The sequence below is a fragment of the Pseudoalteromonas sp. DY56-GL79 genome, from assembly GCF_041414765.1.
Lineage (GTDB): Bacteria > Pseudomonadota > Gammaproteobacteria > Enterobacterales > Alteromonadaceae > Pseudoalteromonas > Pseudoalteromonas piscicida.
In genome coordinates this window covers 57,672-115,342 of record NZ_JANHZS010000019.1, presented here as the reverse complement: position 1 = coordinate 115,342, position 57,671 = coordinate 57,672, and the positions used below count along the sequence as shown (strand labels likewise).

The 57,671-nt window shown below is 42.2% G+C and carries 57 protein-coding genes (2 of these 57 cut by a window edge); 28 read left to right on the top strand and 29 right to left on the bottom strand.

Going from position 1 to position 57,671, the window contains the following annotated elements:
* On the top strand, positions 1–15 hold the 3' portion of the coding sequence (locus tag NO992_RS15040) for a methyltransferase domain-containing protein (protein WP_371378497.1). Its footprint begins 765 nt before the window's first position; 15 of the gene's 780 nt are visible here — the last part of the coding sequence; the start codon falls outside the window, past its left edge; the stop codon is at positions 13–15.
* Positions 12–707 carry a dethiobiotin synthase gene (bioD, locus tag NO992_RS15035; RefSeq protein WP_371378494.1) on the top strand — a complete coding sequence of 232 codons (696 nt, stop codon included), beginning with the start codon at positions 12–14 and terminating at the stop codon, positions 705–707. Before NO992_RS15040 ends, bioD begins: the two co-directional genes overlap by 4 nt.
* Before the next feature lie 247 nt (positions 708–954).
* Here the strand turns inward: bioD and NO992_RS15030 are convergent, their stop codons facing one another.
* Both NO992_RS15030 and NO992_RS15025 read right to left on the bottom strand, forming a co-directional pair.
* Complete coding sequence (locus NO992_RS15030; protein WP_371378491.1) at positions 955–2,460, bottom strand: hemolysin; 1,506 nt, start codon at positions 2,458–2,460, stop codon at positions 955–957.
* A gap of 187 nt (positions 2,461–2,647) precedes the next feature.
* Positions 2,648–2,851 carry a hypothetical protein gene (locus NO992_RS15025; RefSeq protein WP_305776150.1) on the bottom strand — a complete coding sequence of 68 codons (204 nt, stop codon included), beginning with the start codon at positions 2,849–2,851 and terminating at the stop codon, positions 2,648–2,650.
* Positions 2,852–2,966: 115 nt separating this feature from the next.
* On the opposite strand from NO992_RS15025, the gene NO992_RS15020 reads away from it, so the two are divergent.
* The gene (locus NO992_RS15020; protein WP_371378488.1) at positions 2,967–3,446 is read left to right on the top strand and encodes a GNAT family N-acetyltransferase; all 480 of its coding nucleotides are present in this window, start codon (positions 2,967–2,969) and stop codon (positions 3,444–3,446) included.
* 44 nt (positions 3,447–3,490) lie between these two features.
* Here the strand turns inward: NO992_RS15020 and htpX are convergent, their stop codons facing one another.
* On the bottom strand, positions 3,491–4,351 hold the full coding sequence (htpX, locus tag NO992_RS15015; RefSeq protein ID WP_371378485.1) for a protease HtpX: 861 nt from the start codon (positions 4,349–4,351) through the stop codon (positions 3,491–3,493).
* 150 nt (positions 4,352–4,501) lie between these two features.
* Positions 4,502–5,023: a TetR/AcrR family transcriptional regulator gene (locus NO992_RS15010; protein ID WP_371378483.1), complete on the bottom strand. Its 522-nt coding sequence runs from the start codon at positions 5,021–5,023 to the stop codon at positions 4,502–4,504.
* A 129-nt stretch (positions 5,024–5,152) separates the two neighbouring features.
* Between NO992_RS15010 and NO992_RS15005 the strand changes: the two genes are divergently transcribed.
* From NO992_RS15005 to NO992_RS14990, 4 genes are all read left to right on the top strand, one after another.
* Positions 5,153–5,359 carry a hypothetical protein gene (locus tag NO992_RS15005; RefSeq protein WP_039495859.1) on the top strand — a complete coding sequence of 69 codons (207 nt, stop codon included), beginning with the start codon at positions 5,153–5,155 and terminating at the stop codon, positions 5,357–5,359.
* 132 nt (positions 5,360–5,491) lie between these two features.
* Positions 5,492–5,974, top strand: coding sequence for a 5-(carboxyamino)imidazole ribonucleotide mutase (purE, locus tag NO992_RS15000; protein WP_010372883.1), 483 nt, complete (start codon positions 5,492–5,494; stop codon positions 5,972–5,974).
* Position 5,975: 1 nt separating this feature from the next.
* Positions 5,976–7,124 (top strand): 5-(carboxyamino)imidazole ribonucleotide synthase, encoded by a 1,149-nt coding sequence (locus NO992_RS14995; RefSeq protein WP_371378480.1) that lies wholly within the window; start codon positions 5,976–5,978, stop codon positions 7,122–7,124.
* A 355-nt stretch (positions 7,125–7,479) separates the two neighbouring features.
* The gene (locus NO992_RS14990) at positions 7,480–9,963 is read left to right on the top strand and encodes a prolyl oligopeptidase family serine peptidase (protein WP_371378476.1); all 2,484 of its coding nucleotides are present in this window, start codon (positions 7,480–7,482) and stop codon (positions 9,961–9,963) included.
* 25 nt (positions 9,964–9,988) lie between these two features.
* Here NO992_RS14990 and rrtA read toward each other — a convergent pair whose 3' ends face one another.
* Complete coding sequence (gene rrtA / locus NO992_RS14985) at positions 9,989–10,573, bottom strand: rhombosortase (protein ID WP_253106606.1); 585 nt, start codon at positions 10,571–10,573, stop codon at positions 9,989–9,991.
* Between the two features lie 82 nt (positions 10,574–10,655).
* On the opposite strand from rrtA, the gene ggt reads away from it, so the two are divergent.
* The 18 genes from ggt (at position 10,656) to NO992_RS14895 (ending at position 31,433) form a co-directional block, all read left to right on the top strand.
* The gene (gene ggt, locus NO992_RS14980; protein ID WP_371378471.1) at positions 10,656–12,416 is read left to right on the top strand and encodes a gamma-glutamyltransferase; all 1,761 of its coding nucleotides are present in this window, start codon (positions 10,656–10,658) and stop codon (positions 12,414–12,416) included.
* Between the two features lie 172 nt (positions 12,417–12,588).
* Positions 12,589–14,283, top strand: a complete 1,695-nt coding sequence (locus tag NO992_RS14975) for an NAD-dependent malic enzyme (RefSeq protein ID WP_039495863.1) — start codon at positions 12,589–12,591, stop codon at positions 14,281–14,283.
* Positions 14,284–14,500: 217 nt separating this feature from the next.
* Entirely contained in the window at positions 14,501–15,205 is a 705-nt protein-coding gene (locus NO992_RS14970) for an SIMPL domain-containing protein (RefSeq protein WP_039495865.1), read from the top strand.
* Positions 15,206–15,261: 56 nt separating this feature from the next.
* Complete coding sequence (locus tag NO992_RS14965) at positions 15,262–15,636, top strand: MAPEG family protein (RefSeq protein WP_371378468.1); 375 nt, start codon at positions 15,262–15,264, stop codon at positions 15,634–15,636.
* Between the two features lie 2 nt (positions 15,637–15,638).
* A complete protein-coding gene (locus NO992_RS14960) occupies positions 15,639–16,292 on the top strand; it encodes a sulfotransferase family protein (RefSeq protein ID WP_371378465.1) in 654 nt (217 codons plus the stop codon).
* 42 nt (positions 16,293–16,334) lie between these two features.
* Positions 16,335–16,907 (top strand): tRNA-(ms[2]io[6]A)-hydroxylase, encoded by a 573-nt coding sequence (locus NO992_RS14955; protein ID WP_010372863.1) that lies wholly within the window; start codon positions 16,335–16,337, stop codon positions 16,905–16,907.
* A gap of 45 nt (positions 16,908–16,952) precedes the next feature.
* Complete coding sequence (locus NO992_RS14950; RefSeq protein ID WP_371378462.1) at positions 16,953–18,197, top strand: S41 family peptidase; 1,245 nt, start codon at positions 16,953–16,955, stop codon at positions 18,195–18,197.
* 270 nt (positions 18,198–18,467) lie between these two features.
* Positions 18,468–18,851, top strand: coding sequence for a response regulator (locus tag NO992_RS14945; RefSeq protein WP_010372856.1), 384 nt, complete (start codon positions 18,468–18,470; stop codon positions 18,849–18,851).
* Complete coding sequence (locus NO992_RS14940; RefSeq protein ID WP_371378459.1) at positions 18,848–19,753, top strand: AAA family ATPase; 906 nt, start codon at positions 18,848–18,850, stop codon at positions 19,751–19,753. Before NO992_RS14945 ends, NO992_RS14940 begins: the two co-directional genes overlap by 4 nt.
* Positions 19,754–19,767: 14 nt before the next feature.
* Positions 19,768–20,697, top strand: coding sequence for a DUF58 domain-containing protein (locus NO992_RS14935; RefSeq protein ID WP_371378456.1), 930 nt, complete (start codon positions 19,768–19,770; stop codon positions 20,695–20,697).
* A complete protein-coding gene (locus NO992_RS14930) occupies positions 20,687–22,630 on the top strand; it encodes a transglutaminaseTgpA domain-containing protein (RefSeq protein ID WP_371378454.1) in 1,944 nt (647 codons plus the stop codon). Before NO992_RS14935 ends, NO992_RS14930 begins: the two co-directional genes overlap by 11 nt.
* A 1-nt stretch (position 22,631) precedes the next feature.
* The gene (locus NO992_RS14925; RefSeq protein WP_010372843.1) at positions 22,632–23,960 is read left to right on the top strand and encodes a Na+/H+ antiporter family protein; all 1,329 of its coding nucleotides are present in this window, start codon (positions 22,632–22,634) and stop codon (positions 23,958–23,960) included.
* 148 nt (positions 23,961–24,108) lie between these two features.
* Positions 24,109–24,708 (top strand): response regulator, encoded by a 600-nt coding sequence (locus NO992_RS14920; protein WP_010372839.1) that lies wholly within the window; start codon positions 24,109–24,111, stop codon positions 24,706–24,708.
* A 2-nt stretch (positions 24,709–24,710) separates the two neighbouring features.
* Positions 24,711–26,609 carry an EAL domain-containing protein gene (locus NO992_RS14915; protein ID WP_253106621.1) on the top strand — a complete coding sequence of 633 codons (1,899 nt, stop codon included), beginning with the start codon at positions 24,711–24,713 and terminating at the stop codon, positions 26,607–26,609.
* Positions 26,599–27,738, top strand: coding sequence for a response regulator (locus tag NO992_RS14910; RefSeq protein WP_045989673.1), 1,140 nt, complete (start codon positions 26,599–26,601; stop codon positions 27,736–27,738). The genes NO992_RS14915 and NO992_RS14910 overlap by 11 nt, the downstream gene beginning before the upstream one ends.
* Positions 27,710–28,687, top strand: coding sequence for a response regulator (locus NO992_RS14905; RefSeq protein ID WP_371378449.1), 978 nt, complete (start codon positions 27,710–27,712; stop codon positions 28,685–28,687). Before NO992_RS14910 ends, NO992_RS14905 begins: the two co-directional genes overlap by 29 nt.
* Before the next feature lie 2 nt (positions 28,688–28,689).
* The gene (locus NO992_RS14900; RefSeq protein WP_371378447.1) at positions 28,690–30,981 is read left to right on the top strand and encodes a diguanylate cyclase; all 2,292 of its coding nucleotides are present in this window, start codon (positions 28,690–28,692) and stop codon (positions 30,979–30,981) included.
* Between the two features lie 59 nt (positions 30,982–31,040).
* Entirely contained in the window at positions 31,041–31,433 is a 393-nt protein-coding gene (locus tag NO992_RS14895; RefSeq protein ID WP_371378444.1) for a hypothetical protein, read from the top strand.
* A 34-nt stretch (positions 31,434–31,467) separates the two neighbouring features.
* Here NO992_RS14895 and NO992_RS14890 read toward each other — a convergent pair whose 3' ends face one another.
* The 16 genes from NO992_RS14890 to NO992_RS14815 all read right to left on the bottom strand — a co-directional run bounded on the left by NO992_RS14890 (position 31,468) and on the right by NO992_RS14815 (position 46,279).
* Positions 31,468–32,319, bottom strand: coding sequence for a lysozyme inhibitor LprI family protein (locus NO992_RS14890; protein WP_371378441.1), 852 nt, complete (start codon positions 32,317–32,319; stop codon positions 31,468–31,470).
* A gap of 54 nt (positions 32,320–32,373) precedes the next feature.
* Positions 32,374–33,426: a chemotaxis response regulator protein-glutamate methylesterase gene (locus NO992_RS14885; protein WP_371378438.1), complete on the bottom strand. Its 1,053-nt coding sequence runs from the start codon at positions 33,424–33,426 to the stop codon at positions 32,374–32,376.
* Entirely contained in the window at positions 33,426–33,926 is a 501-nt protein-coding gene (locus NO992_RS14880) for a chemotaxis protein CheD (RefSeq protein WP_371378435.1), read from the bottom strand. The genes NO992_RS14885 and NO992_RS14880 overlap by 1 nt, the downstream gene beginning before the upstream one ends.
* Complete coding sequence (locus tag NO992_RS14875) at positions 33,920–34,720, bottom strand: protein-glutamate O-methyltransferase CheR (protein WP_010604746.1); 801 nt, start codon at positions 34,718–34,720, stop codon at positions 33,920–33,922. The genes NO992_RS14880 and NO992_RS14875 overlap by 7 nt, the downstream gene beginning before the upstream one ends.
* 11 nt (positions 34,721–34,731) lie before the next feature.
* The gene (locus NO992_RS14870; RefSeq protein WP_371378431.1) at positions 34,732–36,966 is read right to left on the bottom strand and encodes a methyl-accepting chemotaxis protein; all 2,235 of its coding nucleotides are present in this window, start codon (positions 36,964–36,966) and stop codon (positions 34,732–34,734) included.
* A 14-nt stretch (positions 36,967–36,980) separates the two neighbouring features.
* Positions 36,981–38,957, bottom strand: coding sequence for a chemotaxis protein CheA (locus tag NO992_RS14865; protein WP_371378428.1), 1,977 nt, complete (start codon positions 38,955–38,957; stop codon positions 36,981–36,983).
* Between the two features lies 1 nt (position 38,958).
* Positions 38,959–39,243, bottom strand: coding sequence for an STAS domain-containing protein (locus tag NO992_RS14860; protein ID WP_039495895.1), 285 nt, complete (start codon positions 39,241–39,243; stop codon positions 38,959–38,961).
* 10 nt (positions 39,244–39,253) lie between these two features.
* Positions 39,254–39,619, bottom strand: a complete 366-nt coding sequence (locus tag NO992_RS14855) for a response regulator (RefSeq protein ID WP_010372802.1) — start codon at positions 39,617–39,619, stop codon at positions 39,254–39,256.
* 8 nt (positions 39,620–39,627) lie between these two features.
* Positions 39,628–40,815 (bottom strand): methyl-accepting chemotaxis protein, encoded by a 1,188-nt coding sequence (locus NO992_RS14850; RefSeq protein ID WP_371378425.1) that lies wholly within the window; start codon positions 40,813–40,815, stop codon positions 39,628–39,630.
* On the bottom strand, positions 40,815–41,330 hold the full coding sequence (locus NO992_RS14845) for a chemotaxis protein CheW (protein ID WP_010604740.1): 516 nt from the start codon (positions 41,328–41,330) through the stop codon (positions 40,815–40,817). The genes NO992_RS14850 and NO992_RS14845 overlap by 1 nt, the downstream gene beginning before the upstream one ends.
* 316 nt (positions 41,331–41,646) lie before the next feature.
* Positions 41,647–42,945: a sensor histidine kinase gene (locus NO992_RS14840; RefSeq protein WP_010372793.1), complete on the bottom strand. Its 1,299-nt coding sequence runs from the start codon at positions 42,943–42,945 to the stop codon at positions 41,647–41,649.
* Between the two features lie 2 nt (positions 42,946–42,947).
* The gene (locus NO992_RS14835; RefSeq protein WP_010372790.1) at positions 42,948–43,529 is read right to left on the bottom strand and encodes a chemotaxis protein CheX; all 582 of its coding nucleotides are present in this window, start codon (positions 43,527–43,529) and stop codon (positions 42,948–42,950) included.
* On the bottom strand, positions 43,526–43,891 hold the full coding sequence (locus NO992_RS14830; RefSeq protein ID WP_010372787.1) for a response regulator: 366 nt from the start codon (positions 43,889–43,891) through the stop codon (positions 43,526–43,528). Before NO992_RS14830 ends, NO992_RS14835 begins: the two co-directional genes overlap by 4 nt.
* A 285-nt stretch (positions 43,892–44,176) precedes the next feature.
* The gene (locus NO992_RS14825; RefSeq protein ID WP_010372783.1) at positions 44,177–44,611 is read right to left on the bottom strand and encodes an acyl-CoA thioesterase; all 435 of its coding nucleotides are present in this window, start codon (positions 44,609–44,611) and stop codon (positions 44,177–44,179) included.
* Positions 44,608–45,432 carry a M23 family metallopeptidase gene (locus tag NO992_RS14820; protein WP_253106648.1) on the bottom strand — a complete coding sequence of 275 codons (825 nt, stop codon included), beginning with the start codon at positions 45,430–45,432 and terminating at the stop codon, positions 44,608–44,610. The genes NO992_RS14825 and NO992_RS14820 overlap by 4 nt, the downstream gene beginning before the upstream one ends.
* Complete coding sequence (locus NO992_RS14815; RefSeq protein WP_253106649.1) at positions 45,425–46,279, bottom strand: 6-carboxytetrahydropterin synthase; 855 nt, start codon at positions 46,277–46,279, stop codon at positions 45,425–45,427. The genes NO992_RS14820 and NO992_RS14815 overlap by 8 nt, the downstream gene beginning before the upstream one ends.
* A gap of 240 nt (positions 46,280–46,519) precedes the next feature.
* Here NO992_RS14815 and fabA point away from each other — a divergent pair, with 240 nt between their 5' ends.
* A complete protein-coding gene (gene fabA / locus NO992_RS14810; protein WP_010372774.1) occupies positions 46,520–47,035 on the top strand; it encodes a 3-hydroxyacyl-[acyl-carrier-protein] dehydratase FabA in 516 nt (171 codons plus the stop codon).
* 70 nt (positions 47,036–47,105) lie between these two features.
* On the opposite strand, the gene rmf is transcribed toward fabA, so the two are convergent.
* From rmf to lrp, 7 genes are all read right to left on the bottom strand, one after another.
* Positions 47,106–47,276 carry a ribosome modulation factor gene (gene rmf, locus NO992_RS14805; protein WP_010372771.1) on the bottom strand — a complete coding sequence of 57 codons (171 nt, stop codon included), beginning with the start codon at positions 47,274–47,276 and terminating at the stop codon, positions 47,106–47,108.
* A gap of 488 nt (positions 47,277–47,764) precedes the next feature.
* The gene (gene serS / locus NO992_RS14800) at positions 47,765–49,060 is read right to left on the bottom strand and encodes a serine--tRNA ligase (protein ID WP_017217428.1); all 1,296 of its coding nucleotides are present in this window, start codon (positions 49,058–49,060) and stop codon (positions 47,765–47,767) included.
* A 7-nt stretch (positions 49,061–49,067) separates the two neighbouring features.
* A complete protein-coding gene (gene crcB / locus NO992_RS14795) occupies positions 49,068–49,448 on the bottom strand; it encodes a fluoride efflux transporter CrcB (RefSeq protein ID WP_010604733.1) in 381 nt (126 codons plus the stop codon).
* A 2-nt stretch (positions 49,449–49,450) separates the two neighbouring features.
* The gene (locus NO992_RS14790) at positions 49,451–50,791 is read right to left on the bottom strand and encodes a replication-associated recombination protein A (protein WP_017217429.1); all 1,341 of its coding nucleotides are present in this window, start codon (positions 50,789–50,791) and stop codon (positions 49,451–49,453) included.
* Complete coding sequence (lolA, locus tag NO992_RS14785; protein WP_010372760.1) at positions 50,784–51,422, bottom strand: outer membrane lipoprotein chaperone LolA; 639 nt, start codon at positions 51,420–51,422, stop codon at positions 50,784–50,786. Before lolA ends, NO992_RS14790 begins: the two co-directional genes overlap by 8 nt.
* Positions 51,422–54,031 carry a DNA translocase FtsK gene (locus NO992_RS14780; RefSeq protein ID WP_371378416.1) on the bottom strand — a complete coding sequence of 870 codons (2,610 nt, stop codon included), beginning with the start codon at positions 54,029–54,031 and terminating at the stop codon, positions 51,422–51,424. The genes lolA and NO992_RS14780 overlap by 1 nt, the downstream gene beginning before the upstream one ends.
* A gap of 114 nt (positions 54,032–54,145) precedes the next feature.
* Positions 54,146–54,625: a leucine-responsive transcriptional regulator Lrp gene (gene lrp / locus NO992_RS14775; RefSeq protein ID WP_010372754.1), complete on the bottom strand. Its 480-nt coding sequence runs from the start codon at positions 54,623–54,625 to the stop codon at positions 54,146–54,148.
* Positions 54,626–54,764: 139 nt separating this feature from the next.
* Between lrp and ald the strand changes: the two genes are divergently transcribed.
* Positions 54,765–55,886: an alanine dehydrogenase gene (gene ald / locus NO992_RS14770; protein WP_010372751.1), complete on the top strand. Its 1,122-nt coding sequence runs from the start codon at positions 54,765–54,767 to the stop codon at positions 55,884–55,886.
* Positions 55,887–55,972: 86 nt separating this feature from the next.
* On the opposite strand, the gene NO992_RS14765 is transcribed toward ald, so the two are convergent.
* Positions 55,973–56,932 (bottom strand): DUF4382 domain-containing protein, encoded by a 960-nt coding sequence (locus NO992_RS14765; RefSeq protein ID WP_371378412.1) that lies wholly within the window; start codon positions 56,930–56,932, stop codon positions 55,973–55,975.
* 165 nt (positions 56,933–57,097) lie between these two features.
* Here NO992_RS14765 and NO992_RS14760 point away from each other — a divergent pair, with 165 nt between their 5' ends.
* A protein-coding gene (locus tag NO992_RS14760; RefSeq protein WP_253106654.1) for a methyl-accepting chemotaxis protein crosses the window boundary here: on the top strand, positions 57,098–57,671 show its 5' end (the start). It continues 1,295 nt past the right edge of the window; only the first 574 of its 1,869 coding nucleotides appear in the window; the start codon lies at positions 57,098–57,100; the stop codon falls past the right edge of the window.

The window sequence follows — 57,671 nt, the reverse complement described above, 5'->3', positions numbered from 1 at the left end:
GAGTTAAGGAAATGAATCAAGCATATTTTGTAACTGGGACCGACACTGAAGTAGGTAAAACTTATATTTCTACTCTATTACTGAAACTGTTATCTAAGCACGGCAAAAAGGCTTTTGGCTTTAAGCCGATTGCGGCAGATGCTGAAGAGGCATTTGGTGAACTAGTGAACGTCGATGCTATCAGTTTGATGGAAGCTGCGACGGTGCACGGTACTTACGAGCAAGTTAACCCATTTTGTTTTGCACCGCCAATTGCCCCGCATATTGCAGCCAAACAGGTAAATGTTGACATTACAGTCGATAAGCTACATGAGCGCTATAGTGAGATTCAGCAACTGGGCGCTGAGTATATATTATGTGAAGGTGCAGGTGGCTGGGCACTGCCCATTAACGACAATGAATATCTGTATGATTGGGTCTCCAGAGCACAACTTCCCGTTATTTTAGTGGTTGGCATGAAGCTAGGCTGTTTGAATCATGCGTTTTTAACGGCAGAATCTATCAAGCAAAAAGGACTGAATTTGGTGGGGTGGATAGCAAATCAGATTGACCCTGAGATGTCTGTATTTGAAGAAAACCTTGAAAGTTTAAAGCTTCGCCTAGACTGTCCGCTGCTTGCAACAGCGCCTTACAGTGAGGGCACACCTAAGCTACAGCTTCGCTCAGCATTATTGGAGTTGTTTGAGCTTAAATCAGGCACCAGTTAATACTAAATAACCGGAACTTGGGATAACAACTTGTTCTCTAGCTGCTGTTACCCCTTACTACTGCGTTAAATTTGCTTGCAATAGTCCAGCTATTGACGCGCAAATTTGCCTTGTATTAAGAAATAACTTCTGGCTAGAGTGATATTACGCTTTTGAACTTAGTGATTTTAGTGGATTAACTAACTTCTTATCCCGAGTTCAGGTTAAATAAAGCGGCTTCTAAAAGTAGTAAGCCGCTTTAAGTCTGTTAATTACAACCTTTTTGAATGGTTTGTGTTGTCACACTGACCTCAAAGTCATTGTAATCATTATCGTTTTGATCTTCCCAACGTTGGTTGGTACCTGAGACTTGGTACTTGGTTGATAGTGTATTGCTGTTACCATCGATAGCGAGCACATAGGTAAAGGATTGTCCTTGAAGGATGTCATAGCTGCCGGCACTTCCATATTCATCAAGCAATTTAATATACTGGCCATTTACTTTGATACCCCAGTCATTATTGAATAATGAGTCTTCTCTGACGAACGCGTAATTAATCCGCGTGTAGTTGTCAGGCACACATGCGGTTTCATTGTCGAGTATGTTTCCCGATAGGGTTTCATTGCCTGAGGTATTGCTCACGCCTGTTACGCTCAAAGAGAGTTCCCGATCGCCAGTGTACTCAGTATCGTCTATTGTTGCTATTTGAATGGTAGCAGTTGTGCTGCCCGCTGGTATTACCAATGAGGTAGGTGGTGCTACGTAGTCATCTGATTGCGTTGTCACATCATTGACCGCCACCGAAAAGCTGACGTCCTGCTCGAAGGCCTTACTTAAGGTAATTTGATAGCTAAGGGTACTCCCTTCATAAACCGTGTTTTCAATACTCGTTAACGTAAAAGACGGTGGCGAAGGAGGGGTTGGTGTGCCGCCGCAACCAGAAACGGTATAGCATGTACTGCTACCATTTGGGTTATATGCGAGGTCATTTACTCGTATTGGTAATGTATTGATATAACAGGTGTTTCCTGTATCAGGGTTTAATTTATAAATAGCGCTTTTGTTGGTGTGTCCAGCGTCATTAATGATAACGCGACTGATAATAAGCTCTCCGTTACTATTAAGACTTGCCCCTGTAACGGCAGTTAAGTCGTGATCAGATAATTTAGTCACAGAAAAGTCATTGGTATTAACTTGGTAAACGGCTGCACTAGTGACTAGGATTAAGCGACCATTATAAAACTCAAGATCGCCGCGGTATTTTCCCGCCAATGAGGGGAGATCCGAGAGTTTAGTCGCGTCGCCTGTGTTTTTATCTATGCTGTAAATAGAATCGTAACTCGTTCCAATGAGTCTATCGTTTGTGCTGTCATATGCCAATCCCACCAAATAAGCGGTTCTACCGACTATGGTATGAGAGGTTCCATCAAAATATGCAAGTTGAATATAGCGATGTTTGTTACCTTCAATGGGAATATCTGCGTTAGCTGGTAAGTTTAGATGACTGGTATCAACTTTATAGTCGATTGGCCTTGGTGCGGATGCATAGTACCAACGCGCACTGCTTGTATCATAGGCGAGTGCTGCTGAACTAAAAGCAGCTAGGCTGTTGGCGCTGGCTTGTCCTGCACCTTCATCTAGGCCAAACAAAATACCAATATCGCCGCGGCCAGCGTTAATACCAAAAACCTGACCGGGGCAACTATCTGCATAGGTGTATGTGGAAAGTAATGTTGAGAGTAAACCAAGTGTTGTGAGTGATGCTTTTAACATAGCAGGAACCCTAAAAAGTTTACGTCCTGTAACTTAAAACAACACAAAGCAATGTCTTCGCAATTAAGTCCAACTCAATGCGATGACTTAATCCTTTAAGGCGGGCGCTTCCATTATTGACTTTGCAATCTAGCGCTATAATTGATCATAATTTACACTTTTACAACAGAGAAATAGTTAAAAAGTACTAATTGCTTGATTCTTGCCTATTTTTAAAGTTTGGTAATAATGACTCAACGATTTCTTTTGCTGAGATGGTATAGCGTACGCCAGAAAACATCACTGATGCATTTTCATCGATCCCTGTAATGCCCGTTAACGTCCAGCCTTCACCTCTTTGTGGGCAGTAAACCTTTGTCGTTGGGGGGATAACGGTGAACTCTTGACTCATATTCATTCTCCAAAAATGCTAAATTATAAAGCAATGCAAGCGATCATAATATTGAAAGGTGTATTTGCTGCAATAAGTGCTACCATTGCACCAGATACTTAGACCTGGGCATTTTATGGAATTTGAAACACCAAGGCTAGTCATCAGGCCTATAAGGCACAAAGATAATCCGCAGTTATTGGCGCTACTTAATTTACCGCAGGTAAAAGTGTATAACGATTACGGTGACAACCTCACTGAAGTAGACCTTAAATGCATGATCCAAATGGATATTGAGCGTCAATATGAAGGCAAAGGTGGACGCTTTTGTCTTGTGTGTAAAAACACTAAAGCGGTGATTGGATGTATTGGTTTCTATCACGAAGACGGTGATATTGAGGGCCTACATATTGGCTATGAATTACTGCCTGATTATTGGGGTAAAGGCGTGATGTTTGAAGCTTTACGTTGTCTATTTGCAAACAAAAGCCAGATTGAATTTAAGCTCAATGTGATTCTGGCGCATGTATCTGCTGATAATCTTCGCTCATTAAACCTACTCAAGCGTTTGGGGTTTTGCGCAGCTGGAAACAATCTGTATAAGATTGAGTTATAAAAAAGGGCAACTTAACAGTTGCCCTAGTCTGAATGTGAAAAGAGTTACGAAAGTGCTTTAATTCTTTCATCAAGTGGCGGGTGAGAAGCAAAGAAGTCTGCAACAGACTTACCTGAAGCAATACCAAAAGCCATCATTGAGCCTTCTAATTGCGATTCATGGTTGTGCTTCAAACGCTCTAATGCTGAACGCATTTTTTGCGCACCGACTAAATCCGCTGCACCTTTATCAGCTGCGAATTCTCGTTTACGGCTAAAGTAAGCGACAACAACAGAAGCCAAAATACCAAAGAGGATCTGGAATATCATATCAAAGATAAAATATGTCCAGCTTCCACCTGACTCTTCTTCATCGCTATTCAAGAAGTTGTCAACAATACCCGCCAATACTTTAGCGAAGAATATAACAAAGGTATTTACAACACCTTGGATCAAGGTAAGTGTAACCATGTCGCCATTTGCAACGTGTGACACTTCGTGTGCAAGAACTGCCTCTGCTTGATCCTGACTCATGTTGTGGAGTAGGCCAGTACTCACAGCAACTAAGCTGTTATTTTTACTCGGCCCGGTTGCGAACGCATTCATTTCAGGGCTGTCGTAGATCGCAACTTCTGGCATCGCAATTCCTGCTTTTTTAGCTTGCTCTGCGACAGTAGAAACTAACCAATGTTCAGTTTCGTTTCGTGGTTGCTCAATAACATGGGCACCTGTAGATTTTTTTGCAATCCACTTAGACATGTAAAGAGAGATAAAAGAACCACCGAATCCAAATACGGCAGCAATAACCATAATGCCTGTATAGCTTCGACTAGAAATACCAAATACAGACATTAAGATAGATAACACAATTCCTAACACAAGCATCACTGCTAAGTTAGTGATAAGGAATAAGATGACGCGTTTCATTTTGACCTCGTTAGACAAAAATAAGGAACTAAGTAACTTTTCCCAAGCACTTGCTTATTACACTAGTCCTAGATGCTTTATATGGGCAGAAGTTCAAAAGCACAAGTAAATTCGTATGAATATTCAATGAAGAACACATCATACAAATTATTAGCTAATAAGTTTCAGCTTCTGAGATAGGGAATGCAGCATCTGATCAACAGAGCTATGCTCATTGCTTAACCCTTCTAATAAGGTCATAAAGTAGCAATCCATCATAACGGTTGCTTTCAACTCATTGTATTCCTGCTCACTGAATAACAAGTGTTTGAACAAATTGAGTTGTCCCGTAAAGAATTCGCTATGCCAAATAATCCCACAAAGCAGCTCTTTACTGAAATTTCTATTGCTAAGATAAAAAGCAAATAAATACTTTGCATAGTGGCGTAACTTTAAGCTGGCACTATGCTGCTCATCTGATGTTTTCGCTTCATTAATTAGTTCATCTATTTGGTTATGCATTGCGACTTTGAGCATGTCGAGCTTAGTAGGGAAGTGAGCGAAAACCGTTCCCGTTGCCACGTTTGCTGCTTGGGCAATTTGCCGAGTAGTGGTGTTTTCAAAACCATTGTCTTGAAAAAGTTGCCAACTAGCACTGAGAATTTTATTGTACGTAATTTCTCTTTTTTTCATATGGTTACCTTTTTATTTGCTAAGAGAGTGTAGCACAATTCCAGATTATTTAAGAGATAAAGTTTGCAAATAATGAGCGCGCTCACTATTATAATTGAGCGTGCTCATTAAATTTCAATAGGAGTTGTTATGCAATATTTGAGCTTATTCATCGGATACATTCTATTCATCCCTTTTATCTTTTTTTACAGCTATATTCTTGGTCCAGCTTTAAAAATGGTGCTGATCCCAGGTGGTCTGGCGGTGTTATGCTTAATTATGGGTCCTAAAACGTTTTTCTCTCACTTTAAGCGTGCGAAAGCATTAAGTATTGAAGAATTGGTGGTGTCTAAATAACTCAGGACGCCATCGCGTGATAATTGCAATAAGTTGATTCTTCGCATTAAAGACGAACTCAGGTATAATGCCCGCAGCTAAGGTGTGAAGGACCTTAGCCCTGTATCGTTCAAAATTAGTCGAGGAATTATTATGACCGTTGGCATCATTATGGGCTCAAAATCAGATTGGCCTACAATGCAACATGCAGCTGAAATGTTAGATAAATTTGGTATTGATTATGAAACTAAAGTGGTTTCAGCTCACCGTACTCCACAGCTTTTAGCGGATTATGCTTCGACAGCAGCAGAACGTGGGATCAAAGTTATCATTGCCGGTGCTGGCGGTGCTGCACACCTACCAGGTATGGCGGCAGCATTTACAAGTCTGCCTGTACTTGGCGTTCCAGTAAAATCAAAAACGCTAAATGGCGTGGACTCATTGCTATCAATTTGCCAAATGCCTAAAGGTGTTGCGGTAGGTACGTTAGCGATTGGCGACGCTGGTGCTGCAAACGCAGGTTTGCTAGCAGCTCAAATTTTAGGTTGTCAGCAGCCAGAAATTTTTGCAAAAGTAGAAGCGTTCAGAAAAGAACAGACAGAAACTGTACTAGCTAATCCAGATCCTGCGAAATAACATGAATATTCTTGTTTTAGGGGCGGGACAGTTAGCCCGTATGATGAGCTTATCGTCAACTCATCTTGATATAAAAGTGTTGGCTTATGATGTTGGCAGCCAAACGGTAATAAACCCCGTTACCTTTGCAACAACACCAGAGTCATTACAGCAAGCTATTGACAATGCTGATGCGATCACTGCCGAATTTGAACATATTCCACATGATGTTTTGGCGGTTTGCGAACAAAGTGGTAAGTTCTACCCTGGCGCAGAAGCAATAGCCACTGGTGGTGACCGCGCGAAAGAAAAAGCGCTACTAGATAAAACATCTGTTCCTTGTGCTCCTTTCAAAATCATTACTGATAAAGCGCATTTTCTCACAGCGATTGATGAATTAGGCATGCCGTTGGTCGTTAAAACCTGTCAGGCAGGCTATGATGGTAAAGGGCAATGGCGAGTAAAATCAGAGTCTGAAATAGATAGTACTTGGGACGAAATGTCCGAGTTTTTGCAAGCAGGCACTGAAGCACAGCCTCACTCTATCGTTGCTGAAAAAATGATACCGTTTGACCGTGAAGTGTCGATTATTGGTGTGCGCGCTAAAAATGGTGAATGTAAAATTTATCCGTTGACTGAAAACCAGCATACCAATGGTGTACTGACCCTATCAATTGCCGGGAAAGAGAAAGCCAATATTCAAGCGCAAGCGGAAGACGCATTTGCGAAACTTGCGAATGCACTCGATTATGTTGGTGTACTTGCTATTGAGTTTTTCGATGTTGAAGGTCAATTATTAGTTAATGAAATAGCACCTAGGGTACATAACTCAGGACATTGGTCTCAACAAGGTGCCCATGTAAGCCAGTTTGAAAACCATATTCGTGCCGTTGCCGGTTTACCGATTGGTGATACAAGGCTGCTTCGCCCAACCGCGATGATTAATGTGTTAGGGCAAAGTCACATTCCATCACAAGTTCTTGCTGTCTCAGGGACAACCAGTCACTGGTATGGCAAAGATGCGAAACCGGGCAGAAAAATGGGGCATATCAACGTGTCAGCTGACTCACTGCATAAGTTAGGTGAAGCACTGGCAGAGCTTGCTGACATCTTGCCTGAGGCAGACTACCCTGGGGTTATGGAAACCGCTCAGCAATTAATTTTGAATTAGTACTACTGTTTTTAGCAAAAAAGGTCCATTGTTAACTAAAAACCTAAGCTTATGATAACTATTGAGTTAACTCATTCTTTATAACAGAGCTCAGGGTAGATATAAAAAATTTAATTTTTTTAACGTTATTTTTGGAACTCTTTTCTGATAGTGCGGTCTACTATTGTGAGGCGCGGATAGGCCTCATTTCATACTCGTTGTCCATCAACGACTATGTGAGCGCAGAGAGTATTTGGCCAGCATCCCTATGCTGGCCTTTTTTTGCCCACCCATCGTGCTTTTAATCTTAAATCTGTCGATATTCCGCTGGCTTTCTGCTTAAATTAAGCAAATTTAACTATTATAAGAAAGTCACATGTTGAAACTCTCTCTTATCTCGATGGCAGTCGCTTCAGGTTTATTCCTTTCCGGTTGTCAAACCACAGAAGTAAGCCCAAAACCACAACAAGTTGAATCCAACTCGCCAGTTCCACAAGTCGTTGCTACTCCCGTTGATTTTGGTGGTGAGCAGATCACCTTAAAACAAGCAATGGCGCATCCTGATTGGTTGGGAAGACAACCAGAAAGCGCATACTGGGGAGCTGATAGCAAAACCGTTTTCTATAAGCGTAAGCAAGCAGGTTCAGAGTTAAGAGATCTATTTAAAGTCAGTAGCGCACAAACAAGCGAAGCGGTTTCGCTGTCAGATTTGCATGCCGTTGGTGCTGCAAACGCGATTTATAATAAAGAGCGGACGCTACAATCTTATGAATTTAAAGGCAACATATTCGTTAAAAACCTGAAGTCTGGCGCTATGACACAAGTTACTCATTCTTCGAACTATGAGTATGCACCGCAATTCTTAAGTGATAACCGATTAGCTTACCGTTCAGGCAATGCGCTGTTTGCGTTCGATTTAGCCACTGGCTTAACCAAAGAACTGGTAAAGTTACATTTAGCGGATAAGCCTGAAGGGGTGAAAGAGCCAAATGGATATATCGCTGAGCAACAACACAAACTGATTCAATTCGTCGCGCTCACGCACAAAAACAGCAAAGATCGAGAAGCAAGAAATCAAGAGTTAGAAGCGAATAACGCAAGCATCCAAGATAATCAGTTTTATCTAGGTAAAGGAAAAACGCTTATCTCAGTTAGCTTAGCACCGACAGGTGACAAGTTAATCGCCGTGATCACAGATGATAAACCAAGTCGTTCAGACTCTGACATCATGCCTAACTATGTGAGTCAAAACGGTGACATTGATCCGGTAAAAGCTCGCCGCCGTGTTGCAGACACTAAACCAATGAGTTCTGATGTTATTTTCATTGATTTAGCAAAGTCAGAACAAGTCACGCTGAGCTATGATACTTTGCCTGGCTTTGATGAAGATGTACTAGCCGAGGTGAAACGCGAAAATGCTAAGGCCAAAGGTGGATCATATAAGAGTGAAAAAGTACCACGTGATATCAACTTGATCGACACATGGGGCTGGAGTCAATCCGCTATCCAATGGAATAGTGACGGTTCTCAAGTCGCAGTGATGCTTGGTGCTTGGGATAATAAAGACAGATGGTTAGCGACGGTTGATTTTGATAAACAACAATTCGTTTCTCAGCACCGCCTACACGATGATGCATGGATCAACTACACCTACAATGATTTTGGCTGGTTAAACAACCAAGACACTTTGTACTATCTTTCAGAGCAAACTGGATATAGTCAGCTTTATGTTAAGCCGCTTAACGGTAAAGCAAAAGCAATGACTGCAGGGAAGTTTGTGGTTTCTGAGCCAACCTTAACCCACGATAATCAATTTGTTTATTACAAAGCAAATAAAGATCACCCCGGTTTATACGAAATTTATCGCGTCAATTTAGCAAGCGGTGAAGATGAGCAGTTAACTGATTTAGATGGCCTGACTGATTACCAGCTAAGCCCAGATGAGCAAAAGCTGTTGTTAACTCACTCAAAAATCATGATGCCTCCAGAACTTTATGTGGCGGATACAGCGCCAAAAGCCGCGGTGTCACGACTCACTAATACAGTCTCAGATGCGTTTTTAAATAAGAAGCTAATTGCACCTAAGGTTGTCGCGGTTCCTTCAAGCCATCAAGATGAGCCTGTCTACGCAAAAGTATATTACCCAGCAGATTATCAAGAAGGCGAAACCGGTAAAAACCGTAAGGCTGTGATCTTTAATCATGGTGCGGGCTATTTGCAGAACTCCCATATGGGCTGGTCTAACTACTTTAGAGAGTTTATGTTCCATTCACTTCTTGCAAGCGAAGGCTATGTCGTCATGGATATGGACTATCGTGGCTCTAAAGGTTACGGGAGAGACTGGAGAACGGCAATCTATCGTCATATGGGTAAACCAGAAATCGAAGATTTGGCAGACGGTGTCGAGTGGATGGTAAACAATGCTAATGTTGACCGTGGTGCCGTAGGTACTTACGGTGGTTCATACGGCGGCTTTATGACATTTATGGCGCTATTTACTCAGCCTGATCTATTCCAAGCAGGCGCGGCGTTACGTCCAGTCACTGATTGGGCCTATTACAACGACCCGTACACCTCAAATATCCTTAATCGCCCAGATGTAGACCCAATTGCATACAAACGCAGTTCGCCTATCTATCATGCTGAAGGTTTGAAAAACAAGCTTCTGATCAATGCACCTATGGTTGATGATAACGTGTTTTTCCAAGACGTTGTACGTTTGGTGCAACGCCTGATTGAGCTAGAAAAGGAAGACTTTGAAACGGCGATTTATCCAGTTGAACCCCATGGCTTTAGACAGCCATCAAGTTGGTTAGATGAATACCGTCGTATATACAAGTTGTTCAAAGAAAACTTGTAATCAAATGAGTGGATAAAAAGCCAGCTTAAGCTGGCTTTTTTGTTTTAAAAAATAAATAGATAACAGCTAAAACCACACCACCAACCGCACCAAATAGATGTGCTTCAATGGCGACTCTCGAGTCTATCAGTTTGGCTACATCTGCGCTTGCACCCGCATATTGCTCCCAACATACCTTTGCCCACACACCAATAAACAACAGATATCCAGTTGTTAGCTTGCGCTTAATATCTTCAAGTGCTCCCCATACGATAAGCCCATGTAATAAGCCACTCAAGCCTGTATATACAACAATGTTTGGCGAAAATAGTAAAATCATGAGTCCAGTAAAGAGGCCAAGGAAAAGCACATTCAGCCAATATTTTCTTAGTGTTGTATACTCGGCATGTAATAGCCAAATAAATAAGATACCAAGCAGGTTTAGCATCAAGTGATACCAATTGCTATGGGTAAACTGGCCGCTCAAAATACGCCATAATTCACCTTCAGCAATCGCATTTCTGTCAAAATCTAAGTGCGGGCCAAGCCCGAACAACATCAGTATTGTTGACAATATCGCCAAAGACACAGGGCCAATGAGATATTCTTTGTTCGTTGGAAGTTCAAACATACGATTTCACGTTATTATTTTTGCATATTGTGCCTAATTGCTTTTATGATGCCAAATATAAGACGTAAGCAAAGTGGGTATTATGAAACATACACTTGCATCACTAACCGTGATTGCCGCATTCAGCTTTTCAACCAACACCTTAGCTGAGCAACAAAAAATCGAAATTAGAGAGCCGGAAGCCGCAACCGGCTTCCAATCTAAAGAAGCACGCACCGCAGAAAAGTACATGGTCGTTGCTGCCAACCCCTATGCGAGTAAAGCAGGTCAATTAATGCTCTCAAAAGGGGGAAGTGCGGTTGATGCCATGATAGCGACTCAACTTGTGCTTACTTTGGTTGAGCCGCAATCTTCGGGCGTGGGTGGCGGGGCGTTTATCCTGCACTACGACAAGAAAAGCAATGAATTAATTAGTTTTGATGGAAGAGAAACTGCACCAAAACTTGCCGGCCCTGATCTGTTTTTAGATGATACGGGTAATGCGGTTAGATGGATTGAGGCTGTGGTGGGAGGTCGCTCTGTTGGTGTGCCTGGTATTCTGCACGCGTTTAAATCAGCACATGATAAATACGGTAAACTGCCATGGCAGGAATTATTCAAGCCGGCGATTGAATTAGCTCGAGATGGGTTTATCGTCTCTCCACGTTTAAATATGCTGCTTGAGAAAAAACTCAACCCAGGTTTGACAAAGCTCAGTCCTGCAAAAGAATATTTCTATCCGAATGGTAAAGCACTACAACCAGGGACCCTTAAAAAGAATCTGCCTTTGGCAAACCTATATTACAAAGTAGCAACGCAAGGGATCCAAGCCTTTTATGAAGGGCAAAATGCCACCCAATTAGTGGAAGCTGTGCAAAAGTCTGAAATCGCACCTGGCAAATTGGCGCTGAGCGACTTAGAACATTATAAAAGCAAAACCCGAGACGCTATCTGTACGGAATATCGTGTATATAAAGTTTGCTCTATGGCACCACCTAGCAGTGGTGGTATTGCCGTTTTGCAAATGATGAAGCTGCTGGAGCCGTACGACCTAGGTAAGTTTAAGACAAATGATCCAGAAGCCTTGCACCTCTTTACTCAAGCATCTCGCCTAGCGTTTGCCGATAGAGATTTTTACGTTGCCGATCCTGATTTTGTTGAAGTGCCAGCAAAAGCATTGCTTAACGAGCAATATCTATTAGGCCGTAGCAAACTTATCGGTGAAATGGATAATCACGACTTTCCAGTAGGCGACCCAACTTCGGGCGCACTCGCTTATGCTATGGATGATAGTTATGAGTTACCTTCGACCAGCCATGTGTCGATTGTAGATGCAGAGGGTAATGCTATTTCTATGACAAGCTCGATTGAAATGGCATTTGGCTCAACGGTGATGGTCAACGGATATTTACTCAATAACCAATTAACCGACTTTGCGCTTTCCCCAAAAGTAGGGGATAAATGGGTCGCTAACCGGGTAGAAGCAAACAAACGCCCAAGAAGCTCTATGGCACCCGTAATGGTATTTAATAAAGACGGGTCGCTTAAATTGATAGTCGGCTCACCGGGTGGCAGCCGTATTATCAACTATGTTGCTCAAACCTTAGTTGGTGCACTGGACTGGGGATTATCTGTGCAGGCTGCGATTGATTTACCAAAAATCACCAATCGCAATAAGTACACAACGCTTGAAAAAGGCACTGAGCTGACAAAACAAGCACCTTACTTTGAGAAAAAAGGCCATGAAGTACAGATCCGCGACTTAAACTCAGGACTACATGCCATTGAGGTTCGTGGAACACATTTAATCGGTGGCGCAGATCCAAGAAGAGAAGGTGTTGCACTCGGTGAAAGCAGCGAATAAGCCGTGGTTTCTTAAGTGCTTTTAGGCTATAATTTTGCGTTCCAGAAAAATGCGTTTAACGTGCTCTGGAGCGCGTTAATAATGGTCTGATGAGCACTAAATTCATTGTAATTTAATCCTTTTCGACAATAATGAACCCTTAGACTAAAAAATTAGTGTCAAGCTTGTAAATATGACTAAACAAACCGATCCAAATTATCTCTACATTCCCTATTCAGGTCCTACACTATTAGAAACACCACTGCTTAACAAAGGGAGTGCATTCTCTCAACGCGAGCGTGAAAATTTCAACTTAGCAGGACTACTACCTCCTCGTTATGAAACAATTGAAGAGCAAGTCGAGCGTTGTTATCAGCAATATTCAAGCTTTAGCGACAACCTAAACAAGCACATTTACCTGCGTGCCATTCAGGACAACAACGAAACGCTGTATTACCGCTTAGTACGCGATCATTTAGAAGAAATGATGCCAATCATCTACACCCCAACTGTAGGTGATGCATGTGAGAAGTTTTCTGATATCTATCGCAGCTCTCGTGGTTTGTTTATTTCTTATGAAGACCGTTATCAAATCGACGATATTTTACGAAATGCCACTAAAGGCAAAGTAAAAGTTATCGTGGTTACAGATGGTGAACGTATTTTAGGCCTTGGCGACCAGGGTATTGGTGGTATGGGTATTCCTATTGGTAAGCTGGCACTTTACACCGTATGTGGTGGGATCAGCCCAGCTTACACGCTGCCTGTAATGCTTGACGTAGGGACAAACAACGAGAAGCTACTCAATGACCCAATGTACATGGGCGCAAGACACCCACGTATCGGCCAAGCTGAATATGACGAATTCCTAGATCTATTCATTAAAGCGGTTAAACGCCGTTGGCCTAATGTGCTGTTACAGTTTGAAGATTTCGCACAACCTAACGCAATGCCACTATTGAAACGTTACCGCGATGAAATCTGTAGCTTTAACGATGATATCCAAGGTACCGCTGCGGTAACTGCGGGTTCGCTGTTAGCCGCTTGCCGTGTTAAAGGGGCAAAGCTCTCTGAACAAAAAGTGGTGTTTGTAGGCGCAGGTTCAGCTGGCTGTGGTATTGCAGAGCAAATTATTAGCCAAATGATTTCAGAAGGGATAACCGATGAGCAAGCGAGAAGCCAAGTGTTTATGGTGGACCGTTTTGGCCTTCTGACAGAAGGCATGGAAGGGCTAAGAGATTTCCAAGAAGCGCTAGTTCAACAACAAGCAAACCTCGCGGATTGGACATACAGTGGTGAATTTGCATCTTTATTAGATGTAATGCACTGTGCAAAACCAGACATTTTAATTGGTGTATCAGGTCAAGCGGGTCTATTCACTGAGCAAGTGATCCGTGCGATGCATGCAGGATGCGAGCAGCCAATTATTTTCCCATTGAGTAATCCATCACGCCAGGTTGAAGCGCATCCAAAAGATGTGATTGAGTGGACTGATGGTCAAGCAATTGTTGCTACGGGAAGCCCATTTGAACCGGTTGTACATGGTGAGCAAACAATCATCATACCGCAATGTAATAACAGTTATATCTTCCCTGGGATCGGTCTTGGTGTACTTGCCGCTAAAGCGAACCGTATTACAGATAGCATGTTGATGGTATCTAGCGAAATGCTTGCAGAATCATCACCACGTGCTAACACCGGCAAAGGTAGTCTACTACCAGCACTAACTGAAATTGAACCGTTGAGTAAACGTATTGCTTTTGCAGTTGCTAAAAAAGCAATGGAAGAGGGCGTTGCACTTGAAATGGAAGACGACGCAATTTGGGCAGCGATAGAGAAAAACTATTGGCTCCCTAAGTATAGAAACTACAAACGCTGTAGCGTCTAATTACTTTTACTTAGCTAAAACAGAAATCGCCGCCAACTCACATTGGCGGCGATTTTATTTATTAATCACTCGTAAGTCTAAGTTTGAGAGCGTTACATATGATTTCTCAAAGTGACAACCGCTCATTTTGTTAAAGTTTGTTACCCTGAAATCCAATTCAGTAGTTGTTAATTGAAATATGCTTGAATATGCAGGTATCACATTTTAGGAGCAAAAGATGCGAATTTTAACTGGCTTACTGGCATTATGTTTATCTGGATTTAGCTTTGCAGGCGCATTGCCTGACTCGCCGCATTTATATGTTAAAGGCACGTCATTTATTCAAGTACAACCCGATATTGCAACCATCCGCGTTGCCATTACCGAAAAGCAAAAGTCGCTGCCCACAGCTAAAGAAAACGTCGATAAGATTATGGCTAAGGCCATCGAAATCGCTAAACGCTTCGATATTAAAGAAGACGATATTCACGCAGATCAGCTAAATGTCTACAGACAGACACGCTACAATCGTGAATCAAATGAAGAAGAGTTTGATGGTTTTCGCGTAAGTCGCAGCCTGACTGTAAAACTTAAGGACATCAAAAAATACCCAGAGTTACTTCAAGAGTTTGTAGACAGCGGCATCAATCAGTTCAATAACACGGAATTTGGTGTTGAAAATGAAGGCAAGTATTTGCAAAGCCTCAAAAAAGCCGCCATCAAAGATGCAAAGAAAGCAGCTAAAGAGCTAGCCGGCGAGTTTGATGTTGAATTGGCAAAACTGTACTCAGTTTCATTCCAACCAATGCAAACGCCAGTTCAGCCTTACGTGCGCTCTGCGGCAATGGCGATGGAAGCAGATCAAGGCGCATACAAAAATGCGTATAACACAGGTGCAATTACATTAAACGCGGAAGTTTATGCTGTTTACTTAATTGAGTAATACTGGCTGTTAACTAATTAAACTTATACACTAAGCCCTCCATTGGAGGGCTTTTTATGATCACCGGTTTATATGCGGCATTGCTGGCACTAATCTATATTAAACTCAGTTTTAACATAATATCACTCAGACACAGACACAAAGTATCGCTAGGAGATGGCGGTATCGATGAACTGCAAAGTGCTATACGGATCCACGGCAACTTTATTGAGTACACACCTTTCGTACTGTTAATGATGTTGTTACTCGAAACTCAACAAATCAACCCATACCTACTTCATGCTTTTGGCATTGCTTTTTTGTTTTCTCGAATTGCACACTATGTTGCGCTCGGTAAAACTAACTTTTCAATCAGAAAAGTAGCGATGGCGACAACATATGGAGTAATACTTATTTTAGCGTCATTTAACCTCGTGTATTACTTTATCTAACTATGACAAAACACAAATTTTTGGTAACGGGTTTACCACGAACGGGCACAACAAGTTTGTGTATTGCTGCATTAGGTGCTGGATACAAAACAGCACACACGGCATACACAAGGCAAGCATTAGACTGCGCTGAATTTATTGCTGACACACCCGTTTTCGCTGACTATGAAAAATTATATGCTTTATATCCTGAAGCCAAAATAATCCAGTTAACACGAGAATTTGAGCAATGGCTTCCCTCAATTAAGCGTTTGATGACGGCAATGAAAGAAAACTTACTGTCACAAAGAGGGGGCTTTAACGACACCATTAAGCGTTGTTATTTGGAAACTTTTCCTGATTTTGACAAACATTTTGAAGATGATGGTTATTGGCAGGATTGTTATTACAAGCATCATGATAGGGTGCTTAGATTCGCCAAAATGAATGATATTCCTTTTATCACGGTCAACCTAACCGCTGCTGATGCCGAGCAAACGCTTGCCGAATTTATAGGCGTGACTCAAGAAAAAGTGACCATTCCGCATGTCAATATCGGTGGTAAAGTAACTGCATGGAAGTGGTTTTCACACTCCAATAAAGTGGAATCGACACGTAATGGCAAAGCAGATAAAGACACAGCGCTCTTTAGTATGCAAGTTCGCTCGAGCGCGTGAGTTTGTTATACTCACTACAAGCTGTATATACAAGATAGAATTATGTTTGAATTAAAATATCACACACCTTTTAGCTGGACTGAAAAAGTCCTAGCCGACTTTGATACCTTTCTTCAAGACCACGCCGCTGCAGAAAAAAAAGCAGCTGGAATGGCGATGGCAATGCTTGGTCATTACCCAGACAGGATCAAGCTAGTAAAAGCGATGGCTGATCTCGCAATAGAAGAAATGATCCATTTTAAACAGGTACTTAAGATCTTAACCGAGCGTGGTACACTACTTGGGAACGATCAAAAAGACCCCTATATAAAGCAAATGCGCGCATTGTTCCGCCAAGGCACTGACGAATATTTAATTGATAGATTACTGATTGGCGCAGTAATTGAGGCTAGGGGCCATGAACGTTTTTCTTTAGTTGCAGAAGCGCTTCCTGAAGGCAAAGAGAAAGATTTTTATGTTGCCATTGCCAAATCAGAAGAAAAACACAAAAATCTCTTTGTAGAGCTTGGCTACGAGTATTTCGACAAATTAACGATAGATAACCGCCTAGAAGAAATTCTCATTGCAGAAGCGGATATATGTAAGCGCATTCCATTTAGCGCAGCGCTTCATTAGCATGAAATAACTGGGATTAAATAATAACAACAAGGACATAAAAATATGAAATTAAATGTTTTTTTATGTGCTAGCTTCCTTCTAACGCCAAATTTTGCTGCAAGTGCTGAGGCTTTTAGCGCGTTGGATGCTTGGAAAGAGCTCGATCATAACTTGCAAACCCATTACGCGTATCTAGATGACTTTAAAGGTTACCAGCAAACCCGGCAACTATTTGAGAATAAGTTAAATAATTTAGATTCTAAGCAAGCCTTTATTGATTTAAGCCAAGCATATTTACGCCACTTCACAGATCCGCATCTCAATCTTGGTCCATTAAATGAAAAGGATTACAGCGTGTATCCAACGGGTGCAGATATGTATGTCGAATTTAACGATAACAGCGCACTTATCATTGACGTAAAACGTAGCAGCGATGCAGACGTTAAAGGACTAAAACCCGGAGATAAAGTGACAAGGGTAGATGGCAATACAATACCGGAGGCCATACAAGACGTAATGCAGGTGCCATTGAGTCAATTAAATAAGGCTCAGAAGAGTTACGCACTGAATATTGCGTTAGGAGGGAAACGTTATCAAAAACGAGAAATTGAATTCCAACGGGATACAAAATTAGTCACTGTCGAACTTGCCGCAAGTTACGATGCAATAAATGCGCTAGGCAATGGACCTAAAGTATCCTACGCAAAAATAGATGAATTTGGTCATATTCGATTTAATAACGCCATGGGCAACACCCAAACTGTTGATGAGTTTAAAGCAGCATTAAAATCCTTAGGTAAAGTGAAAGGTTATGTTATTGACCTTAGAAATACACCCAGCGGCGGGAATACAGGTGTCGCAGAACCCATACTTGGACATTTTACTGCTGCGCCAAGCGTGTATCAAAAGTACCGTACGCAAACGAAAGCTGTACAATTCAACAAAGCAGAGTTAAAAGACGCGTTCACTAAACCAGCAAAGCAACAAATAAAGGTACCGTTTGTTGTACTTGCTGGGCGCTGGACCGGCAGTATTGGAGAAGGCATGACAATTGGCTTTGATGCTTTGGGTGCGGACGCAGTAATTGGCGCACCGATGGCTGATTTGCTTGGCGGCATCAAACGTCTCGACCTTGCTCAAAGTGACGCTTGGGTTGAAGTTGGATTTGAACGCTTATATCACGTAAATGGTGATTTTCGTGAAGACTTCGAACCAAATATAATCGTGGCTGGCGACATGGACAAAAATGGTATAGACGTAGCATTAGAAACAGCAGTGTCAGTTCTACATTCGAAAACGGATAAATAGGTCAAAAAGTAGCCCATAAACATCCAGCGAAATTTTGATTGTACAAAGAGTAAGTTAGTCTCTCTTTTAATTTACTGTATTTAACATAATATAAATTATGGGATGTAGTAAATCCCAGTATTAGCAGTATTAAGGAGCTAAATAAATTATCTATTAATGTCCAATACTAGACGGTATCGGACATTAATGAAAGTTTACTGTATTTTCTATTGAGCTATGGTTTCGCTTTTTATAGTATGTGGTTGAATTTGTAATTTGAAGTATCGACATATGGAATTTGTAAGACCGCTAGAACCAATCTTGATAATTGATGACGCTGTTGAGATCAGAGATTTTCTGACACAGATTTTGGAGAACTTAGGGTTTGAAGAAGTTTATGGTTGTGAAGACTTTGATTCCGCAAAGCCGCTACTAAAGCATAAACAACCCAGTGTTGTCTTTTTAGATATTGAGCTTCCCGATACAGATGGCACCGAAATTCTTTCCTACATCAACGAAAATTTTCCTGTGGCCCATGTCATCATGTGCTCTGGCCATAATAGTATGGAGAATGTTCAAAATACTTGGGAACTTGGTGCTAAGGGCTTTATCGCTAAACCTTTCAATGCACATAAAGTGGATTCGGTAATGAAGCGTTTAGAGCTGGTTACATGAATGAAGAGATAAAGAAACTTACCGATGCGCTCTCTACCGTTATTTTAGAAAAGCCTGAACAAATAAAGCTCGCGATCTGCAGTCTTTTGTGTCGCGGCCATCTTCTAATCGAAGATTTACCAGGTATGGGTAAGACGACGCTATCTCATTCTCTTGCTGATGTGCTAGGTCTGACATATCGTCGAGTGCAATTTACGAGCGATCTGCTCCCAGCTGATATTACCGGTACTTCCATTTTTAACCGAGAAAATCAGTCTTTTGAATTCCATCCTGGTCCAATTTTCAGCCAAGTTTTGCTGGCAGATGAAATCAACCGCGCAAGTCCAAAAACTCAAAGCGCCTTGTTGGAGTCCATGGAAGAACATCAAGTAACCATCGATGGCGTGAGCCATGAGCTCCCTAGCCCATTTTTCGTTATTGCAACGCAAAATCCTCAGCATCAATCTGGCACACATCCACTGCCTGAGTCACAACTAGACCGATTTTTTATGCGTATAAGCTTAGGATACCCCTCGGAAATGGCAGAAGCGCAGCTAATTAAATTAGCTGGAAAAGCGAGAAAACTGACTCAAGCACCACAAGTGATCGATGGTAAAACATTATTGGCGTATCAACAAGTTGTACCTGACATTGTGCTAAGTGACGCTATTATTGATTACATCCTTCGCTTAGTTAACTACACACGCAGATCAGGTCAATTTAGCGATCCTCTGTCACCAAGAGCTAGCATTGCACTTGCAGCCGCAAGTCGTGCATATGCGTTTATTAGTGGTCGAGATTTCGTGATCCCCGATGATGTTCAAGCCGTTTTCACTTCAGTCTGTGCCCATCGACTTGGCGTTACCACGACTAATGAAGCAGAAGTTCAGATACAGGTCTTTCAAAACGTACCGGTACATTAAGCATGATTAACCGCTTGAAACGGAAAGTTAAGCAGCATGTTTATAAACGACATCAAGGCTCAGAAATACGGTTATCTCATAATAATATCTACATACTGCCATCTAAGGATGGCGGTTTTTTTATCGCTGTGGCTTTGCTTAATTTTGTATTGGGGATCAACTATCAGAATAATCTAATCCTTGCAGTGTCCTACATTATGGCTGTGATGATGATAGCCGCCCTATTTTTAGGTTTTTTCAACTTGAACAATACAAATGTCCGATATTTGGGAAGTAATGCAAATTTTAGCCCATATAGTTCATCTATTAGACTCAGTATTTCATCTAGCGCAGAGATCCAATCACTCAGACTATCAAGTGAATACAACCAAACGGCTACCCATATTTCCACAGTGAGTGATGAAAAAGTTATCGAGTTAGGCGCCCCTGAATTACCTCGTGGCGTATATGATACGGGGGTAATTAAAATCCTCAGCTACTTCCCATTTGGTCTTATTCGTACCTGGTCGTATATAAAACCAAACGATGCTTTCTACGTTTACCCTACTCCATTGCCCGTTATAGACACAGAGTTTAGCTTTAGCAGTGCCTCGAATACTAGCCAAAGCATACAACAGAAAGAGCGTTCAGTTGAGTTCGACCATCTCTCGCAACATCAAAAAGGAATGAGTTTAAGCCGCGTTTCTTGGAAGCATTACGCCAAGACAGAGCAAATGTTAGTTAAACAAAATGCACCGGAGTCGGCCGATTTACACCGCATTATTTTTGATTATTCTAAACTTTCAGGCAGCAAGGAAGAACGTCTGAGTAAACTCTGTACTTTGGTGCTTGACGCCGATAAGCAACAAACAAGTTATGCCCTGTTACTGCAACAAAACAGGATCCCGTTCGGTCAGGGTGAAACCCATAAACTATGTTGCTTGGAGGCATTAAGTGAATTCTAGCTTCCCAAAATGGTACTACAGCACGTCATTATTTTTATGGCTGCTGAGCATTATTCTTGTCGATGATTTTGGTATCGGCTTTGTCGGGTTATGTACCGTTTTAACGCTATGGCAAGCATCGAGGTTGGTGACTAAACCAAGCGTGTTAAGCATTCGCTTTATTAACTTGGTCACTTTACTCGGCGCCATTGCAACGGCCTCATTAATAGGTCTAAAAAACAGCGTGAATGTTTTCGTGGCTTTGATGTTGGTTGCATCGCTACTTAAACAAGTGCATGCCACGCAAGCTCGCCAATTTACACAAATATGTATTTTGAATTTTTTTACTTACCCATGCTTATTTCTTTTTACACAAAGTATATTTGCAGCATTTTTAGTATTGATTTTGCTGGCTGTCAATTTAGCTATCATGCTTAATCTCGAGCAAAACCTAAGGTTCAAATCTGCGCTTAAAGTAAGCACAAAGGGATTGGTATTAGTGCTGCCTGTAGCTACCTTGTTGGTCATTTTTCTACCAAAACTCCCAGCTTTTTGGCAGTTACCTGCACCGCAGAATCAAGCAAAAACAGGGTTATCTGAGAATGTAGATCCTTTCAATATTGCAAACTTATCCCAGTCCAGCGACTTGGTGTTTCGGGCGTCATTTGAGGACACTCGACAAACGGGACCTTTCTATTGGCGAGCTATTATTCATGATGAATTTGACGGACGGCAATGGAAAGTCTCTGAGTATCAAGGTACCAATGTCAGAGCGTTGCCAAAAGACCCGATTGGCGCAGCAACAATTATTGCACAGCCAAGCCAACTTCCTTGGTTGTACGGCCTGTCATACTCTTATTCGAAAAGCGCTAAGTTGAATAGTAATGTGTTTGGCACGGTCTATTTGAAAAACCTATCAGCAAAACCTGTCGAGTATCAAATCGATTTCACTGACTTTGAACCCCAAGATTCGTTAAGGCCTTGGTATTATAGGCGTAACACCGCATTACCTGACGGCATTAATCAACAGGCAAGGCAGCTGGCCCGCGATTGGGATAGTCAATCGACAACAACGAGCCAATTCATTGAATTAATGAAGCGCTATTTTTTGCAAAATGGTTTCGTCTATACCCTAACACCAACTACAGCGCAATCTGATGATAGGATTGATGACTTTTTATTTCGCTCGTTTAATGGATTTTGCGGTCACTATGCCTCTGCCGCGGCATTTCTACTGCGCAGCGCGGGTATCCCAGCTCGCTTGGTATCTGGTTATCTGGGCGGTGAAAAAAATGACGTTCAAGGCTATTACAGCGTTTATCAATATGACGCACATGCTTGGGTTGAGTATTTTACGCCGGGAATTGGCTGGCAACGCTTAGACCCAACCGCCTGGATTGCCCCAGAGCGCATGACAGGGAGTCTTTCTCAGTTTGAACAATTATCGAGCGAGTTCAAAAGCGGTTTGGGCTACAGCTTAATTGGGTTGTCTAATTGGCAATCTATTAATTGGTTGCGATTGCAGCTCGAGGAGCTTGACTATCAGTGGACTCGCGTCGTCATTAATTTTGACAAAGAAAAGCAAGGCGCACTGTTTAAAGGGTGGTTTGGGAGTAATGGTCAGCTTTGGGCCGGAATATTTTCTCTGTTTATGCTGCTTTTGCTCTCAATTGCGCTATTTTACCTTAGCAAGCAGCTTACTCGGCATAAACGCCCTATCGAACTTGTCTATTACAATGCTATAGTGTCCGATTTCAAAGGGCAGCTAAGTGGCACTACGGCGAAACAACATATTGTTGAGTTATGTAAGTTATTTCCAGAGTTAGATGCGTCGCTTTGGCAGTTTTATCAATTAATTGAAAAATCACAGTATCAACAAAAACCACTTAATAAACTTGAGCTTGGTGAGTTGAAGAGGTTGTATAAATCAATAAAAAGAAAGGCAAGAAAATAGTATGAATGCTGTTATTTTGGGCGTCTTGCTCATGCTGGGGTTAACCCTCTTTAGAATAAATGTAATTGTCGCCATGACCGTCAGTGCAATAGCTGCGGGCTTAGTGGCCGGGTTAGATTTGAAGACAACCTTAAACGCCTTTAATGATGGGCTATCTGGCGGCGCAGAAATAGCCTTAAGCTATGCCATGTTAGGTGGGTTTGCAGTTGCTATTTCAAAGTCTGGCTTAACTCAAATCCTCGCGCAAAAGCTGCTCAAATTGGTTAATGCCAATGATAGCGAAGGTTCAACGTTTTTAAGCATGTTTATAATGGTCATCATCTTGGCTTGCTCGATTGCCTCGCAAAACCTTGTGCCTGTCCATATTGCGTTTATTCCTATCCTCATTCCACCGCTATTAGTCGTACTGAACAAGCTGACGATAGACCGCCGTGCGATTGCGTGTATTTTAACGTTTGGCTTAGCGACCAGTTATATGGTGTTGCCATATGGATTCGGTGGCATTTACCTTTACTCTATTTTGCATAAAAACCTTGTAGATAATGGTTTAGAATTGGTTAAGTTCGACGTGCCATACGCTATGGTGATCCCTGCGCTTGGTATGCTGATTGGCCTGTTGATTGCCGTTTTCATTACTTATCGTAAAAAGCGAGTTTATGAGGTGAGTCAACAGCAAAGTACTCAGTCAAACACAGTACCGGAAGGCCAAGAAGCAACTAAAGTGATGATTGTCGGCGGCGCTGCGGTGCTGGCTTCTCTTATTGCACAAAATAACAGTGGCTCAATGATATTAGGTGGGCTCGTTGGCGTGATGATTTTTAGCCTCTTTGGTATTGTGAAATGGGAACAAAACTCCGATGTTTTCAGTAAAGGCGTGGCGATGATGGCAATGATAGGTTTTATCATGATCTCTGCTCAAGGCTTTGCCTCCGTCATGAAAGCAACGGGTGATGTGGCAAGTTTAGTAGCAAGTTGTGCCGATTTTGTTGGCGATAATAAACCACTTGCCGCTGCGATGATTTTGCTTGTTGGCTTACTTATTACCATGGGAATTGGCAGTTCATTTTCAACCGTGCCAATCATTGCCACGCTATTTGTACCTTTGTCTCTAGAAGTTGGCTTTTCTGCTATGGCTACCGCCGCCTTGGTGGGAACCGCAGGTGCACTAGGCGACGCGGGCTCTCCTGCATCAGATTCCACACTTGGACCCACTTCTGGCTTAAATGCCGACGGCCAGCACGATCACATATGGGATTCCGTGGTGCCTACATTTATTCACTTCAACATCCCACTACTCTGCTTCGGCTGGATAGCCGCGATGGTGTTATAGGTTTATACATTCATGATGGTATCAAGGCTCCCCCCTTGATACCTTTAGCTCATAAACATACTCTATTTTCTTTGTCTCTAATGTCGCTTTTGTCTTATTAGTTTTCTTGTGCTATACCAATAGGTAAGAGAATTAAAGCAAAAAGACTATGCAAACACTTAAACCAAGCGAAATCGCCAGTTACTGTAACGTACACCAACGCAGTGTGAGTCGTTGGATTGCCAATGGCGAATTAAAAGGTCATAAGCTTCCTGGACGCGGTAACTACCGTGTCTTACTTGAAGACTTTTTATCCTTTTTAAACAAGCACAAAATCCCCCTTTCGCAAGACTTTATTAGCGACTATCAAATCGCAGAAAGTGGACTACACTCTGATAAAGAACGGGATTTAGCTAAGGTGCTTATCATTGATGACGAGCCCCAGTATAGAAAAGCGATACGACGAGTGATAGGCAACGATTATTTGATACAAGAAGCTGGGGATGGCTTTATGGCTGGCATTGCCATCTCTGAGTTTAAACCAAGTTTAATCACGCTCGATCTTTCCATGCCGGGAATGGATGGCTTTGAAGTGATCTCATTTATCCGCGAAAAAGAAGAATTTAAAGCGATTAAGATTTTAGTGGTCTCTGCGTTAAATGATGTAGAACTTGAAAAGGCTAAAGCGATGGGCGCCAACGATGCCCTTTCTAAACCGTTTGATAACTCTATTCTGTTAGAAAAAATTAATGCGCTAATACAGGGGTAGCTATGAATGCACCTATCATGTTGGTTGATGATGAAATTGATATTCTAAAGTCGCTTAAACGCACTCTGCGCTTGCAGCACTATGAAGTGGTATATACCGATGACCCGAGACAAGCGCTCAGTTTGATACAAGAGCACAAACCTCATGTGCTTATTACTGATTTCAGAATGCCCAACATGAATGGCCAAGAGCTTATCCAAGAAGTGAAAAAGCACGATCCTAGTATTGAATGCATCGTGCTCAGTGGGCAAGCTGATTATGACGATATGAAGTCGCTGATCAACGCGAATAATACCTTTAAGTTTTTATCCAAGCCTTGGAATAACGAAGAGCTGTACACAACCATAGAAGCGGCACTCACAAACCATCACAAAAACGAATTAAAAACCCAAATCCTGCGTAACAATAATGCGCCTTTAGTCGAAGTAAATACCATAGGTAATGTCATTGACTGTAATTACGCTTACACGGAGTTAGTGCTTAACGAGGCCAATAAAGGCAATTTCTTTCAGCTGTTTAATTTTGAAAGTGATAAATGCCTTGATGATTTTACCGAGCGCAGAATTGCAACACTAAAAAGCTCAGGGGTGTTATGCCAAGTTGAGCTCAAGCTAAAAACAGAATCCAGCTACTTACTTATCATTAAACCCCTCTCCAGCGAGCAGGATAAATATCCTAACTTCTATCAGAGCAAACTGGGCTTTCTCGAACATATCAATCGCACCGATAACTCTGTCATGATCTGCCTGAAAATTCGAGATTTGTTGGTTAAGAATATTATTTCCAATACCCCAATATATTCTGATACGTTTAAAAAAATCATAGATCATGCTCTATTGAGCGAAGCGACTCATTTTTCGATGCTTGAAATCAGCTTTGATCAAGCCATTTTCTGGCTAGATTCAGTACAAAGTGAAATTGAGGTACACAAGTTTTTAGATGAGTTAATCAACTCAATTAAACAATTTTTCATTCGCAAAAATATCCAAATCAAGTTCTCTGTCTCGTACACCATGATTGAGCCTGAGCAGCCACTCTCGGAAGCAATAGACAGCTTAGTTATCTATACCCAATTTGTTTGCGAGTCACGCACTGATTTCTATATGCGTTATTCGCAATCACTGCTTTCAGAAAAACTAAATGAGCATAAAGTCTCTGAAGCATTATTTAACGCCGTTGATAATGATGAGTTTTATCTAAGGTTCCAGCCTAAGCTTAATTTAAATGAACATTCAATCAATAGTTGTGAAGTGTTAATTCGCTGGAAGAACACCCAGTTTGGCGCTAACTCACCAGATTATTTTATTCCGTTAGCAGAAAAAGACGGACAAATAGTCAAAATAGGAACTTGGGTGCTTGAGCAGGCGTGTATCGCACTGTGCGAATGGCAAAAGGAAGAACTTGAGATCCAAAAAGTTGCAGTGAATGTTTCACCTTATCAACTTTCCGATCCCTGCTTTGTACAAACCATGTATTCGATTATTGAAAGGTATTCGCTCAAACCCGAACAATTCGAGTTAGAAATCACCGAGAACTTTGTTTTAGAAAATCTCGAGCAAGCTAAAACTAAATTACTACAATTAAAAGAAATCGGATTCTCCATTGCCATCGATGACTTCGGTACGGGCTATTCCTCATTGGGCTATATTTCAAAATTGCCAGTGGATGTTATCAAAATTGACAAAAGCCTGATTGAAAACATCGACAGTTCGAAATCAGCTCGAGATCTTGTCCAAAATGTTATTCGATTAGTTCACGACCTTGAATTAAAAGTTGTCGCTGAAGGTATAGAAACCGTGGAACAGCTTGAAATTCTAGAGCAGTTAAAATGCGATGAAGTACAAGGATATCTCATCGGAAAACCTGTTTTGCTTGAGGAGTTTACTCACTATGTCTATTAAAAGCCAAGTGCCACGGATTGTGCTCGTTGATGACGATGAGTTAATGTTGAAGTCGCTCCACCGCCACTTCAAAATCAGCATGGAAGGAGCTGAAATATTGACCTTTTCATCACCTAAACAATTCATAGAATCCCTAGATACGTTAGCAAGCATCGACATATTAGTGAGTGATTACCTTATGCCATCGATTAACGGTGTTGAATTAATCAATATCGTGAGGCGCCGTTATCCACAAGTCCTCACCGTGTTGTTAACCGGCGATACCACAGGCAAGGTACTGTGTAAGTCTTCAATTTCTGCTACCTTTATCGTCGCTAAGCCATTTAGAAGAGAAGAATTCGATGATGTGATCACCGCTTTTTATCGACTCAATGAGCTGCCATTAAGTGAAGCAATAAAGCGTGCCCTAAATGAAACTTTCATTGAAAACGAATTGCCTATCTTGCTAAGTAAAATTGAAGACATTGATTTAGATTTTCACAAGCTTGAAGCAATGCTGGAACAAGAGGTGCTCATTCAAGCTAAATTATTCCACCTGTGTAACAGTGCTTATGTGGGATTATCGACAAAGCAATACTCCCTCTCTACCGCAATTAAGACGCTCGGTGTGGATTTAGTGTCTGCAATTATTGTCTCTGTGTGTTATCACAATATGGTTGCAGCCAGATATGATATCGCGAACTGTGAGCAGTTAAGCGATATTAATTTTAGAAAGGTCAAATTACTTAAGGAATTGGTACATAAGCTACATGACGGCTCAATTGACTCTGAGCGCGTTGTTTTTGTTCAATCCTTATTATTTCTTGGCGAGCTCGGCTCAGAAATAGCTCAGCTTATTACCGAAAGTCAATGTCATTCCCCACAGAGTTGCTATATCGAGAAATTGCATATCGCCCTTTATACAGCCACATTAATTGGCTACGAGTCAGCCATCACAGATCAATTGTATGCGCTCATTAATGCCCTAGAAACGGGTAGCTCAGATTGCAATGCTACGAAGCTATTGTTGCTTATAGACACTATCACCAATAAAGAAGTCAATCAGACGGTGATCAACACCTTTTTTGATCAAAAGAGCCAAGATTGGTTGGAGCTTTTCTATGAACTCAGAAGCAAATACTTTAGTTAGTTACAAAGTACTGATATTAGACGATGAAACGTCAATACTTAAGGCGTTAAAACGAGTCATACGGCTGCCTTCGGTAGAGGTTGTCAGTTTTGATAATCCTTTTGAAGCTCTTGAGTACATAGACACGCACCCCGTTCAGGTTATTATCTCTGATTTTAGAATGCCGCTAATGAATGGTGGAGATTTTCTAAAACGAGCCAAAAAAATAAACCCTGGTGCAATTGGCCTAATTCTTAGCGGTTATACCGACTCCGATATGCTTATTGATATGATTAACAGCAAGGTTGCGCATAAGTTTTTGTGTAAACCATGGGAGAACGACAAATTACTCGAAGAAGTTAATGCAGCAATAGACGTATACAATAATAATTATTTTAAAACGGTGTTACAGGAACAACTAAAAAAGCGTGATTGCCCACGGGTATTAATCAATAATGAAGGCCAAGTTGTCGAGCATAATCTCAGCAAAGACATAGAATCTCAGATTCTTGCGGAGTTCTCGGCATGCTTTAGTGGTAATGGCATCTACCACACTCCTCTTGGTGTTTTGAGATGTGAGATCCGTAGCAATCCAAAAGACGAGGAGTTCTATCTGATCACGATAGAAAAAGTCGAAGTAACAGACGAAATTAACGTCTATGAAGTTATCACCGAGCTGCTATTATGTTACTCGATAAACCCCGTTCTCACTTACTATGCGTTGCCAACTTTCGAACTCACCACAGCGAAATTGGCAGCTGCGGCTCAAGAAGTTTTCAGAAACTATAAAATATTACCGTCACCAACCCATAACTATCTGTTTGTACTGGATAACATTGAGCAATCCTTATTGCCAAGAAAGCAGATAGAGCTAGAAATTCAGTTGGAAAAGTTACTCGATACCGCACTACCTCACGAGATACAAAGTAATACCACTCAACTTGCTGCATTTTTAAATAATGGAGAGTAGGCGTGGATACTTTTGCAAAAGTTGAATTAACACAAGATTTAGTCGAATCAAGCTTTCCGCTCGCCGACCTCAATACGCTACTCACCTCTCTCTCTGATTATTTTGAGGTACCAATTACTTTAGTCACCGTAATTGAAGGGCAATGGCAACATCTGATCGCCAGACATGGGATCCTAGCCGACAAGACACCGGAGCAAGATGCTTTTTGTAAGAGCTTAATCAAACATAACAAGTCTTTACTTGTTCCAGATACCGCCTTGGATGAAAACTATGCCAATAACCCACTGGTTACTGGCGAGCCCTACATTCGCTCATACTTGGGTGTACCTTTTCGACTCGACGGCAAGCCTATTGGTGGCGTCTGTTTAATCGATACCAAACCGAAAAATTATGCCGAGCGAGATGTTCATTTACTCGAGACGATTAGCGGTCTTATCACCAATATTTTAGAGCTACAAAAGAACTATTCGTTATACCTCGAAGATCAAGAGTTAATCCGTTTTTCACCGATCGTGTTAATTAAGTGGAAGTATAATAATGGGCTGCGCATTCGTACGGTTTCTCCGAATATTGAACGCGTAATTGGTATTGACGCTTTCCACTTATGCTCCGGAGAATTGCATTTTGAAGACTTACTCACCGAGCCAAGTGTTGAGAAATTTCATTTTAACTTACAAAACCACTTGGATGGTTTAGAGGCGTCTGAAATTTTGCTAGAGATGGCATTAGACTCAAAACAGATCTGGATCCGTATGATCACCGTGGCGCACTTTAACCACGACAGCAGAATGACAAGCATTCAGGCTTTTATTACAGAAAATACTGCGCAAAAGTACACCGAAGACAAACTCAATGAGGCGAACAGACAGATGCGCCTGTTGCTAGAAGCCTCAGAGCTAGGTACATGGGATTGGAATATTCCAGCAGATACCAATAAAGTTAATAAAAAGTGGTGTGATATGCTTGGAATTGAATTTGAATACGTTGAGACCAGCGTTAATTACTTCCGCCAACTTATTCATCCAGCCGATCGTAGTCACGTAGAAAGAGACCTAGCCAAGCACCTACAAGGGTTAACCGATGCCTACACCACGTCCTATAGAATGAAACATGCCGACGGACACTGGGTGTGGATAGAAACCTATGGCAAAGTGGTTGAACGCGATAATAGCGGCAGAGCACTGCGCCTTGCTGGTACTCACCGGGATATTACCTACCGGATGGAAGCACAGTTGCAAGAGCGAAAGCAAAAACAATTACTGTCTTTTATCAGTAAAGCACAGTCAGCCTATTTAAAGACTGGTGATCTGTCTAAATCATGCCGTGAGATTCTAGAAGAGCTCATCGACATTGCGGATAGCCAATTTGCGCTGATCGGCGAGCTTGAGCATACCGCCGGTGTACCAAGGCTCTTTATTCATGCCATTTCAGAAATGCAGTGGAATGATTTAAGCTCTCAATTGGTACAGAGATATTATGATAACGATCTCTATTTTACTGATTTTAATAATCTGTTCGGATCAGTGATCCTGACGGGAAAAACCGTCATTAGTAATGAACGAGGCAAGCACCCTGCGTCGAAAGGCACGCCAAAAGGACACCCAAGGATCTCTAAGTTTTTGGGGCTGCCGATAAAGCTCAATGGCGAATTGGTCGGTATGATAGGACTTGCAAATAAGTTTTTTGACTATACCGAAGAAGATGCAAAATTCTTACAACCACTGGTCGATTCTCTAGCGGGTTTATACTATGCGGTTAAACTCGATAAAGAGCGCCAAGAAGCAGAAAACAAACTGCTTGAACTCGCAATGACCGACACCTTATCAGGCCTGCCCAACCGACGTGCCTTTATGGAAAAAGCCGCCGAAGTTGGTGAGATATCCTTCCCCTATTTAATTGGTATGGTAGATATCGATAACTTTAAGTCAATTAATGATACCTACGGTCATGATGCTGGTGACAAAGCCATTAAGCTGATTGCTTACACCATAAAGGATGCGCTACGCAGTGATGATTTTACCGCGCGAATGGGAGGTGAGGAGTTTGCATTTGTGTTACTTGATGCCACACATGGATCATCTAGCGCATTGATTGAGACCATCAGAGAATCCATATCCAACTTGGAAATTACACTGTCAGCAGAAGAGAAAATACATCTCACGGTCAGCATTGGTGTAAAAGCGGTACTTCCCGAGATGGAAAAAATGTCTATTACAGCACATTTAAATGATGCTGATAAAGCTTTGTATGAGGCTAAACATACTGGCAAAAATAAAGTAGTTTGGTTCGAATAACAAAATATTTCATATTGCTTGATATACGTAAATTTCGCGTCAGACATAGAAATGGAAAAATGATGAAACCGCTCTCACTTAACCTAGCTGCATTTGGATTTTTAGTCACTTCATCTGTAGCTTATGCCGATTATACTGCTGAGTTAGAAATTGACAGAATGCAGGACACACCGTTTAAAGAGTGTAGCGACTACACTTTTCGCCAAGTTATGAATAATTTTTTTACCGAACTCACTTGGGATTATCTCACAAGCGATTGGGGCAGAAACTACATAAATATTGATGGTTATGTAGAAGAAGAAGGCGAAAAGTTTGATTTTCTTCTTCAATACGAAGTCAAATCTGATGGGACGTTTGAATTTAACGCAATGGAGTTCTTAGGAAAAGCAAAAGACGACTCGTTTATTATCATGATGCTCGACAAGATTTGCTATCATTCAACCGGTGATTAACGCTTCAACTCGAAGCGCTAATGTGCTTCTAAACTTAGTCTACTGTAACTTTGCACTGGATGGGCTGTTGATAATAACCCCAAGTTAATATTGCTACATTACTTTGTACTTTAAGGTGATAATCGCCACCGCGGTAATGAGTATCGCTGGCGGAGTTATCGATGAACATCAGCTTTTCACTGTCATTAAATTCTGCGACCATGCTTAGTGGCTGAGTATCATAGTAAAAAACGGATAATAACTTATCGTTACAGAGATACGTCATATGCCCGGAGCTAGTCACTAATGAAAAACGAGCCTCAAGCTCGGCAATACGGTGAATATACGACTGCTTCAAACAATGCGCGCTATCGCTAGATTTCCAACACGCATTGCGCCCTTTTATCCACCCTCTTTGCTCAGCTTGAAGGTGCTTCGAATGCGGCTCTTTTACAATTTTTTCATACACAGAATTGAGCCTGCGATCCAGTCGAGACAACGCCGCACTGTTACAAATAACGGATTCCATGCTTCCAGCTCTTACCTCGTTACAAGCGAATGAAGGCGTATGTAGAATGTGTTGTTTTAAGTGCTCGTCAATATAGCGACACCAATCCTGCGTGCCACGGTCGGGCTTATCCGAGTAACTTCTTACACCAAGTTTAAACTCAATGACCGATTGCCATTCTTGGCTGCCAAGATCAGGACCATGCCCGCTACCATCGCCACTTATTAAAAGATCATCGACCTCTGTCATCCACTGCTCGCCACAGTGAAACGCTTCAACGTTCAATTGCTCGGTGGGTGTTAAAACTGTCCTATTTTGTGACGCACATCCAAATAGAGTGATGGCTATAACTACAGCCAATCCATGATAAAAATTACGGGTTAATGTAGTCGCTTTCAAGCTAATTTCCTTTTAATCGCGTAAACAAGAGTTGAGCTCATCCCAACAGTAACGTTATGAAAAACATTGAGTTATTGTCATCGGCACATCCGCTAGAGTCACTTCTTTACTGTGAGCATTTAGCTTAATGGCCTCTTTTGGCATTCCAAATACAATGCTGGAGCTTTCATCTTGTGCATAAGTCTTCGCCCCCGATTTCTTCATTTCTAACAAACCAAATGCACCATCTGCGCCCATTCCGGTTAATATAAATCCGATAGCATTACTTCTAACTTGCTTCGCAACAGATTGAAACAATACATTGACCGAAGGCTTATGGCGCTGCACTGGCGGCCCATCTTTGAGCTGAGTGTAATAGAATGCACCACGACGAACAAGCTGAAGGTGATGGCTTCCTGGCGCGATGTACACATGGTTAGCCAGTACGCGTTCGTTATGCTCAGCCTCCTTAATCTTTAATTTTGAAATATCATTTAGCCTTTGAGCAAAGGCTTTAGTGAAGTTGGCTGGCATATGTTGTACCACCACAATACCAGGCAATTCGGGTTCTAATTGACTAAATATGTACTCAAGCGCTTGCGTCCCCCCTGTCGAAGTGCCGATGGCTACCACTTTATCAGTGGTATTAATGGAAAGGTTAGTATTGCTCATTGCAACATTGATAGCAGGCGCGCGGCTTATGTCTTCCGTAGAGGACTTTGGTCTGTAGAATCTCGCTTGCTTAACCACTTTAATAAATTGCTCGCGTTGAGACTCAAGAAATGATTTTAAGCCACACTCAGGTTTAGTTAAGATTTCAAATGCGCCAAGAGAGAGTGCCTCTACCGACAATTGAGCTCCTGTGGTTGTTAGCGATGAACAAATGATCACGGGGATAGGTTTATTGGCCATGAGCCAGCGTAAAAAGGTAATGCCATCCATCTGTGGCATTTCAATATCAAGAATAATAACATCTGGCGGCTCTGCCAACACGCTGGGCTGCGCCAAGACAGGGTTGCTAAACACCTTAGTCACGCAGATTTCAGGCGAATACTCCAACATCGCAGTGACCGTTTGCCTTACCACAGCAGAGTCATCGATAATATAGACAGAAATTTTATTCGACATCAGGTTGCTCTCCTGCTCGATAACGCAACATGAAAACGGTCTACCCTGCAAGAGCCATCCTTGAGATCCACTTGAATTCTCCGATAATAAGGGCCACCAACATCACGCGCAATAAGCCTAAATCCATAATCGTCAATCAGCTTATGACTCATTTCGATGTTTCGCATACCGACAGTCTCTGAACAAGACGTTTTGAACATCTCTCCACCACCAAAAAGCTTAATCTCCACACAATCCTCAGAGATACTAAACCGCTTTAAATATTGTCGAACTAACGAAAAAGTCTTATCGACATATTTAGCGGGCTCATCGTCATTCGGCTTTTCTGTGGTTGGCAATAGCATATGACTGACAACAACTAGTTGATGCTGCTTAGACACTAAAACAAATGAAACACAGGACCCCAGCAAGGTATTGAGCGTTGCTGGGCGAAATGACTCAATTGCCAAACTACCCGGCTGCAAAAATATTGATTCAACGTCTCTGTTTGGCATCAACATTTTGCATACACCGCAGGAGCGATTGATTCAAATTTGTCATACACGCCATTTAAGCTCTCGGAGTGTCCTAAAAACAAAAAACCTTGCTTCGGCATCGCCCTATAAATATTCTCGAGGATTTTTACCTTTTCGTCTTTTTCAAAATAAATCAGTGCGTTACGGAGGAATATTATGTCAGCTTTACCACCGATATAAGGCACAAGTAGATTATTTTTGAAAAAATTAACCTTATGATAGAGCTCATCATTCACCATGATATAGCCGGTCTTCTCTCCGACGCCATTTAGACAGTATTTCCTTAGATATTCGTCAGGAATGTTTTTAGCACGATGTAAAGGGTAAATTGCCTTTTTCGCTAAATCCAGCATCCGCTCAGAAATATCACTGGCACGCACCACCCAATTCCCGTGGCCATAATGCTCCTGTGTGCACATGGCCAAGGTGTATGCCTCTTCGCCAGACGAGCAAGCCGCACACCAAATATCTGGTGCAGACTTTTGGTAGTACGTGGTAAACAGCTCTGCTAACTTTTCAAAGTGTTTACGTTCTCTGAAGAAATAGGTTTCATTGGTAGTCAGCAAGTCGATGCACATGTTTCGCTCACCTTTGTTATTGGGTATTTTTAGATACTCAATGTACTCACCATAACTACTTAATCCTAAAATCCTCAGTCTTTGATTTAGCCGTCCACAGACTAAGTTCTTTTTATGATCCCTAAGATGTATTCCTGATTCGGCTTTGAAGAAGTCAGCAATACAGGTAAATTCTTGATCGCTAATAAAGTCCCCAATCATGTGGCACCTCCTCAGAACTGTTCAAAGTGCTCTTTTGAGCGAGCTTGCCCAGCACTAACTTCTTTTCGCTCGGCGACGGGTTTTGCTTCTGTTTGCGGTTTTCCTCCTTCTAATACTCGCATTTTGCTTTGGCTTTCAATGTCTCCGATTTTAAAATAGGCGACGAGTTGGGTAAGCGTCTCTGCTTGACTGGACATTTCTTCCGCGGTAGCTGCTAGTTCTTCTGACGATGACGCATTTTGCTGCGTTAGCTGGGTGATTTGATTCATCGAGTCGTTGATTTGGCCAACACCCGCAGCTTGTTCGTCTGACGCTGCGGAGATCTCTTGTACTAAATCAGAGGTTTTACCAATCGCAGGCACGATTTCAGCAAGTAGACTACCAGCTCGCTCGGCTTTGCTGACTGAGCCAGATGCTAACTGAGATATTTCCTGCGCTGCAAATTGAGATCGCTCAGCAAGCTTTCTGACTTCTGCAGCCACCACAGCAAACCCTTTACCATGCTCTCCAGCTCGAGCCGCTTCTATGGCAGCGTTGAGTGCCAACAGATTCGTTTGATAAGCAATGTCATCAACAATACCTATCTTAGAAGCAATTTGTTTCATGGCCGATACGGTCTCTTCCACGGCGCTACCGCCTTCTTGTGCTTCACCTGCCGCTTTAGATGCCATACCGTCAGTGATTTTAGAGTTTTCTGCATTTTGTGCAATGGATGCCGTCATTTGCTCTACAGAGGCTGATGTCTCTTCAACTGATGAGGCTTGTTCGCTTGCACTTTGTGCCAGTGACTGGGCTGTAGAGGAGACTTCGGTCGATGCCTGTGCTAGCGATTCTGAGTTAGAACGAACATCACAAATAATGCGACTTAAACTGGAGATTGTACTATTTACGCTTTGTTTCAACTCGTCATAGACACCTGAATAGCTTCCTGCAATCTCAACATCAAGGCGGCCTTCTTTTAACCCCTCCATGACATTAGCAATTTCTTGAATTGGCTTTTCAGTCGCTTCCAATACCTCGTTAAGACCATCAGTCATGGTTTTAAATGCGCCGGCATAGTTTGAGGTATCGGCGCGATTTTGGATGTTTCCTTTGACCGCTTGTGAAACCAACTCGACGATATCGTTCGCTAAGGTATCTAGCACATCGGTGAGATTGGCTGTACGTTGCGCCAGCTCACCTAAAAGCCCTTGTGCTTGTACTTTGGGCTTTAATGATAAGTTACCTTCACTCACTGCGTTTAGCACGGCAAAATTGTCCTCAAGTACCGATTCCAGCACTTCCATCGACTTATTATATGCCTCTGCAATTCTGCCTATCGATCCCTCTAATTCATTGGCTTCAATGCGTCTGTCAAATTCCCCGCAAGCTACCGCTTGGAAGGCAACACCAAACTCTTCTTCTAACAAGCGCTCTTTACGCTTTTCATCAGTTACGTCTTTCCACTCAACCGTAGTAGAAATACGCTTATTGTCTTCATCAAATACAGGGGTGATCATGAGCTCCAAGCTGTGCTCACCAAACCCTAGTCTCGCAACGTGCGTTGAGGTTAAACTCGCTAACATAGTACGCTGGTGGCTTGGATTACGGTGGAATTGGTCAATACTTCCTCCCACCAGTTTGTCAACGCAAAAGGTAGGTAACGTGCTTTGGATCGCACTTTCTAACCTGAGTAACATGTCTCGCATAGCACGATTTATATAAACAATGTCGTAATTTTCATCAGCCAGCATAATGCAAGCGGTACTGTAATCCATGGCTTGTTTATAAAAATCGCTATTACTTCCAGCGCTCAAACTCGCTTGGCTGATTAATTTAGCCACGAAGCTACAGTTAGCAATGGGCTGTTCTAATTTCATGACTTCTAATTGATAAGATCCGCTTGACATATTAACTATGGTGGCCTTGTCTATCAGCTCGGAAAAATTATTGTGCAATGACAGCATATCAGTAATATATCTACCATCACTTTGTGCGTTATTTGCAATAAGCTGGGTAAATTTATTACTTTGATGAACAATCCGACCAGCACCATCTAAGAGTGCAGCAAATGTGCCTGTAGTCTCGATAGCCGCTAACTCTGCGTTACTTTTAAGCAAACTTAACACATTGGTCGCAAGTGTTTTGGCTTCCCCTTCATATAAAGCGGGGTTTACTTGGGTAAGATCTGAGTGTTCAATCGCGTTTACGACTGCCTTTGACAGTTGATTAACTTGTTTGTCAAAGATTGCTGGTAAAATTCCCATTATGTATCCCCTTATTAAGAGTTAGCTAATTTTCTAGATTCAGGTTCATGAGCAAAATCATGAATAAGCTTTGGTACATCAAGAATGAGCGCAATGTCTCCTGACCCTAAAATACTTGAGCCACTGATCCCCGACATCTTTTCAAATAACGCACCGAGTGGTTTAATGACCGTTTGAAACTCACCTAACAGCTGATCGACGACGATGCCTGCTCGCAACTGGCCGTACTTCACAACGACAATACTTGGTCTGATCTTAGGGTTCGTCGGTAAGTCGAAAATACGACTCAAATGAATAAATGGCAGCACCGTACCGCGTAGATTAATGTAATCGGTTTGACGAGTTGCCCCATTACCAAGCGGAAGTTCAATACACTCTGTAACCATATCGAGTGGAATGACAAACTTAGCATCAGCAACACTCACCATAAAACCATCGATAATGGCCATGGTTAACGGCAGCCTGAGTTGGAAGCACGTACCTTGGTACGCGACAGATTCAACACTCACCGTTCCACGTACCGCTTCAATATTCTTTCTCACCACATCCATGCCAACGCCGCGTCCCGAGATATTTGAAACTTTTTCTGCTGTGGAAAAACCTGGTTCAAAGATTAAGTTAGCGATTTCTTTGTCGGTAAGCTCAGTATCAGGCGAGATCAGATTACGCTGAATTGCCTTTTCCTTAATTTTTTCTTTGTCTAGCCCGCGCCCATCGTCACTGATCTCTATTACAATACTGCCAGAATCATGAAAGGCTTTGAGTGATAAAGTACCGTATTCAGGTTTTCCACTGTCGGCTCTTTGTGCTGGTGACTCCATACCATGATCAATGGCATTACGAACTAAGTGCGTAAGAGGGTCGACTATCTTTTCAACCATTGATTTATCAAGCTCGGTTTCAGCCCCCATAATTTCTAAAGAAACCTGTTTTTCTAACTCCTTTGAGGTGTCTCGCACCACACGACTAAAGCGATTAAACGTTTCGCCTATCTGTACCATTCTGAGTTGCAGTGTACTGCTTTGCACATCACTAACGAGTTGTTGGATATGTTCAACAATTTCGGTAAGGGCTGAGTCGCGTATCGTTTTGGTGTGATCTTCAAGTGCCGCAGACACAATAACCAGCTCACCAAGTTCATTGACTAACTCATCTAGCTTCTGCGCTGGTATTTTCATCATCCGCTCGGGATTCTTTGGTTTGACTTTGTTATTTTTGGTGGGCTGTTTATCAGTTTTGACAAGTGTTGGCGTTGGCTTATCATCTTCAATTGGGGCTATCTCAATATTTGATTCTGCAGCAATAAACTCAAATGCTTCATCAATATCTTCTCGCGTAGAGTGATGTATCTCTAGCTGCATTCTAAAATGGCATAACTCTAGTTCATCTGGTGTGACCGCGTTAAGCGCAGGTACCTCATCAATTAGCCAATCTACTTCTACCGTACTACCTTTACTTTCGATGTAGCGAATAATCGAGAGCGGATCAAAACCATCCACCATGCAGGCCTTATAAAACTGCGCTGAGACTCGAAAGCTCTGCGTTGCTTCTTGATTTTCGACAACGGTTTGCTCACTTGAGGGTTGGTGTTGCAAACCGCTATATGACTTTAAACTTTCTAGCAGCCCAGTTTCAGCATCGGTCAACGCCTGAGGAAAATCTTCGTTTGACTCTAAGCACTTAATTAACGCATTTATATGGTCATTACATTCGAGCAAAGTCGAAATCAGTTTTTCGCAAGGATTTAGCGCGTGATCACGAAGAAGCTCCATAGTGGCTTCAACAAAATGCGTAAAATCGACAATATGGTCATAGCCAACAACACCGGCTGAGCCTTTTATGGTATGTGCAGCACGAAACGCCTCGTTTATGATCTCGTCGTCACTATTTGGCAGTATAGACTCCATTGCCAAGAGACTTTCTTCAAATTGAAGTACCAACTCCTTGGCTTCTTCAATAAAGACCGCTTGAATTTCGGATAAATCAACCATCTTACCTCCTTTGCGCGCAGTTTGATGCAACTAAGGTATTGAGTAGCCATAAGGCACAAGGTGAGTGATGCTCATCGACTCCTATCACTGATAACGGCTTTTCCGTACAACACTGTGCGAGTGCAACAACTAATTGAAACCCTGCAGCGTCCACCTCCAGCAGCTCGCTAAGGTCAATCGCTACCGCCGTCGTGTCATCGCTTAACATGAGCTGCCATTTTGCTGCCACTTTGCTCACTTCATAAATGGTCAATACTTCTGGCAGCACAATGGTTAAGTTGCTCATATTTATGCTCCTAAGCCAAAATACGTGAAACGGTATTAATCAGCTTTTCGGGTTTAAACGGCTTTATCATCCAAGCCTTTGCTCCAGCTTGCTTGCCTTGACTCACGAAATCCGAGCCCGATTCTGTGGTAAGCATCAAAAAAGGCGTAAAACGATATTGACCCATTTCTTTCACCTTCTTCAACAAGCTCAGTCCGTCCATGTTTGGCATATTCAAGTCACTAATGATCAGGTTGATTTTGCCATCATCTAGCTTGTTGATTGCGTCAAGACCATCACAGGCGTCAATGACTTCATAACCTTCAGCGAGTAGTGTCATTTTTGCCACCTGACGAATTGAAGCCGAATCATCTACAATCATAATTTTCTTAGTCATAAGACCTCCTAGAAAAATGTTACTTCATCTTCAACATGGTCGTGTTGAGACGTATTTTCAGTGGTTGAAACATGACATTCCCTTTCTTCTTTCATAGTGTAAGAGTTGAACATTTCTTGCTGTAATGCAGCCAACCCTTCCTCGCCTAGCTCACCTTCTGTCCTGTATAGCGAGACTAATGAAGTAAGCCCTTTGCAAATGTGTTCTAGCTTTTGGCTCACTCTATCTTGAAATTGAAAATCGGTTATCGCGTCGTCGACGTTCGCTTTTATCTTGCTTGCGGTATCATCTAAACCATGTACCGATTGCGTCAGCTCATTAGCGACCGTCGCCATCTCATTGAGTACTTTTCGGATATGTAATTCAGCGTCATCCATAAGCGTAACGTCTTGTGCCTGTGATTCGGTGAGCTTTTCAGTATTGTCAGCAACGGCATTGGTTAAGCCGTTCATCTTTTCAATAATAAGCTCTGCAGCTTCTGAGGTAATATCCGAAAGCTCACGCACCCTTTCCGCTACCACGGCAAACCCCCGACCGGCTTCCCCCGCTCTTGCAGCTTCAATTGATGCGTTGAGTGACAATAAAGTGATCTCTTTTGAGATTTTTTGAATGGATTTGGTTTGCTCAGTTAATTCCTTGGCAGCATGGCTTACAGCTTGATTGGAATTAACAACCTCGAGTTTTGAACCAAGAGCCACGCGCAAGCTGTGCAAGACTTCATTGAGTTCTTCTTGGCTGTGTTTGGCAAAACAATGTTCATCATCACCAAAATTTTCTACAGAACCTCGTGCCGATTCGATAGTGCTATTTAGTGCCTGTCTTAGCTCTGAAAACTGCAGGGTAAGCCCTGAAACCGAGTCATTACCCAAGGTCTTAATACTGTAGACTTGATTAATAACAGTTTCTAAAATCGCGGCAACAGATTCCGTATTGTGCTGCTCTACCTCGCAATGCTCTTGCATCTCACTCGAATAACTAGCAAATGCCTCACAATCGAGAATGACTTTTGCAGTTAAATGACGCTGCCTTAACGTTACCGCTAAGAGTGCACTGGTGATGAGCACTGAAGATAACGATAAGATATCAACGCGAACACTGAGTAATAGCGTGAGAGACAATACTAGGCTTAGCAACACCGCAGCGCTAATGTAGTACTTGTAGATTGCCTTTAGCTCATTAATTGGAAGTATCTGCATTATGCTGACTCCCCAAGGTGACTGCCACGCTCGCTTAACTCTATCAGCTCAGCCATCTCTTCAACTGAGAGAACTTTTTCAAGGTCTAGCGCGATGAGTAGCTCATCTCCGCGTCTTACCATGGAAGCGATGAAGTCGGCTCTGATTTGCGCGCCAAACTGAGGTGAGTTGGTTAGATCTTTTGCGTCAACTTCTATGACTTCATTAACGCCATCAACAATGACACCCATCTCAATGAGGTTGTCAGAAATACTGAATTCACAAATGATAATGCAGGTTCGTCTGCCAACTTCTATTACTTCTCCACAAAGCCGAGCTGACAGATCGATAACGGGTACAACTGAGCCTCTTAAATTAATCACTCCTTTAATGAACTCGGGCATCAAGGGGACTTTTGTCACGGAGCCCAGTTCAATGATCTCTTTTATTGACAGGATCTCAATTGCATAGCAATCCTGTCTTGACTGAAAAGTGAGATATTGCAATGACTGTGTGTTTTCTGTGATCGCTTGCATATTTCGCCCCGTCTCATTTGTCTTATATGTTACTTTAGTCTCGCATTTCTTATCTGTCAAAATTTGAACAATAATTTATGTTAACTATTTCTTATCTGCACAAATTAATTTAAAAACAGATAGTTATAAATAATCTCCGGTGTTAAGTCTTATCGATGTGACGGTTTTACAGTGGATTTTTTGATGATGAAAGCTGTGTCAGAAAGCTAAACTCAACTAATTGAGAACTGGATAATCAGAAAAAAGGAGTACATGAATTGCAAAGAAACGCTAACCTAATGAAGGCTAACTTTATTTATGAACTGGGTTTGATTGATTAATTATCCGTAAATTCGTCAGAGAAATCTGCTTCGCTGAGCTTAGGAAAGGATACCGTAAACGTCGTGCCGACACCGACTTGTGAGTCAACTTGAATGCGACCCTTGTGTTTGGCGACAATGCTATATGATAGAGACAGCCCAAGGCCAGTGCCTTGACCAACAGGTTTGGTGGTAAAAAATGGATTAAAAATTTTATTAATGTCCTCAGCTGGGATCCCTTTGCCTGTGTCTTGGATGGCAATAATCACCTCGCTTTGTTTATCTTCGATAGAGATAGTTACCGTACCGCTTGACTCTATAGACTGTGCAGCATTGATGATTAAGTTTAAAAATACCTGATTAATCTGCATCGGCTGACAATATAGCAACACTTCATCATCAAGGGAGTAAGTTTTGTTGATAACCGCATGATACTTAATTGAGTTGTTTGCTATTTTTAGTGTGCTTTCAATCCCTTTAATGAGATCTGCCTCTTGCCACTCCTGGTTATCAACATGAGAAAAGGATTTTAAACTCTCAACTATCTTGGATACTCGGTCCAGCCCTTCTAAACACTCTTGCAGTAATTCAGGTACGTCCTCTTTTAAAAAGTCGATACTATGCTGATTTTGGAGCTGCTGCTCCTGCTGTGCTAGGTCACTGTCGGCAAATTTACTAAAATTCGATTCATAAAAAGCGAGCATCGCAAACAGTCCGCTAGCCTGGCCTTCTAAACTTTGAATATTGGAATTCACAAAACCAATTGGATTATTGATTTCATGCGCCACGCCAGCAGCTAATTGGCCAATTGCTGCCATTTTCTCAGATTGTAGTAATTGGTTTTGTGCAGCTTCTAACTTAAGGTTGAGTGTTTTTAGCTCCTGCTTTTCGATCTCTAATGCTTCGGTTAGACGTTTTTGCTCTTGATAATAGCTCGCAAGCTCCGTCACATCTTGTATGATCACGCATACCTTTTTCACTTCTTCAGAATGCTCAAAAATCGGCACATATTGAATATTCTGATACATTGAAGTTTCATCGCCAGTAACAGGACGGCTGCTGCTTAGTTCAAACACATGAGGACGATGTTCCCAGTAGCTAAAACTTGCTGCTTTTAAAGCAAAAACACTCTTCAATTTCCGCTTAATGATTTTTGCAGCTTCAGGAAATACCTCATCGATGGACATGCCCTCAATATTTTTTGGGGTGTTATCCGGTAGCCGGTTTTTCAAAAATTCATTCGCAAAAACCACCGTATGTGCTTGGTCTAGGACACAAATTCCAACCGGAATATAACGCTGCAATTCGTTAAACACAGTCAGTCCTCTATTCCAAGCATGGCATTAAGTTTTTGAATCACTGTTTTAATGGAGTTTTCATCCAGACAGATAATCACTCTCGAATCAAAAGCAATAGACTCGATTATAAATGCGATTTTCATCACTAGTGTGGTTTTCCACTCAGCAATATCGTCGGATAGCTGATGTTTATAAATAGTTGGCATAGTCAATGAGGTCTTAAGCTCTAACTGACTAGAAAAGCCGTTTAAACATGCACCAGCCAAAATGTTAGACAAGTCTAATAAGACTTCATTAAGATCAGAGTCATCGAGCGGACTATCGTAGTCCATAAGTTCGGCTATTTCTTGTAAGCCTTGCGGTGACAATAGATTAATGACTTCACCTTTAATTTCCCCTAAAAATGACTGCCTCGTTCTATAAACATGTGCGGTATTACAGATCTCATTGAGTTGATTTGGGCTTACCGAAGTAATTTCAGGGATAGATAAACTAATTTTAGTTTCGATTAATCGAGCTAGAGAGTTGGCTGCCTGACCCATGGATATATTCATTAGCTCTTGCAAGCCATCCCTTTGCTCTTCACTGAGTGGCATATTCATAATAAACCTAGCTCTTGTAGCGTGTTATGTAGTTCTTCTTTTTGTAGTGGCTTTTGCAAAAAGCGAAACGCACCGAGTTTATCTACCAACTTTTTCGCTTCGGGCTGAATATCAGCGGAAATAACGATTACCACGGTTTTCGCATGGTGCTCGTGAAGATGCGTAAGAACTTCAAAACCATCCATTTCTGGCATGGTTAGATCCAAAAATAACACCTCAGCTTTGCCCTGCTCAACCATCACCAATGCTTCTTTGCCATTTTTTGCCTCACTGACCTCGACATCCCAGTCTTCAGGTATTGCCCTAAGCACAGCCTTTCTCGACATCATAGAATCGTCTGCAACGGTTACTGGAATTGCCATGAGCACCACTCCTATTTCACTTTATTGGTAAAAAGTATGGTCTTTGGCTTTTTGACTGTCAAAAAATTATGAGTAAAAAGTGACTCATTTGTCCTCTGAATGAAAGAAACTCGACTCGAATAACAAATGATGGCTGGATTAATTATCATAAAAGGGCTTTAGCCGTTCCTGACAAGTAGCAATTTTACAAGTTTTTGTATGATGTGTTCTTTATATTGTATTAAATATAGGGCTTAGCCCTATATTTGTTTTAGAGATTTAAAAAAATAAAATCTGAGCGAAAAACTAGCTGTCAAAGCCATTTAGCATTTTGTCACAAACCACAGGAGTTGGCCTATGATTGTCATCCACGGCAACAAAGGTAAAACTACCTGTAATTGCTAAGTGTTTATCATCTTTGTGCATTCTTTCAAGATAGATTTCAACATCAACCTTTAAGCTGGTATTACCAACATGCACTACTTTTGATACTAATTCAGCAAAAGTACCAGCAGGAATTGCCTCTTTGAAATCGACTCGGTCTGACGAAATCGTTACCAAAGGTTTGCGACAAAAACGCGTTGCAGCAATAAAGGCAACTTCGTCCATCCAAGCCAGTGCGTCACCACCAAATAAGGTGTTGTGATGGTTTGTACGGCCTGGGAATACGGTTTTTGTTACGTGTGTGATTGAGCTTTTAATGCGTTGCTCAACAATGGCTTGTCTTTGTTCGTCTGTCATTTTTTTACTGCTTTATCCGCTAGTGTATCTTTCATAAGTAGAGCTGGGTCGAGTCGTTCCCCGAACCAATTAAAGCGCCAATCCAAATGCGGGCCAGTTACCCTGCCCGTTGCGCCAATTTCAGCGATTTTATCGCCTGTTTTTACCGTATCGCCAGCCTTAACATCCAGTTTACTAAGGTGGATATACGTAGAGGTAATGCCGTGACCGTGATCGATAATCAAAGTGCCGCCACTGTAATAAAGATCTGGATTTGCAAACACCACCTTACCCGATACCGGCGCTAAGACCGGCTCACCCGTTTTGTTTGCGATATCCAATCCAAAATGTGGTCGTTTTGGCTCACCATTAAAATATCTTTGGCTACCATAAACACCTGAAATACGGCCCTTCGCAGGTCTGAAAACGGGGTCTTTAAAGAATAATAAATCCGAATTGCCTTGTCTTGCTTTTGACACTGCTTGTGCTTCTTCACGTATGCGCTTTAGCACCGACTCTGGTGGCGAAACATACTTTTTCGCCACCCCCGTGATCTTGTCTATATCGTAATCTCGTTTCGTGATCACTATCGCCTGGCGATGCTTTTGACCATCATCAGATTGCCAACTCAAGATGTGGTTAAGTTCAGCATCACGACCAAAACCAAACACGAAATAGCCATCTTTCGAGCGTTTTAATTTTGTCTCGTTTAGCTTTATCTCAGTTGCATTTTCAAGCTTGCCGACGACCAAGCCACCTTGTGTCAGGTGACCTTTTAATTCAAGCGCCTCAGCAAATAATGTGGTGCTCGCAAGCAATATGACAATTGCACGTTTAAGCATACGCAATCGCTCCTTTTCCAACCCCTTCGTACGCTCTTACTTCAACCTTATCATGTGGGTTTTGCAGCTTTATTTGGCCAGCAAGATACTCCGCAATACATTCAACTGTTGTATCACAAGGTAATATATCGCAACGTGATTTGCTGATCGCCAACTCAAAATATCCCTGCGACGAGGTATATGCGAACGCATAATCTTTATCATGCGCGGTTACGTACTGAAGCAAACTAGGATCAATCAAGTCTTCTTCACTGCCAAGATAAATATCTTGCCATTTATCCGCCCATTGTTTTTGTAATCTAGGCATGCTGATATCATTTAGCTTCACACCAATCAATGAACGATGACCATGAATAATACGCTGACAGTTACCATCGTGTTTCTTTAAGCCATGGCTATAGTGATAATAGAAGCCAGTTGCGGCCTCTGGACGCAGTGTTATATCTAAATCTTTCACGTTTTCAGGCATATGCGGCATAATAACAGACTTAAGGTAAGCGATTGCATTGGCTTCATTGATTTCATCCCCTTCCACTACACACACCGCTTCTTCCGGTGCATTCATGGCTAAGTGATTCCCATCAAATTGCATATCAAATTCAAACCGGCCTTCACTGTGTTTTGCATTACACGCAAGCGCGCTGGGTACCGCTAATTTGTGGTCCAGCTTTTCGTCGATAATACGTTTGATTTGCTTTTTAACTTTTGCAAAGTCTAACACCATAGACTCTTCGTTTAGCTCACCATGCAACACAATATCGGTGATCCAGCTTTCACCTACCGCACCACGACGTGGGCAAAGGTATGAAAAATCAATTACGGTCAAAGAGTCAACAAAAAGGAGCATAGATCACCTAAAATAGCCTGCTAAAAAATCATCCCCGATTATAATGATTTTCACATTATAAATCGCCCTTAATTGGAACTGATTTGCATTTAATCTCTTCAATTTTTTGAAATTTAATCAAATAGACATATCTTTAGCGCAAAATTTACAAGTCTCCGTACGCTTTTTAACTGTTCGGAGTTGTTTAGCGTACATCTGTACGCTAAAGTAGCGTCAATTTGCAAGTTAAGAAGAAGATTTATGGAACCGAAGAACAGCTATACAAAAGAAGAACTTATTTTATGTGGTCGCGGAGAAATGTTTGGTGAAGGCAACTGCCGCCTACCTAGCGACAACATGCTGATGATGGATCGCATCGTTCAAATTAATGATGACGGTGGTGAGCATGGTAAAGGTCAAATTATTGCTGAACTCGACATCAACCCTGATCTGTGGTTCTTCGACTGCCACTTCAAAGGTGATCCAGTAATGCCTGGTTGTTTAGGTTTGGATGCGATGTGGCAATTGGTAGGCTTCTTCCTTGGTTGGTCTGGTGGTCCTGGTCTTGGTCGTGCACTCGGTGTGGGCGAAGTGAAGTTTACGGGTCAAATCTTACCGACTGCTAAAAAAGTAACTTATCGCATTGAAATGAAGCGCGTTATCAAACGTAAGCTATTTATGGGTCTAGCAGATGGTATCGTAGAAGTTGATGGTCGCGTGATTTATGAAGCAAAAGATTTGAAAGTAGGTCTTTTCCAAGATACCAGCGCATTTTAATATTTTCGCTGTTATCGCTTTAAAAACACACAAAGCCCCGTCTGGGGCTTTGCTCTCCTAAAATTCGGTATCAGGTTTTAAAGATGTTGCGATTATCCATCGCTTCTCGCCATCCGCCTAACCATTCTGATCTGTGTTCTACTTGTTGATAGGGACAATTTTCTTTCGACCGACCGGCTAATCCTGCCTTAAATCCTTGTGAATGTGCTCTTTCTAAACGGTCTCTTTTCTGTCTCTTCATAGGTAATATCCTCACCTTTTTCTCGATCAGCATTAGCGTTTCTAATACTGTGTAGTTCAAACTTGAGCGAACGTCATTCAAAACGAAGATAGTGACTTACGGTATAATGACAATTCGTACTAACAATTTAAATTAAAGATTTTATTGAGAAAAGTTAAACACGAGCGACATCGTATTTCATATAGATGTGCTACTTACCGATGAGATTTGGCCAAACCCATACCTTCAATAAATCACATCTCAGCGAGTCATGCAACGATCAGAAATGTAATTCTTGTACAGCTAAGCACAAAAAGCATAATTATTTTACTTTTATATAGATACCTAGATATTCAAGACGCAAATTATTGGTTGATAATCTTGTTTTTCTATATTTCCCTGTAAAAAAACATTCATAATATAGTAATAAAAAGAGGCTGGACGAATCCAACCTCTTTTCAATAACTTGAGTTTTTAAATCGAGCAAAGCTCAATTAAGCAGTACTATCTTAGCTTGCTTTAATAACCTCTACACCACCCATATATGGTTTTAGTGCATCAGGTACAATAATTGATCCATCTGCCTGCTGGTAGTTTTCTAAAATCGCAACTAGAGTACGACCTACCGCTAAACCAGAACCATTAAGGGTATGAAGTAGCTCAGGCTTCTTTTCACCACTACGGCGGAAACGCGCTTGCATACGGCGCGCTTGGAAATCCCACATGTTTGAACAAGAAGAAATTTCTCTGTAGGTATTTTGCGCTGGTAACCAAACTTCCAAATCGTACGTTTTCGTCGCACCGAACCCCATGTCTCCAGTACAAAGCACCACTTTTCTATAAGGTAAGCCAAGTGCTTGTAAAATTTGTTCTGCATGACCTGTTAACTCTTCAAGCGCTGCCATTGAATCTTCAGGTTTAACCAATTGAACAAGTTCAACCTTATCAAACTGATGTTGACGAATAAGTCCGCGCGTATCACGCCCGTAGCTACCTGCTTCGCTTCTAAAACAAGGCGTGTGCGCCGTCATCTTAATCGGCAGCTCTTTTTCGTCATAAATAACGTCACGAGCGCAGTTAGTTAACGGTACTTCTGCTGTCGGAATTAGACTAAAGCCATCTTGGTCTTCAGATAATGCTTCTGTATGGAACAAATCTTCTGCAAACTTAGGAAGCTGACCTGTACCAAACAAGCTCGCTTTATTCACAAGATATGGTACATACATTTCTGTATAACCATTTTGCTCAGTGTGGGTATCCAGCATTAGTTGTACAAGCGCTCTATGCATACGCGCAACGCCACCGCGCATCACTGTAAAGCGAGAACCACTTAGCTTAACACCAGTTTCGAAATCGAGACCCTTATCAAGCGCTTCACCTAGGTCAACATGGTCTTTAACTTCAAAATCAAACTGCTTTGGCTCACCCCAAGTGCTTATTTCAACATTCTCAGACTCATCGGCACCTGCAGGTACCTCATCAGCAGGGAGGTTTGGCAACGACATTGCGTAGTCATTAAGTTCAGCAAGAATTTTGTCTTGCTCTTCTTTTGCCGCACTTAATTGGTCACCCAAGTTTGCAACAGCATCTAGTAAAGGTTGAACGTCTTCCCCTTTCGCTTTAGCTTGACCAATCGCTTTGGAGGAACTGTTACGCTCACTCTGTAATTCCTGAGTTTTGGTTTGTAGCGCTTTGCGCTTTTCTTCTAATTCGGTGATCTTAGCAACATCGAGTTCAAAACCACGCTTTTTCAAACGCGCAGCGGCTTCCTCGATGTCTTGACGAAAGTATTTAGAATCTAACATTGTTTTTTTAACCTTTTTGCATGATGAGGCAGAGACCAACCCAGGCCATAAAGATACACGCCACCACGTTTAATGTGACGTTAAACGCCATTTTCACATATTGCCCTTGTTGAAGTAACAACAAGGAATCCATTGAGAATGTAGAAAAAGTAGTCAACGCACCTAAAAAGCCAATACCTATCAACGTTTTAGATGGAGAAACTGAAATAACTTCTTTTTCAATTAAACCGTAAAGCACACCCATCAATAATGAACCAAGAATATTAACGATCAACGTCCCAAAAGGGAATCCCTTACCTAAGAGTTTTATCGACATATCGCTGATAAAAAAGCGTAACATTGCACCAAACGCTCCACCTAGCGCAATTGTGAGATAATTTATCAGCATCGCTACTTGTACCTCTTGGTGCTACTTTGCGCATTTTGCGTCTGTAGATAGTTAAGCTTGTCAGCGATTTGTTTCTCAAGTCCCCTGTCTGTGGGTTGATAATATTGTCGCTCTTGAATGGCTTCAGGGAAGTAATTTTCTCCAGCAGCAAAGGCGCCGGGTTCATTATGTGCGTAACGGTATTCTTCGCCAAAACCCAGCTCTTTCATTAGTTTTGTCGGTGCATTTCTGAGATGTTCTGGTACGGGGTAATTTGGATCACTAGCAGCATCGCGTTTAGCTTGATTGAACGCCATGTAGACCGCGTTACTTTTTGGCGCACTCGCGAGATAAAGCGTTGCCTGTGCTATTGCACGCTCTCCTTCGCTTGGCCCAACACGATGAAATATATCCCAAGCATTTAACGCAACTTGCATAGCTCTTGGGTCTGCATTGCCAATATCTTCAGTGGCGATCGCCAGCAATCGCCGTGCAACATAGAGCGGATCGCCACCGCCTGCTAATATTTTGCAATACCAATAAAGTGCCGCATCTGGTGCGCTGCCGCGAACTGACTTATGAAACGCTGAGATTAGGTCATAGTATAAGTCGCCCTTATTGTCATAACTTGATAATTGGCTGGGCAACACTTGTTTTAGTACCAGTTCATTCACCAAATGAGTGTTTGAGTTTGGCTCAAAACTTAAGTCAACAGCCTGCTCCAGCAGATTAAGCGCCTTTCTCGCATCTCCCGAAGCTGCTTTGGCGATGAGTTCAAGTGCGCTGTCATCAATGGTGATCGCTAATTTCGACAGCTGTTCATCGCGTGACAACGCATCTTTGAGTACTTGACCTAATTCATCCTCTACAAGCGATTGTAAAGTATAGACGCGCGCGCGAGACAAGATCGCGTTATTCAGTGCAAAAGAAGGATTTTCAGTGGTCGCACCAATGAAAATAAAGGTGCCGTCTTCAATATGAGGTAAAAATCCGTCTTGCTGGGATTTATTAAAGCGATGTACTTCGTCAACAAATAACAGCGTACGTCTGCCAAACTGAGCTAATCGATTTTTAGCATCGACGACCGCTTCACGAACCTCTTTAATTCCCGCGCTAACAGCGGAAAGTTTGATAAGCTCTGCATCCGCATAGTTGGCTATGATCTCAGCAAGGGTGGTTTTACCCACTCCGGGTGGCCCCCAAAGGATCAGGCTATGACAGCGTCCAGATTCGATCGCACGATAAAGTACAGAGCCTTTGGACAAAATATGACTCTGCCCGACATAATGCTCTAACGAGGTTGGCCGCATTCTTGCGGCCAACGGTCGTACATCTGGTGTAAAATCAAACCCTAAACTAGTCACTGCCTCTTTGGTCGTCTACGACCACTCCTTGTGGAATAGTAAACTCAAACAAACTCTCTTTTACTGGTGCATTGACTTTGCTTTCCTTAAAGCTAAACGTAGAGACTTGACCTGAAATATCGTTCACTTTCAATAGTGCCAAGCCATCGTTTTTGTCATCAAAACGCAGTGTCAGTTGCTCTACCTGCGAGTCTACTTTGTTTTTAGGCGTGATCAGATATTCTTGACCGTTAAGTGCTACGTCGTACTTCAACCATTGGCTGTCCTCTTGGGTCGTAAGTAGCACAAACGGCGTGGTATCAATAAGTTTAGTCGTATCTAGGATAGTCACTTGCTCAGCAAACGTATCGTAGTAATAGGTTGTAGCTCCGCTTGATACAAATAAAGTGTCATCCGGCATCTCTTGTTGCCAGCGGATTTTTAGTGGCTGGGCTAAGGTTATCGCCCCTTCGCCAGTTTGCAACTCATTGCCTTCTTGATCTTTAACGATTTGCTCAAACTTACCTTGAAAACTGGTTAATTCAGCCAGTCTTCCTTTTAGACTTTGCATCGCAGCCTCATCAGCCCACACAGGCTGAATAAAGAGGTTTGATAATACCGTTAGCAACGCAATTTGCTTAAATTTTTTCATTAATTGGCTCCACCTTTTACCAATACATCTCGTGCACCATTATGACCAGGAGCACTTACCACCCCAGACATTTCCATCTGCTCAACTAATCGAGCTGCACGGTTATAACCAACCCTTAACTTACGTTGTACACTCGAAACAGACACTTTGCCTGTTTCAATAACAAACCCAACGGCTTCATCGTAAAGTGGATCAGACTCCTCATCCCCACCTTCCGGTGCTTCGCCAGGTAGTAAAATATCCTCGGTTGCTTCACCGCATAGAATTTCTTCGACGTAGTTTGGTTTGCCTCTTGCTTTCCAGTCACTCACTACGGCATGTACTTCATGATCGTCAACAAACGCGCCATGTACACGAACCGGAACACTCGTTCCAGGCGGCAGATAGAGCATGTCACCCATACCCAGCAGGTTTTCTGCACCTTGCTGGTCTAAGATTGTACGCGAATCAATCTTACTTGATACTTGGAACGCCATTCGCGTTGGTATATTCGCTTTGATCAAACCCGTAATAACATCCACAGATGGACGCTGTGTAGCAAGCACTAAGTGTATGCCTGCCGCTCGCGCTTTTTGCGCAATACGTGCAATTAACTCTTCTACCTTTTTACCAACAATCATCATCATGTCGGCAAATTCGTCTATAACGACCACGATACTCGGTAATTTATCTAGCTCTTGTGGTTCATCCGCCATACCGTCTGTATCTTTAAAGAGTGGATCTAAAATTGGGTGACCCGCTTCTTTGGCGTCTTTAATCTTCTGATTGTAACCTTTGAGGTTACGAACACCGAGTGCCGACATCAGTTTATAACGGCGTTCCATTTCCCCCACACACCAGCGTAGCGCGTTTGCTGCCTCTTTCATATCGGTAACCACTTCGCATAATAAATGTGGGATACCTTCGTAAACTGAAAGCTCAAGCATTTTCGGATCTATCATGATCATTCGCACATCTTCTGGCGGCGACTTATATAACAAGCTTAAGATCATGACATTAACGCCCACTGACTTACCAGAACCAGTGGTACCGGCCACCAGCAGGTGAGGCATTTTACCTAAATCAGCAACAACTGGTTGGCCCGCGATATCTTTACCAAGCACCATGGTCAAAGGTGATGGGTTTTGTTCAAACTTAGGGGCACCTATCACTTCAGACAAACGTACGATTTCACGGTGTTTGTTAGGTAGCTCTAAACCCACATACGTTTTGCCTGGGATAACCTCAACTACACGCACACTGACTGCAGATAATGAACGCGCTAAGTCTTTTGCTAGACCCGTGATCTTAGCCACTTTAATGCCCGGCGCGAGATCTAACTCAAAGCGCGTAACGACCGGGCCTGGATACACACCAACTACCTGCGCCTGGACATTGAAGTCTAATAGTTTAGTTTCAACCAACCGCGAGACCTGATCTAACTCTTCTTGCGAAATTGGATTTTTAGCCTTGTCAGGTCTATCCAAGAGATCTAATGAAGGCAGTGGTTCCGCAGGTGGCTGAGCTTCTAGAAGCGCTTCAAATTGTTCTTTGGCGCTTGGTGGAGGCTGATAACCATTGGCCGCCTTTTCAGGTGCTTTAGGCTTAAGAGGCCTTGCCGGAGAAACCACTTTGGTTTCGTGCACTGGTGCTTCATCCAAGGCATTTAAAGCCGCGACAGTATCTAGTGGCTCATCCTCTATCGCTGAAAAGTTGATTTCTTGCTCTAGAATATCATCTAGCTCATCGAACACCGACGGCTCTTTCTTCTCTTGTAAATCAGAGTGCGGTGCAGACGTGGTTTGAAGTGCAGGTTCAGTGTTTGTTTTGCGGAACAATTTATCTTTTAATTTGCCAAGTCCACTGGGTTCTTCTTCAGCATCGAAATCTATATTAATTTCAGTATCGGTTTGCTGCTGGAGAGCCTGCTCATGATCATCGTTTCGCTGAGTAGCTATTATTGGTGCCTCACTTTCTACTCTATCCGTTTTGGTGCTAGCGCCCTCAGATTTCTGTGAAACTGACTGCGTTTGCTCTACATTGCGCTCTGCTGTCAGTCTATCGCGTACCCATCTAAAGCCGGCGAGTACCTTTTCACCTAAATAATCAACGAATTCAACCCAAGATACACCGGTAAGTAGTGTCATTCCGGCGAAGAAAAAACACAGTAACAGTATAGAAGTGCCGGTAAAGTTAAAGGCAGGCATCATTGCACCAGCAACCACATCCCCTACTACCCCACCAGATGAGAAATTATAGATATCATCGAAGTTGATGCTGCTGATTGCACTCGCAGAGGTAATGAACAGTGTCGCGCCAATAAGGCGCAAACCTAGCGTGGTGTAATCTAGTTGCAGAAGCTTATGTGGTTTTTTAAACACTAAATAGCCAAGAAACTGCAGCGCCGCTGGGATCAAAAACGCCAGCCAACCGAAACTCAGCAGCATAATGTCTGCCAGCCAAGCTCCGGCAGCACCAGTTATATTGTTTACTTTTACGTACTCACCGGATTGAGTCCAAGCAGGATCGGCTGGGTCGAAACTTATCAACGCACACAACATAAATATTGCTGCAGCCGTGCTTACAATCAAACCTGTCTCTAAGAGGCGTTGCACACCATTTAAGCGCATTGTAATTAAACCTTTTTTCTGTTTCTTTTCTGGACTATAAAAGCCCAAAACGTCAGCAAATTAGTGATTTGCGTTAGTATTGCTGTATATACTTACACCTTACCAAGAAATACCTCAAGGTGCACAAGGTTTTATTACTTCTCCTTCTTCTCCTTTTACTTCTTCCATGACCACAAAAGTGCGACTTTCACTGATGTTTGGCAGTTTAAGTAAAATTTCTCCTAAAACTCCTCGATATTCTGACATGTCGGTCACTCGTGTCTTTAATAAATAGTCAAAACTACCGGACACAAGGTGACATTCAATAATTTCGTCATGCTGCTTTACTGCTTGATTAAATCTATCGAACACATCAGGCGAGTTTTTATTCACTGTCACTTCAACAAACACTAAAAGTCCCTGCCCAAGCTTAGCAGGATCGACTACGGCTTTATAACCTCGAATAAATCCTTCTCGCTCCAGCTTTTTAACGCGCTCCAAGCAAGGCGTAGCGCTCAATCCTATACGTTTGGCTAATTCTACGTTGGAAATTCTGCCATCTTTCTGAAGTTCGACTAAAATCTTTCTGTCGATTCTGTCTAGTTGTTGATACATAGTGTAGTTTTTTATCCTGAATGATTCATTAATTCAGAGTATATCACTACATTTAAATATTAAAACAGTGAGACACACTGGCTATAGGTAAATATAATAGTCAAAAATTTTACCCCGTTCTTATTTTGAGGCGAATATTATGATTATTGGTGTACCTAAAGAGATAAAAAACCACGAATACCGCGTTGGTATGGTTCCTGCGAGCGTTCGTGAACTAATCAATCACGGTCACGAAGTCGTTGTTGAAACAAATGCTGGTATCGGCATTGGTTTTACTGACGAAGATTATGTTCAAGTTGGTGCTAAAGTTTTAGACACAGCGGCAGAAGTTTTTGCTACTGCTGATATGATTGTTAAAGTAAAAGAGCCTCAAGCTGTTGAGCGCGCAATGCTACGTGAAGATCAAATCCTATTTACTTACCTTCACCTAGCACCAGATCTTCCACAGACAGAAGATCTAATCAAGAGCGGTGCTATCTGTATCGCATACGAAACGGTAACTGATGCGCGTGGTGGTCTTCCACTGCTAGCACCAATGTCAGAAGTTGCTGGTCGTATGTCAATTCAGGCAGGTGCTCAAGCGCTTGAAAAGTCACGTGAAGGCCGTGGTATGCTACTTGGTGGTGTGCCGGGCGTTGAACCAGCTAAAGTTGTTGTGATCGGCGGTGGTATGGTTGGCCGTAACGCAGCACAAATGGCGGTAGGTCTAGGTGCAGACGTTACTATCCTTGACCGTAGCATCGACGTACTACGTTCACTAAATGCACAGTTTGGTAGCCAAGCTAAAGTTATCTACTCAACGGCTGATGCACTTGAAAAGCACGTACTAGAAGCAGATCTTGTGATCGGCGGCGTACTAATTCCTGGTGCAGCGGCGCCTAAGCTTGTAACTGCAGAACACATCAAAGCGATGAAGCCAGGTGCTGCCATTGTTGACGTTGCAATCGACCAAGGTGGTTGTATCGCGACTTCTAAAGCGACTACACACGCAGAACCAACATACATTGTTGATGACGTAGTTCACTACTGTGTAGCTAACATGCCAGGTGCTGTGCCTCGTACTTCAACGTTTGCACTTAACAACGCAACGCTTCCGTACATCATCAAGCTTGCAAACTTAGGCTACAAACAAGCGCTACTAAATGACAAACACTTTATGGACGGCCTAAACGTTCTGAAAGGTCAAGTAACGTGTAAAGAAGTGGCAGAAGGCTTCAACATGGAATATGTTGACCCGCGCGCTGCACTAGAAAATGCTTAATTTTGAATTTAAGTAGTAAAAAGGGCTTCAATTGAAGCCCTTTTTGTTTTGCTGTTATACCAATTCGCTTAAAAGACTAAATGAAATTAGTTTGTCTCGAAATTCACTTCTGTATCTTGCGTTAACGAAACGTCTTTTGTTTGATATAAACTAAAATCTGCATCTATCGTTTCGGCATCATCTAAATGACCTAAGCAAGAATACCCTACTTTGTAATCTCCAGAACCAATAAATGCTATCTCATATTCACTCTCGGCATCTAAGTTTGCGGTGGCTACAGGCGCTGAATCTTCATCACTGATGTCGCTTGGCACTTCAACATCCGCTTTATAAAGATAAACAACATGTTTGTACTCTCCGACTAGAGGAGCTAAGTCCGCGTTGTCTGCTATACATGCATTTTTCACAGACTCGCTAACAATGCCCTCAATCTCGAAACTAGTTAACAGATTTTCCAAACGGACAGCTGTTGGTTTTAGATAAACGGTGTCATCATCTCCGCGCTTCAACAGCGCCTTATTTAAGTCAAACTCCAGTACGATTTGGTTCTCACCTTCATTTAACGAGAAGTTATTGAGTTGGATTTCACCTACACCATCGTTACCTTTACGGGTTACGGCTAATGGTGCTTGACTACCATCTAAAAAACGCACGCTGGAGGTTAAGTCAAAATTAGACCCCGCACTACCGTTTACAACATCGGCTCTGATCCACTCATAATCACCTTCATCGATCTCTTGGTCATTTACAACCAAATAGATATCATCCCCCGTATATTCAAGCAGATTGATTTTCATTGGATTACCCTGCGCATCCAAGGTATCAAATGTGACATCTTCTTTTCCAGATGCTCTAAATGTCAGCCTTTGAATAACAAGGTTTACCTCTGCAAGATTATTCACAGCAGCATCTGACACACCAACACTTACGGTGGTTTTTTGGGTTGGTTGCGTGGTGTTGTTGTCGTTTGAGTCAGAACCTGAACCGCCACCGCATGCAGCGAGTATCATTGCCGAGGCAATTGCTGTTAAAGCTGGTTTATACATGAAGTTTTCTCCTCTTCTAAGTTTTAGAGAATAGGAATTGCACCATGAATAAATAATTAATATAAATGCAATAATTTGAAATACCTTCAAATGCTGTGTAGAAGGTTTGGCATTTTCTTATTAAATGTCATAAGTTTAATGTATCAAACTTATTGGAGTGTGGCCGTGAAGTTTAAACACAAAGTTGTATCCGTCTCAGCGCTTGTACTGCTTGCAGCATTACTGATCTTATCTGTTATTCAATACATTTCCGTGCAATCAGCAATCAAAGCGCAAACCGAACAAAGTGTGAATGAAATAATTCAAGGAATTGGTAACACTGTCACTGCGCAAATGAAAGGAGCAACCGATCTCGCCGCTCTTGCTACCAATCTCGTTGCTTCCACTGACACCTTAGACGCAGCCTTTCCTATCCTCTCGCAGCCACAGCTCACAACCTCTTTCCTACTGATAGGTTATGGCGAAGAGCAAACAGGAAAGTATGTCGCAAGCGATCCAAATTGGAACCCTGGTGCAAACTGGGACCCAAGAAAGCGGCCTTGGTATACCGACGCAAAAACTGCACGAAAGCTCATTATCACAGCACCTTACGCTGATGCAGTAAGCAACGAAATTGTGGTATCAATCGGTGCACCAGTGTTTAAACGAGGTCAATTTAACGGCGCGATTTTTTACGACGTTAGTTTGGCAAAACTCGGCGAAATGATTAACTCGTTTAACCTGCTAGACGCGGGTTTTG

Excerpts from the sequence above, each read along its gene's own strand:
- bioD (WP_371378494.1), top strand. The coding sequence starts at position 12 with ATGAATCAAGCATATTTTGTAACTGGGACCGACACTGAAGTAGGTAAA.
- NO992_RS15030 (WP_371378491.1), bottom strand. The coding sequence starts at position 2,460 with ATGTTAAAAGCATCACTCACAACACTTGGTTTACTCTCAACATTACTT.
- NO992_RS15025 (WP_305776150.1), bottom strand. The coding sequence starts at position 2,851 with ATGAGTCAAGAGTTCACCGTTATCCCCCCAACGACAAAGGTTTACTGC.
- NO992_RS15020 (WP_371378488.1), top strand. The coding sequence starts at position 2,967 with ATGGAATTTGAAACACCAAGGCTAGTCATCAGGCCTATAAGGCACAAA.
- htpX (WP_371378485.1), bottom strand. The coding sequence starts at position 4,351 with ATGAAACGCGTCATCTTATTCCTTATCACTAACTTAGCAGTGATGCTT.
- NO992_RS15010 (WP_371378483.1), bottom strand. The coding sequence starts at position 5,023 with ATGAAAAAAAGAGAAATTACGTACAATAAAATTCTCAGTGCTAGTTGG.
- NO992_RS15005 (WP_039495859.1), top strand. The coding sequence starts at position 5,153 with ATGCAATATTTGAGCTTATTCATCGGATACATTCTATTCATCCCTTTT.
- purE (WP_010372883.1), top strand. The coding sequence starts at position 5,492 with ATGACCGTTGGCATCATTATGGGCTCAAAATCAGATTGGCCTACAATG.
- NO992_RS14995 (WP_371378480.1), top strand. The coding sequence starts at position 5,976 with ATGAATATTCTTGTTTTAGGGGCGGGACAGTTAGCCCGTATGATGAGC.
- NO992_RS14990 (WP_371378476.1), top strand. The coding sequence starts at position 7,480 with ATGTTGAAACTCTCTCTTATCTCGATGGCAGTCGCTTCAGGTTTATTC.
- rrtA (WP_253106606.1), bottom strand. The coding sequence starts at position 10,573 with ATGTTTGAACTTCCAACGAACAAAGAATATCTCATTGGCCCTGTGTCT.
- ggt (WP_371378471.1), top strand. The coding sequence starts at position 10,656 with ATGAAACATACACTTGCATCACTAACCGTGATTGCCGCATTCAGCTTT.
- NO992_RS14975 (WP_039495863.1), top strand. The coding sequence starts at position 12,589 with ATGACTAAACAAACCGATCCAAATTATCTCTACATTCCCTATTCAGGT.
- NO992_RS14970 (WP_039495865.1), top strand. The coding sequence starts at position 14,501 with ATGCGAATTTTAACTGGCTTACTGGCATTATGTTTATCTGGATTTAGC.
- NO992_RS14965 (WP_371378468.1), top strand. The coding sequence starts at position 15,262 with ATGATCACCGGTTTATATGCGGCATTGCTGGCACTAATCTATATTAAA.
- NO992_RS14960 (WP_371378465.1), top strand. The coding sequence starts at position 15,639 with ATGACAAAACACAAATTTTTGGTAACGGGTTTACCACGAACGGGCACA.
- NO992_RS14955 (WP_010372863.1), top strand. The coding sequence starts at position 16,335 with ATGTTTGAATTAAAATATCACACACCTTTTAGCTGGACTGAAAAAGTC.
- NO992_RS14950 (WP_371378462.1), top strand. The coding sequence starts at position 16,953 with ATGAAATTAAATGTTTTTTTATGTGCTAGCTTCCTTCTAACGCCAAAT.
- NO992_RS14945 (WP_010372856.1), top strand. The coding sequence starts at position 18,468 with ATGGAATTTGTAAGACCGCTAGAACCAATCTTGATAATTGATGACGCT.
- NO992_RS14940 (WP_371378459.1), top strand. The coding sequence starts at position 18,848 with ATGAATGAAGAGATAAAGAAACTTACCGATGCGCTCTCTACCGTTATT.
- NO992_RS14925 (WP_010372843.1), top strand. The coding sequence starts at position 22,632 with ATGAATGCTGTTATTTTGGGCGTCTTGCTCATGCTGGGGTTAACCCTC.
- NO992_RS14920 (WP_010372839.1), top strand. The coding sequence starts at position 24,109 with ATGCAAACACTTAAACCAAGCGAAATCGCCAGTTACTGTAACGTACAC.
- NO992_RS14915 (WP_253106621.1), top strand. The coding sequence starts at position 24,711 with ATGAATGCACCTATCATGTTGGTTGATGATGAAATTGATATTCTAAAG.
- NO992_RS14910 (WP_045989673.1), top strand. The coding sequence starts at position 26,599 with ATGTCTATTAAAAGCCAAGTGCCACGGATTGTGCTCGTTGATGACGAT.
- NO992_RS14905 (WP_371378449.1), top strand. The coding sequence starts at position 27,710 with ATGAACTCAGAAGCAAATACTTTAGTTAGTTACAAAGTACTGATATTA.
- NO992_RS14895 (WP_371378444.1), top strand. The coding sequence starts at position 31,041 with ATGATGAAACCGCTCTCACTTAACCTAGCTGCATTTGGATTTTTAGTC.
- NO992_RS14885 (WP_371378438.1), bottom strand. The coding sequence starts at position 33,426 with ATGTCGAATAAAATTTCTGTCTATATTATCGATGACTCTGCTGTGGTA.
- NO992_RS14880 (WP_371378435.1), bottom strand. The coding sequence starts at position 33,926 with ATGTTGATGCCAAACAGAGACGTTGAATCAATATTTTTGCAGCCGGGT.
- NO992_RS14875 (WP_010604746.1), bottom strand. The coding sequence starts at position 34,720 with ATGATTGGGGACTTTATTAGCGATCAAGAATTTACCTGTATTGCTGAC.
- NO992_RS14870 (WP_371378431.1), bottom strand. The coding sequence starts at position 36,966 with ATGGGAATTTTACCAGCAATCTTTGACAAACAAGTTAATCAACTGTCA.
- NO992_RS14865 (WP_371378428.1), bottom strand. The coding sequence starts at position 38,957 with ATGGTTGATTTATCCGAAATTCAAGCGGTCTTTATTGAAGAAGCCAAG.
- NO992_RS14860 (WP_039495895.1), bottom strand. The coding sequence starts at position 39,243 with ATGAGCAACTTAACCATTGTGCTGCCAGAAGTATTGACCATTTATGAA.
- NO992_RS14855 (WP_010372802.1), bottom strand. The coding sequence starts at position 39,619 with ATGACTAAGAAAATTATGATTGTAGATGATTCGGCTTCAATTCGTCAG.
- NO992_RS14850 (WP_371378425.1), bottom strand. The coding sequence starts at position 40,815 with ATGCAGATACTTCCAATTAATGAGCTAAAGGCAATCTACAAGTACTAC.
- NO992_RS14845 (WP_010604740.1), bottom strand. The coding sequence starts at position 41,330 with ATGCAAGCGATCACAGAAAACACACAGTCATTGCAATATCTCACTTTT.
- NO992_RS14835 (WP_010372790.1), bottom strand. The coding sequence starts at position 43,529 with ATGAATATGCCACTCAGTGAAGAGCAAAGGGATGGCTTGCAAGAGCTA.
- NO992_RS14830 (WP_010372787.1), bottom strand. The coding sequence starts at position 43,891 with ATGGCAATTCCAGTAACCGTTGCAGACGATTCTATGATGTCGAGAAAG.
- NO992_RS14825 (WP_010372783.1), bottom strand. The coding sequence starts at position 44,611 with ATGACAGACGAACAAAGACAAGCCATTGTTGAGCAACGCATTAAAAGC.
- NO992_RS14820 (WP_253106648.1), bottom strand. The coding sequence starts at position 45,432 with ATGCTTAAACGTGCAATTGTCATATTGCTTGCGAGCACCACATTATTT.
- NO992_RS14815 (WP_253106649.1), bottom strand. The coding sequence starts at position 46,279 with ATGCTCCTTTTTGTTGACTCTTTGACCGTAATTGATTTTTCATACCTT.
- fabA (WP_010372774.1), top strand. The coding sequence starts at position 46,520 with ATGGAACCGAAGAACAGCTATACAAAAGAAGAACTTATTTTATGTGGT.
- rmf (WP_010372771.1), bottom strand. The coding sequence starts at position 47,276 with ATGAAGAGACAGAAAAGAGACCGTTTAGAAAGAGCACATTCACAAGGA.
- serS (WP_017217428.1), bottom strand. The coding sequence starts at position 49,060 with ATGTTAGATTCTAAATACTTTCGTCAAGACATCGAGGAAGCCGCTGCG.
- crcB (WP_010604733.1), bottom strand. The coding sequence starts at position 49,448 with ATGCTGATAAATTATCTCACAATTGCGCTAGGTGGAGCGTTTGGTGCA.
- lolA (WP_010372760.1), bottom strand. The coding sequence starts at position 51,422 with ATGAAAAAATTTAAGCAAATTGCGTTGCTAACGGTATTATCAAACCTC.
- NO992_RS14780 (WP_371378416.1), bottom strand. The coding sequence starts at position 54,031 with ATGCGCTTAAATGGTGTGCAACGCCTCTTAGAGACAGGTTTGATTGTA.
- lrp (WP_010372754.1), bottom strand. The coding sequence starts at position 54,625 with ATGTATCAACAACTAGACAGAATCGACAGAAAGATTTTAGTCGAACTT.
- ald (WP_010372751.1), top strand. The coding sequence starts at position 54,765 with ATGATTATTGGTGTACCTAAAGAGATAAAAAACCACGAATACCGCGTT.
- NO992_RS14765 (WP_371378412.1), bottom strand. The coding sequence starts at position 56,932 with ATGTATAAACCAGCTTTAACAGCAATTGCCTCGGCAATGATACTCGCT.